Annotated in this window: 55 protein-coding genes and 1 pseudogene (1 of these 56 only partly in view); 47 read left to right on the top strand and 9 right to left on the bottom strand. The window is 59.9% G+C overall.

The features are described from left to right. The 5 genes in view from AMM33_RS05265 to AMM33_RS05245 are tightly spaced (at most 5 nt apart) and all read left to right on the top strand, a layout consistent with a single transcriptional unit that may run on beyond the window. Positions 1 to 744, top strand: the 3' portion of a protein-coding gene (locus tag AMM33_RS05265) for a homoserine dehydrogenase (RefSeq protein WP_090139335.1). It extends 579 nt beyond the left edge of the window; 744 of the gene's 1,323 nt are visible here — the last part of the coding sequence; its start codon lies beyond the left edge, outside the window; its stop codon occupies positions 742 to 744. Continuing rightward, a complete protein-coding gene (thrC, locus tag AMM33_RS05260) occupies positions 744 to 2,189 on the top strand; it encodes a threonine synthase (protein ID WP_090139334.1) in 1,446 nt (481 codons plus the stop codon). Before AMM33_RS05265 ends, thrC begins: the two co-directional genes overlap by 1 nt. Positions 2,190 to 2,194: 5 nt before the next feature. Continuing rightward, positions 2,195 to 3,451 (top strand): molybdopterin molybdotransferase MoeA, encoded by a 1,257-nt coding sequence (glp, locus tag AMM33_RS05255; RefSeq protein ID WP_090139333.1) that lies wholly within the window; start codon positions 2,195 to 2,197, stop codon positions 3,449 to 3,451. Continuing rightward, positions 3,448 to 3,699 (top strand): molybdopterin converting factor subunit 1, encoded by a 252-nt coding sequence (gene moaD, locus AMM33_RS05250; RefSeq protein WP_090139332.1) that lies wholly within the window; start codon positions 3,448 to 3,450, stop codon positions 3,697 to 3,699. The genes glp and moaD overlap by 4 nt, the downstream gene beginning before the upstream one ends. A gap of 4 nt (positions 3,700 to 3,703) precedes the next feature. Continuing rightward, positions 3,704 to 4,192, top strand: coding sequence for a molybdenum cofactor biosynthesis protein MoaE (locus AMM33_RS05245; protein ID WP_090139331.1), 489 nt, complete (start codon positions 3,704 to 3,706; stop codon positions 4,190 to 4,192). Between the two features lie 10 nt (positions 4,193 to 4,202). Here AMM33_RS05245 and AMM33_RS05240 read toward each other — a convergent pair whose 3' ends face one another. After that, positions 4,203 to 4,757 (bottom strand): hypothetical protein, encoded by a 555-nt coding sequence (locus AMM33_RS05240; RefSeq protein WP_194945254.1) that lies wholly within the window; start codon positions 4,755 to 4,757, stop codon positions 4,203 to 4,205. A gap of 87 nt (positions 4,758 to 4,844) precedes the next feature. Here AMM33_RS05240 and clpB point away from each other — a divergent pair, with 87 nt between their 5' ends. Both clpB and AMM33_RS05230 read left to right on the top strand, forming a co-directional pair. Further along, complete coding sequence (clpB, locus tag AMM33_RS05235) at positions 4,845 to 7,451, top strand: ATP-dependent chaperone ClpB (RefSeq protein ID WP_090139329.1); 2,607 nt, start codon at positions 4,845 to 4,847, stop codon at positions 7,449 to 7,451. Between the two features lie 130 nt (positions 7,452 to 7,581). Next, positions 7,582 to 9,282, top strand: a complete 1,701-nt coding sequence (locus AMM33_RS05230) for a thiamine pyrophosphate-binding protein (RefSeq protein WP_090139564.1) — start codon at positions 7,582 to 7,584, stop codon at positions 9,280 to 9,282. Positions 9,283 to 9,366: 84 nt separating this feature from the next. Here the strand turns inward: AMM33_RS05230 and AMM33_RS05225 are convergent, their stop codons facing one another. Further along, positions 9,367 to 9,747, bottom strand: coding sequence for an SWIB/MDM2 domain-containing protein (locus AMM33_RS05225; protein WP_090139328.1), 381 nt, complete (start codon positions 9,745 to 9,747; stop codon positions 9,367 to 9,369). Between the two features lie 242 nt (positions 9,748 to 9,989). On the opposite strand from AMM33_RS05225, the gene rraA reads away from it, so the two are divergent. Both rraA and AMM33_RS05215 read left to right on the top strand, forming a co-directional pair. Beyond that, positions 9,990 to 10,529: a ribonuclease E activity regulator RraA gene (rraA, locus tag AMM33_RS05220; RefSeq protein ID WP_090139327.1), complete on the top strand. Its 540-nt coding sequence runs from the start codon at positions 9,990 to 9,992 to the stop codon at positions 10,527 to 10,529. Positions 10,530 to 10,536: 7 nt separating this feature from the next. Beyond that, on the top strand, positions 10,537 to 11,175 hold the full coding sequence (locus AMM33_RS05215) for a DedA family protein (RefSeq protein ID WP_090139326.1): 639 nt from the start codon (positions 10,537 to 10,539) through the stop codon (positions 11,173 to 11,175). Positions 11,176 to 11,258: 83 nt separating this feature from the next. Here the strand turns inward: AMM33_RS05215 and AMM33_RS05210 are convergent, their stop codons facing one another. Together AMM33_RS05210 and AMM33_RS05205 are read right to left on the bottom strand one after the other, a co-directional pair. Next, the gene (locus AMM33_RS05210; protein WP_194945253.1) at positions 11,259 to 12,191 is read right to left on the bottom strand and encodes a PfkB family carbohydrate kinase; all 933 of its coding nucleotides are present in this window, start codon (positions 12,189 to 12,191) and stop codon (positions 11,259 to 11,261) included. Positions 12,192 to 12,480: 289 nt separating this feature from the next. Beyond that, complete coding sequence (locus AMM33_RS05205; protein ID WP_090139324.1) at positions 12,481 to 12,924, bottom strand: substrate-binding domain-containing protein; 444 nt, start codon at positions 12,922 to 12,924, stop codon at positions 12,481 to 12,483. Positions 12,925 to 13,087: 163 nt separating this feature from the next. Here AMM33_RS05205 and AMM33_RS21780 point away from each other — a divergent pair, with 163 nt between their 5' ends. The 5 genes from AMM33_RS21780 (at position 13,088) to AMM33_RS05185 (ending at position 16,807) form a co-directional block, all read left to right on the top strand. Further along, positions 13,088 to 13,231 (top strand): hypothetical protein, encoded by a 144-nt coding sequence (locus AMM33_RS21780; protein WP_194945252.1) that lies wholly within the window; start codon positions 13,088 to 13,090, stop codon positions 13,229 to 13,231. Positions 13,232 to 13,288: 57 nt separating this feature from the next. After that, positions 13,289 to 13,486, top strand: coding sequence for an RbsD/FucU family protein (locus tag AMM33_RS05200; protein WP_090139323.1), 198 nt, complete (start codon positions 13,289 to 13,291; stop codon positions 13,484 to 13,486). Positions 13,487 to 13,574: 88 nt separating this feature from the next. Next, positions 13,575 to 14,789, top strand: coding sequence for an ROK family transcriptional regulator (locus AMM33_RS05195; protein WP_090139322.1), 1,215 nt, complete (start codon positions 13,575 to 13,577; stop codon positions 14,787 to 14,789). Beyond that, positions 14,786 to 15,460, top strand: coding sequence for a transaldolase family protein (locus tag AMM33_RS05190; RefSeq protein ID WP_090139321.1), 675 nt, complete (start codon positions 14,786 to 14,788; stop codon positions 15,458 to 15,460). The genes AMM33_RS05195 and AMM33_RS05190 overlap by 4 nt, the downstream gene beginning before the upstream one ends. 162 nt (positions 15,461 to 15,622) lie before the next feature. After that, positions 15,623 to 16,807: a YbfB/YjiJ family MFS transporter gene (locus AMM33_RS05185; protein WP_090139320.1), complete on the top strand. Its 1,185-nt coding sequence runs from the start codon at positions 15,623 to 15,625 to the stop codon at positions 16,805 to 16,807. 75 nt (positions 16,808 to 16,882) lie between these two features. Here the strand turns inward: AMM33_RS05185 and AMM33_RS05180 are convergent, their stop codons facing one another. Continuing rightward, positions 16,883 to 17,590: a VOC family protein gene (locus tag AMM33_RS05180; RefSeq protein ID WP_090139319.1), complete on the bottom strand. Its 708-nt coding sequence runs from the start codon at positions 17,588 to 17,590 to the stop codon at positions 16,883 to 16,885. Then, entirely contained in the window at positions 17,587 to 18,138 is a 552-nt protein-coding gene (locus AMM33_RS05175; protein ID WP_090139318.1) for a C40 family peptidase, read from the bottom strand. Before AMM33_RS05175 ends, AMM33_RS05180 begins: the two co-directional genes overlap by 4 nt. A 121-nt stretch (positions 18,139 to 18,259) precedes the next feature. Between AMM33_RS05175 and AMM33_RS05170 the strand changes: the two genes are divergently transcribed. The 9 genes from AMM33_RS05170 to AMM33_RS05130 all read left to right on the top strand — a co-directional run bounded on the left by AMM33_RS05170 (position 18,260) and on the right by AMM33_RS05130 (position 30,723). Next, positions 18,260 to 18,865 (top strand): isochorismatase family protein, encoded by a 606-nt coding sequence (locus AMM33_RS05170; protein WP_090139562.1) that lies wholly within the window; start codon positions 18,260 to 18,262, stop codon positions 18,863 to 18,865. A 164-nt stretch (positions 18,866 to 19,029) separates the two neighbouring features. Further along, positions 19,030 to 20,928: a propionate--CoA ligase gene (locus AMM33_RS05165; RefSeq protein WP_090139560.1), complete on the top strand. Its 1,899-nt coding sequence runs from the start codon at positions 19,030 to 19,032 to the stop codon at positions 20,926 to 20,928. A gap of 227 nt (positions 20,929 to 21,155) precedes the next feature. Then, entirely contained in the window at positions 21,156 to 24,023 is a 2,868-nt protein-coding gene (locus AMM33_RS05160) for a 2-oxoglutarate dehydrogenase E1 component (RefSeq protein WP_090139317.1), read from the top strand. 91 nt (positions 24,024 to 24,114) lie between these two features. Beyond that, entirely contained in the window at positions 24,115 to 25,368 is a 1,254-nt protein-coding gene (gene odhB, locus AMM33_RS05155) for a 2-oxoglutarate dehydrogenase complex dihydrolipoyllysine-residue succinyltransferase (RefSeq protein ID WP_090139316.1), read from the top strand. A gap of 58 nt (positions 25,369 to 25,426) precedes the next feature. Further along, positions 25,427 to 26,854, top strand: a complete 1,428-nt coding sequence (lpdA, locus tag AMM33_RS05150) for a dihydrolipoyl dehydrogenase (RefSeq protein WP_090139558.1) — start codon at positions 25,427 to 25,429, stop codon at positions 26,852 to 26,854. 113 nt (positions 26,855 to 26,967) lie between these two features. Then, positions 26,968 to 28,065, top strand: a complete 1,098-nt coding sequence (gene zapE, locus AMM33_RS05145; RefSeq protein ID WP_090139315.1) for a cell division protein ZapE — start codon at positions 26,968 to 26,970, stop codon at positions 28,063 to 28,065. After that, on the top strand, positions 28,062 to 28,400 hold the full coding sequence (locus tag AMM33_RS05140; protein WP_090139314.1) for a hypothetical protein: 339 nt from the start codon (positions 28,062 to 28,064) through the stop codon (positions 28,398 to 28,400). The genes zapE and AMM33_RS05140 overlap by 4 nt, the downstream gene beginning before the upstream one ends. After that, positions 28,397 to 28,615, top strand: coding sequence for a DUF465 domain-containing protein (locus AMM33_RS05135; RefSeq protein WP_228767969.1), 219 nt, complete (start codon positions 28,397 to 28,399; stop codon positions 28,613 to 28,615). Before AMM33_RS05140 ends, AMM33_RS05135 begins: the two co-directional genes overlap by 4 nt. 95 nt (positions 28,616 to 28,710) lie before the next feature. Next, complete coding sequence (locus AMM33_RS05130) at positions 28,711 to 30,723, top strand: ATP-dependent DNA helicase (RefSeq protein WP_090139555.1); 2,013 nt, start codon at positions 28,711 to 28,713, stop codon at positions 30,721 to 30,723. Here AMM33_RS05130 and AMM33_RS05125 read toward each other — a convergent pair. Then, positions 30,689 to 31,495, bottom strand: coding sequence for an outer membrane protein assembly factor BamD (locus AMM33_RS05125; RefSeq protein WP_090139312.1), 807 nt, complete (start codon positions 31,493 to 31,495; stop codon positions 30,689 to 30,691). The two genes, AMM33_RS05130 and AMM33_RS05125, sit on opposite strands and share 35 nt — an antisense overlap. Before the next feature lie 23 nt (positions 31,496 to 31,518). Between AMM33_RS05125 and AMM33_RS05120 the strand changes: the two genes are divergently transcribed. From AMM33_RS05120 to AMM33_RS05015, 22 genes are all read left to right on the top strand, one after another. Next, a complete protein-coding gene (locus AMM33_RS05120) occupies positions 31,519 to 32,553 on the top strand; it encodes an RluA family pseudouridine synthase (protein ID WP_090139311.1) in 1,035 nt (344 codons plus the stop codon). Between the two features lie 140 nt (positions 32,554 to 32,693). Next, positions 32,694 to 33,557 carry an SMC-Scp complex subunit ScpB gene (gene scpB / locus AMM33_RS05115; RefSeq protein ID WP_090139310.1) on the top strand — a complete coding sequence of 288 codons (864 nt, stop codon included), beginning with the start codon at positions 32,694 to 32,696 and terminating at the stop codon, positions 33,555 to 33,557. Further along, positions 33,554 to 34,786 (top strand): pseudouridine synthase, encoded by a 1,233-nt coding sequence (locus AMM33_RS05110; RefSeq protein ID WP_090139309.1) that lies wholly within the window; start codon positions 33,554 to 33,556, stop codon positions 34,784 to 34,786. The genes scpB and AMM33_RS05110 overlap by 4 nt, the downstream gene beginning before the upstream one ends. 124 nt (positions 34,787 to 34,910) lie before the next feature. Beyond that, positions 34,911 to 35,336, top strand: coding sequence for a nucleoside-diphosphate kinase (ndk, locus tag AMM33_RS05105; RefSeq protein ID WP_090139308.1), 426 nt, complete (start codon positions 34,911 to 34,913; stop codon positions 35,334 to 35,336). 32 nt (positions 35,337 to 35,368) lie between these two features. Continuing rightward, positions 35,369 to 36,514, top strand: a complete 1,146-nt coding sequence (rlmN, locus tag AMM33_RS05100; RefSeq protein WP_090139307.1) for a dual-specificity RNA methyltransferase RlmN — start codon at positions 35,369 to 35,371, stop codon at positions 36,512 to 36,514. Next, on the top strand, positions 36,514 to 37,434 hold the full coding sequence (locus tag AMM33_RS05095) for a helix-turn-helix domain-containing protein (protein WP_090139306.1): 921 nt from the start codon (positions 36,514 to 36,516) through the stop codon (positions 37,432 to 37,434). Before rlmN ends, AMM33_RS05095 begins: the two co-directional genes overlap by 1 nt. Continuing rightward, a complete protein-coding gene (gene ispG, locus AMM33_RS05090) occupies positions 37,431 to 38,717 on the top strand; it encodes a flavodoxin-dependent (E)-4-hydroxy-3-methylbut-2-enyl-diphosphate synthase (protein ID WP_090139305.1) in 1,287 nt (428 codons plus the stop codon). The genes AMM33_RS05095 and ispG overlap by 4 nt, the downstream gene beginning before the upstream one ends. Continuing rightward, positions 38,714 to 40,063, top strand: a complete 1,350-nt coding sequence (gene hisS, locus AMM33_RS05085) for a histidine--tRNA ligase (RefSeq protein WP_090139304.1) — start codon at positions 38,714 to 38,716, stop codon at positions 40,061 to 40,063. Before ispG ends, hisS begins: the two co-directional genes overlap by 4 nt. A 24-nt stretch (positions 40,064 to 40,087) precedes the next feature. Continuing rightward, positions 40,088 to 40,759, top strand: coding sequence for a YfgM family protein (locus AMM33_RS05080; RefSeq protein WP_090139303.1), 672 nt, complete (start codon positions 40,088 to 40,090; stop codon positions 40,757 to 40,759). Further along, entirely contained in the window at positions 40,756 to 41,883 is a 1,128-nt protein-coding gene (gene bamB / locus AMM33_RS05075) for an outer membrane protein assembly factor BamB (protein WP_090139302.1), read from the top strand. The genes AMM33_RS05080 and bamB overlap by 4 nt, the downstream gene beginning before the upstream one ends. A 19-nt stretch (positions 41,884 to 41,902) precedes the next feature. After that, complete coding sequence (gene der, locus AMM33_RS05070) at positions 41,903 to 43,243, top strand: ribosome biogenesis GTPase Der (RefSeq protein ID WP_090139301.1); 1,341 nt, start codon at positions 41,903 to 41,905, stop codon at positions 43,241 to 43,243. Positions 43,244 to 43,312: 69 nt separating this feature from the next. After that, on the top strand, positions 43,313 to 43,576 hold the full coding sequence (gene hfq / locus AMM33_RS05065) for an RNA chaperone Hfq (protein WP_090139300.1): 264 nt from the start codon (positions 43,313 to 43,315) through the stop codon (positions 43,574 to 43,576). Positions 43,577 to 43,630: 54 nt separating this feature from the next. Beyond that, complete coding sequence (gene hflX, locus AMM33_RS05060; protein WP_090139299.1) at positions 43,631 to 44,818, top strand: GTPase HflX; 1,188 nt, start codon at positions 43,631 to 43,633, stop codon at positions 44,816 to 44,818. A 56-nt stretch (positions 44,819 to 44,874) separates the two neighbouring features. Continuing rightward, positions 44,875 to 46,269 (top strand): FtsH protease activity modulator HflK, encoded by a 1,395-nt coding sequence (gene hflK, locus AMM33_RS05055; RefSeq protein ID WP_090139298.1) that lies wholly within the window; start codon positions 44,875 to 44,877, stop codon positions 46,267 to 46,269. 11 nt (positions 46,270 to 46,280) lie between these two features. Further along, complete coding sequence (gene hflC, locus AMM33_RS05050) at positions 46,281 to 47,180, top strand: protease modulator HflC (RefSeq protein WP_090139297.1); 900 nt, start codon at positions 46,281 to 46,283, stop codon at positions 47,178 to 47,180. A gap of 3 nt (positions 47,181 to 47,183) precedes the next feature. After that, on the top strand, positions 47,184 to 47,369 hold the full coding sequence (locus AMM33_RS05045; RefSeq protein ID WP_090139296.1) for a DUF2065 domain-containing protein: 186 nt from the start codon (positions 47,184 to 47,186) through the stop codon (positions 47,367 to 47,369). A gap of 66 nt (positions 47,370 to 47,435) precedes the next feature. After that, positions 47,436 to 48,596 carry an ATP phosphoribosyltransferase regulatory subunit gene (locus AMM33_RS05040; protein WP_090139295.1) on the top strand — a complete coding sequence of 387 codons (1,161 nt, stop codon included), beginning with the start codon at positions 47,436 to 47,438 and terminating at the stop codon, positions 48,594 to 48,596. Positions 48,597 to 48,613: 17 nt separating this feature from the next. Next, a complete protein-coding gene (locus tag AMM33_RS05035) occupies positions 48,614 to 49,942 on the top strand; it encodes an adenylosuccinate synthase (RefSeq protein ID WP_090139294.1) in 1,329 nt (442 codons plus the stop codon). Positions 49,943 to 49,999: 57 nt separating this feature from the next. Continuing rightward, positions 50,000 to 50,524, top strand: coding sequence for a phosphoribosyltransferase (locus AMM33_RS05030; protein ID WP_090139293.1), 525 nt, complete (start codon positions 50,000 to 50,002; stop codon positions 50,522 to 50,524). 72 nt (positions 50,525 to 50,596) lie between these two features. Then, the gene (locus AMM33_RS05025) at positions 50,597 to 51,853 is read left to right on the top strand and encodes a PLP-dependent transferase (RefSeq protein WP_090139292.1); all 1,257 of its coding nucleotides are present in this window, start codon (positions 50,597 to 50,599) and stop codon (positions 51,851 to 51,853) included. A 126-nt stretch (positions 51,854 to 51,979) separates the two neighbouring features. After that, a complete protein-coding gene (locus AMM33_RS05020; protein ID WP_194945251.1) occupies positions 51,980 to 52,849 on the top strand; it encodes a DUF2189 domain-containing protein in 870 nt (289 codons plus the stop codon). 10 nt (positions 52,850 to 52,859) lie between these two features. Beyond that, complete coding sequence (locus AMM33_RS05015) at positions 52,860 to 53,057, top strand: hypothetical protein (protein ID WP_090139291.1); 198 nt, start codon at positions 52,860 to 52,862, stop codon at positions 53,055 to 53,057. Between the two features lie 17 nt (positions 53,058 to 53,074). Here the strand turns inward: AMM33_RS05015 and mnmH are convergent, their stop codons facing one another. After that, positions 53,075 to 54,133 carry a tRNA 2-selenouridine(34) synthase MnmH gene (gene mnmH, locus AMM33_RS05010; protein ID WP_090139290.1) on the bottom strand — a complete coding sequence of 353 codons (1,059 nt, stop codon included), beginning with the start codon at positions 54,131 to 54,133 and terminating at the stop codon, positions 53,075 to 53,077. Next, complete coding sequence (locus AMM33_RS05005) at positions 54,130 to 54,780, bottom strand: arylesterase (RefSeq protein WP_090139289.1); 651 nt, start codon at positions 54,778 to 54,780, stop codon at positions 54,130 to 54,132. Before AMM33_RS05005 ends, mnmH begins: the two co-directional genes overlap by 4 nt. Here AMM33_RS05005 and AMM33_RS05000 point away from each other — a divergent pair. Both AMM33_RS05000 and AMM33_RS04995 read left to right on the top strand, forming a co-directional pair. Further along, on the top strand, positions 54,779 to 55,465 hold the full coding sequence (locus AMM33_RS05000; protein WP_090139288.1) for an ABC transporter ATP-binding protein: 687 nt from the start codon (positions 54,779 to 54,781) through the stop codon (positions 55,463 to 55,465). The genes AMM33_RS05005 and AMM33_RS05000 overlap by 2 nt on opposite strands. Before the next feature lie 84 nt (positions 55,466 to 55,549). Continuing rightward, a pseudogene (locus AMM33_RS04995) lies at positions 55,550 to 55,977 on the top strand (transposase); the annotation flags it as partial.

Below are 55,977 nucleotides of genomic sequence, written 5' to 3'. Positions count from 1 at the left end.
TCCTTTGACATCGAGGGCGTGGACGCTGCGCACAAAGTGACCCTGATGAGCGCGATCGCGTTTGGCATTCCGGTGCAGTTTGACAAGGCCTATGTCGAAGGCATCACCCAGCTGGGCGCGGCCGACATCAAGTACGCCGAGCAATTGGGCTACCGCATCAAGCTGCTCGGCATCACCAAGCGCACGGCGCAAGGCATCGAGTTGCGCGTGCACCCCAGCCTGGTGCCGACCCAGCGTTTGATCGCCAACGTCGAAGGCGCGATGAACGCCGTGATGGTGCAGGGTGACGCTGTCGGCACCACTTTGTATTACGGCAAAGGCGCAGGCTCCGAGCCCACCGCCAGCGCGGTGATCGCTGATCTGGTGGACATCACCCGTTTGCACACCGCCGACCCCCTCAACCGCGTGCCGCACCTGGCTTTCCAGCCTGGGGCCATGAGCGATTTGAATGTCTTGCCCATGTCCGAAGTCGTGACCAGTTATTACCTGCGCTTGCGCGTGGCCGACCAAGCGGGCGTGCTGGCCAAGCTGACCGGTTTGCTGGCCCAAGCCGATATCAGCATCGACGCGGTCTTGCAGCGTGAGGCCGATCAAGTCAGCCAGGCGGGCGAAAACCAGACCGACGTGATCATCTTGACCCACGACACGCGCGAAGGCACCCTGAACGAGGTGCTGGCCCAGATGCAGGCCTTGCCGACCGTGATGGCGCCCATTGTGCGCATTCGCAAGGAAGAGTTGAACTGATGCGCTACCTGTCGACCCGCGGCCATGCCGACCGCAAACAATTTTGTGAAATCCTGCTCGAAGGCCTGGCGCCCGACGGCGGCTTGTACCTGCCCGAAAGCTACCCGCAGATCGACGCAGCGGCGTTGACCCGTTTGCGCCAAGTCTGGCAAAGCCAGGGCTATGCGGCTTTGGCTTTTGAGGTGCTGTCGCTGTACATCGACGACATTCCAAGCGATGACTTGCTGGCCTTGTGCCGCAAGACCTACACACCTGAAGTGTTCGGCTCGAAAGAAATCGTGCCACTCAAGCCCTTGCAGGCTACGGGCCAAGCACAGCCCGAGATGTTCCTCGAAGCCTTGTCCAACGGCCCTACTTTGGCCTTCAAAGACATGGCCATGCAATTGCTGGGCAATTTGTTTGAGTACGAGTTGGCACGGCGCGGCGAAGCGCTGAACATTTTTGGCGCCACCTCGGGCGACACGGGCAGTGCGGCCGAATACGCCATGCGCGGCAAAAAAGGTGTGCGCGTCTTCATGACCAGCCCGAACGGCCGCATGAGCCCGTTCCAGCAAGCGCAGATGTTCAGCCTGCTCGACGAGAACATCCACAACATCGCCATCGAAGGCGTGTTCGACGACTGCCAGGACATCGTCAAGGCGGTGTCCAACGATCTGGATTTCAAGCGCCAATACAAAATTGGCACCGTGAACTCCATCAACTGGGCGCGTTTGCTGGCCCAGGTGGTCTATTACTTTGCAGGCTACTTCCAGGCCACCCAAAGCAACGACCAAAAGGTCAGCTTCACCGTGCCGAGCGGCAACTTTGGCAATGTGTGCGCAGGCCATGTGGCCCGCATGATGGGCTTGCCCATCGACCGTCTGATCGTGGCCACCAACGAAAACGATGTGCTCGACGAGTTCTTCCGCACCGGCATTTATCGCGTGCGCGGCACGGCCGACACGCACGAAACCTCCAGCCCTTCGATGGACATCTCCAAGGCCAGCAATTTCGAGCGTTTTGTGTTCGACCTGCTGGGGCGCGATGCGGTCCAAACCAAAGCCATTTTTGGCGAAGGTTTGAGCCGCCAAGGCTTCTTCGATTTGTCGGGCGACCCACGCTTTGCCCAAGCTGCCACCACCTACGGTTTTGACAGCGGGCGCAGCACCCACGCCGACCGCCTGAAGACCATTCAGGAGGTCTTTGCCACTTTCGGCGTCATGATCGACACCCACACTGCCGACGGGGTGAAAGTGGCCAAAGCGCATCTGAACCCGCAAGTGCCCATGATCGTGCTGGAAACTGCTTTGCCCATCAAGTTTGCCGCGACCATCGTGGAAGCTTTGGGCCGCCAGCCTGAGCGCCCACCGCAGTTTGAAGGCATTGAAGCCTTGCCCAAGCGCGTGCAGGTGATGCCTGTTGATGTGGTGCAGATCAAGTCCTACATTGCCCAACATTGCGATTGACCCACATGAGCTCCGCACGTTCTCCCTTGATGCCCCTGGACCAGGCCCTGCAGACGCTGCTGGCCCAGATCGAGCCGCTGTCCGGCTCGCAAGAGGTGGCCACGTTCGACGCGGATGGGCGTGTGTTGGCCCGTGATGTGGTGTCAAGCTTGCAGGTGCCCGCTTTTGACAATTCGTCGATGGATGGCTATGCCGTGCGCTGTGCGGACATCGCCCAAGTGGGGGATCAACTGCAGGTTACGCAGCGCATTCCTGCAGGCCACCACGGCCAGGCTTTGCAGCCCGGGCAGGCCGCACGCATTTTCACGGGGGCGCCAGTTCCTGCGGGGGCTGATGCCATCGTGATGCAGGAGCAAGCCGAAGTGGTTTCAGATGGGGAGCACCCCTGGGTTCGTTTCATGGTCAAGCCAGAAGCCGGGCAATGGATTCGCCGCAGCGGTGAAGACATCCGACAGGGAGAAACAGCCCTGCGGCGGGGTCAGAAACTGGGGCCTGCCGAGCTGGGTTTGGCGGCCAGTTTGGGGCTGGCCCATCTGCAGGTGATGCCGCGTCCGCGGGTGGCCCTGTTTTCCACCGGTGATGAACTGGTGATGCCTGGGGATGTACCGCCAGACCAGATGCCAGCCGGGTCCATTTACAACTCCAACCGATTTTTCTTGCGGGCCTTGTTGCACCGTTTCGGTTGCGAAGTGAGCGATCTGGGCATTGTGGCGGACCGCCGTGATGCGACGGTGGCGGCCCTGAAAACAGCAGCAGACCACCATGACCTGATCTTGACCAGCGGCGGCGTGTCGGTGGGTGAAGAAGATCACGTCAAACCGGCTGTGCAATCCCTGGGTGCCCTGGCCCTTTGGCAAATCGGCATGAAGCCCGGCAAACCTTTTGCCTATGGCCACATCCACCGTGCCACGACCGCTGGTGCGGCACATTTTGTGGGTTTGCCCGGCAATCCGGTGTCCAGTTACATGACCTTTTTGTTGCTGGTCAGGCCCTTGATTTTGAAGTTGCAGGGTGTTGATCAACTCACCCCCCCTTGCCTGAAATTGCCTGCCCACTTTGAGCTGCCCAAGGCCGACAAACGCCGTGAATTTTTGCGTGTTCGCCGCAACGCGCAAGGTGGCCTGGATCTGTTTCCCAACCAAAGCTCTGGGGTGCTGACGTCCGTGGTCTGGGGCGACGGTGTGGTGGACAACCCTGCAGGTCAGACCATTGCACGGGGTGATCTGGTCGATTTTTGGCCTTTTTCGGAGTGGCTGGCATGAAAGTTCAAGTGCGTTACTTTGCCTCGCTGCGTGAAAGCATTGGGCATGCCTCGGAGAGCGTGCACACCGACAGCCATGATGTAGCGTCGCTGCGCGCCGAATTGATCGCCCGAGGTGGTGCTTATGCGCAGTGTCTGGCACTCGGGCGGCCCGTGCGCGTGGCGGTCAATCAGGTCATGGCCCAGGAGCACACCGTTTTGTCTGCAGACTGCGAAGTGGGTTTTTTCCCACCCGTCACCGGAGGCTGAAGCCATGACATCACGCGTGTCTATCCAAACCGAAGACTTTGATGTGTCTGCCGAGCTGAGCACTTTGCGTGCACAAGACCTGCGCGTGGGCGCGGTGTGCAGCTTTGTGGGCACGGTGCGGGATACACGGGCCTTGACGGGCGCAGCGCACGATGAAGTGCAGGCCATGGAGCTGGAGCATTACCCGGGCATGACAGAAAAGTCGATCGAGGCCATGATTGAAGAAGCGCACCGCCGTTTTGATTTTTATGCCGCTCGGGTGGTGCACCGCGTGGGGCGTTTGTTGCCTGCGGATCAGATTGTGCTGGTGGCGGTGACTTCTGCGCACCGGGGTGAGAGCTTCAAGGCCTGTGAGTTTCTGATGGACTACCTCAAGACCCAGGCACCATTCTGGAAAAAAGAACAAACCCCGCATGGCGCCCAGTGGGTCGATGCGCGTGTCTCGGATGATGCTGCACTGGCACGCTGGGGCATTGAGGCGACCAACGCCTGATATCCGCGCCTCAATGGGTGTAGCGCGGCGGGGCTGTTGCCTCGCTGGGGGCGGCTTCTACAGGGGCTGCGGCCGGTGCAGCCGTGTAGCCCCAATCTGCCTTCACCAATGCTTGCTGGATCAGGTGAATCAGGCCATGCACCAAAGACGCTTGCAGATTCAGCTGGCAAGACTTGACCGGTGCGTCAGGCACTTTTTCCTGAAAAGTGATCGACAGCCCGCCACCCGTTTGCAAATTCAATTGCGCGTCGGTGATCAACAAAGGCTCATCGCCCAGGGGCAATTGTTGGGCCTTGGCTTCAAAGGGCGTTGAAAAATCTGCCTTTTGCAAAAAAGCGTCGCGTTTGAGTTCGGTCAGCATTTGCTTGGCTGCAGGGTCGGGCGCTGCCACGCCGGGCTGCGCGGCTTCCAGTCTGACCACCGACTGGTCGATGGCAGGCATCAAGCGTGAGCACATCCGCCGAGTCAGCCAGAACCTGAACTCTTGGCTGTCTTGGGTGTTCAGTCGCAATAGCAGCCGATCCTGGCGCTCTTCATAAGTGACGGAAAGTTGGTGAATGTTCATGCCCTTGATTTTAGGCAAACTCCAAAGCCTGCTGCGGCCTTGAAAATGTCTTGCATCCCCCAAGTTAGGAAGCATTGGAGAACCTTTATGCGCATTGACAAATTGACCACCAAATTTCAAGAAGCCCTCGCTGATGCCCAATCTTTGGCCTTGGGACGGGATCATGCCTACATTGAACCTGTGCACCTGCTGGTGACCATGCTCAAACAAGACGATGGCCCCAAAGCCTTGCTTTTGCGTGCGGGCGTGCAGGTGCAGGGCCTGCAGGCCGCATCCGAAGCTGCTGTGGCGCGTTTGCCTCTGGTGACAGGGCAAGACCAGGTGCAAGTCGGCCCGGAGTTGGTCAAGCTGCTGCAGGCGGCCGAGAAAGAGTCCATCAAGCGGGGGGATGCCTTCATTGCCAGCGAACTGTTTTTGCTGGCCGTGGCTGACCACAAAGCCGAATTGGGGCGCATGGCCAAAGAATATGGCCTGAACCGCAAAAGTCTGGAGACCGCCATCACGGCCATTCGAGGCGGCGAATCCGTGGGCAGTGCCGAGTCGGAAGGCCAGCGCGAAGCCCTCAAGAAATACTGCATCGACCTGACAGAGCGTGCCCGCTTGGGCAAGCTGGACCCGGTCATTGGCCGGGACGACGAGATTCGTCGCGCCATCCAGGTTTTGCAGCGCCGCACCAAAAACAACCCGGTGCTGATCGGCGAGCCAGGCGTGGGCAAGACCGCGATTGTCGAGGGCCTGGCCCAGCGCATTGTGGCTGGTGAGGTGCCCGACTCGCTCAAAGGCAAACGCGTGCTGTCGCTCGACATGGCCGCTTTGCTCGCTGGGGCTAAGTTCCGTGGCGAGTTTGAAGAGCGCCTGAAAACCGTGCTCAGCGAGTTGGCCAAGGACGAGGGGCAGACCATCGTCTTCATTGATGAGCTGCACACCATGGTGGGCGCAGGCAAAGCCGAAGGCGCCATGGACGCGGGCAATATGCTCAAGCCCGCACTGGCCCGGGGCGAGCTCCATTGCGTGGGCGCGACCACGCTGGACGAGTACCGCAAATACATCGAAAAAGACGCGGCCCTGGAGCGCCGTTTCCAGAAAATTCTGGTCAACGAGCCCAGCGTGGAAGCCACCATTGCCATCTTGCGTGGGCTGCAAGAGAAGTACGAAATCCACCACGGCGTAGACATCACCGACCCGGCCATTGTGGCCGCAGCCGAGCTGAGCCACCGCTACATCACCGACCGTTTCCTGCCCGACAAAGCCATTGACCTGATCGATGAAGCGGCGGCCAAGATCAAGATTGAAATCGACTCCAAGCCCGAAGTCATGGACAAGCTGGATCGGCGTCTGATCCAGTTGCAGATCGAGCGTGAAGCGGTGCGCAGGGAGCACGATGAGGCCTCGCAAAAACGCTTTGCCTTGATTGAAGAAGAAATCGTCAAGCTGCAAAAAGAAGCCTCCGATCTGGAAGAAATCTGGCACGCTGAAAAAGCGCAGGCACAAGGCGGTCAGCAAGTGCGTGAGCAGATTGACCAATTGCGCCAGCAAATCGAAGAGTTGACCCGCCAGGGCGATTTCAACAAAGTGGCCGAGTTGCAATACGGCCAGCTGCCCGCTTTGGAAAAAACGCTCAAAGAAGTGCAAGCCAAAGAGGCGGCACCCGGTGAAAAGCCGATGCACCGCTTGTTGCGTACCCAGGTGGGGGCTGAAGAAATTGCGGAAGTCGTTTCCCGTGCCACCGGCATTCCGGTGTCCAAGATGATGCAGGGCGAGCGTGAAAAGTTGTTGCAGATGGAAGTCAAACTGCACCAGCGCGTGGTGGGGCAAGACGAGGCCATCGCCGCTGTGGCCAATGCGATTCGCCGTTCGCGCTCGGGCTTGTCCGACCCCAACCGTCCAACAGGCTCTTTCCTGTTCCTGGGCCCCACCGGTGTAGGCAAAACCGAGCTGTGCAAGGCCTTGGCGGGTTTCCTGTTTGACAGCGAAGACCACCTGATCCGGGTGGACATGAGTGAGTTCATGGAAAAGCATTCGGTGGCCCGCCTGATCGGCGCGCCTCCAGGCTATGTGGGGTACGAGGAGGGCGGTTACCTGACCGAGGCCGTGCGCCGCAAGCCTTACAGCGTGTTGCTGCTCGATGAGGTCGAAAAAGCCCATCCGGATGTTTTCAACATCCTGCTGCAAGTGCTCGACGATGGTCGCCTGACCGATGGGCAGGGCCGCACCGTGGACTTCAAGAACACGGTGATCGTGATGACCTCGAATTTGGGCTCGCACCTGATTCAGGCCATGGTGGGGCAGCCCGCCGAAGACATCAAGGACGCGGTGTGGGATGAACTCAAAGCCCATTTCCGCCCTGAGTTTTTGAACCGCATTGATGAGACGGTGGTGTTCCACGGACTGGATGCCCAGCACATTGCCTCGATTGCCAGCATCCAGCTGCAAGCGCTCAAAGACCGCCTGGCCCGCATGGATCTGGGCCTGCAGGTCACCCCGGCAGCCTTGGCGGAACTGGCCAAAGTGGGTTTTGATCCGGTGTTTGGTGCCCGTCCCTTGAAACGGGCGATCCAGCAGCGCCTTGAAAACCCCTTGTCCCGTTTGCTGCTGGAAGGGCGTTTCTTGCCCAAGAGCACCATCGAAGTGTCGGTGGACCCTGTTCAGCACCCCGGGCAGTTTGACTTTAAAGTGCTCGAAACCGCAGCCTGAACCTTGATAGGTGGATGAGAGGGGCTGGATGGCGACATCCAGCCCTTTTTTGTCAATGTCCAAAGGTCTGCGTGGCACCCCTCAACCGGTGTGACAGCGCCGACGAGTGGGTGTGGGCACAATGCGCCCCATGAACTCAAAAATCGCTGGCCACCTGCTTGTTGAATGCCTTTTGGCCCAAGGCGTTACCCATGCTTTCGGGGTGCCAGGCGAAAGCTATCTGGCGGTGCTGGACGGTTTTCATCTGCACCGTGACCAGATTCGCTTTGTGACCTGTCGACAGGAGGGCGGCGCCGCATTCATGGCCGAAGCCCAGGGGCGACTCACGGGTCGTCCGGGGGTGTGTTTCGTGACACGAGGCCCAGGCGCGACCAATGCGTCCATTGGAGTGCACACGGCCTTTCAGGACTCCACGCCCATGGTGCTGTTTGTGGGCGACGTGGCCAGCGATACGCGCGATCGTGAAGCCTTTCAGGAAATGGACTACACGCATTTCTTTGGCCCCTCGACCAAAGGCATGGCCAAACGGGTGGAGCGCGTGGACGACCCCAAGCGCCTGCCCGAGTATGTGGCGCGTGCATTTGCCACGGCCATGAACGGGCGCCCTGGTCCCGTGGTGCTGGTGCTGCCCGAAGACATGCTGATCCAGCCCGTTCAGGCAGCACAGGCGCTGCCACGCGTGGAGCCCGTGCAGGCCTGGAGCGACCCCGGCGCACTGCGCAGTTTGCGTGACATGCTGCTGGCTGCGCGCCAACCCTTGGTCATTTGTGGTGGCGGCGGCTGGACGGTTCAAGCTGCTCAGGCCTTGCAGCGCTTTGCCGAAAATTGGCAATTGCCCGTGGCCAATGCGTTTCGTTTTCAGGACACCTTCGACAACCACCATCCCCAATACGCTGGTGATGTGGGCATTGGCATCAACCCCGCCTTGGCCGCACGCATCAAAGAGTCCGACCTGATCTTGGCCATTGGCCCGCGTTTGGGCGAGATGACCACCGGTGGCTACACGCTGCTGCAGGTGCCCAAGCCGGTCCAAAAGCTGGCGCACATCCATGGCAGTGCAGAAGAATTGAACCGCGTCTACCAGGCTGACTTGGCCATTTTGTCAACCATGAATGCCGCAGCCCGAAGCCTGGAGGTGCTGACCGCGCCGCCTGACTTGCCCTGGACGGCCTGGACGCAGCAAGTTCATGAGGCTTACCTGAGCAACCTGCAGCCCCAACATTTGCCCGGCGACATTGACATGCCTGCCATCGTGGGACTGTTGCAAAAGCATTTACCAAGCGATGCGGTCTTGACCAATGGCGCGGGCAACTTTGCCAGCTGGATACACCGCTTTTTCAAGCACCATGGTTTGGTCAAGGGGCACAAGACCCAATTGGCTCCCACGGTGGGGGCCATGGGTTATGGCGTGCCGGCGGGCATTGCGGCCAGCTTGTTGACAGGGCGCTTGGTGTTCACCATCGCTGGGGACGGCGATTTTTTGATGAATGGGCAAGAGTTGGCCACCGCCGTTCAGCATGGCGCCAAAACCATCATCGTGCTTTTGAACAACGGCATGTACGGCACGATCCGCATGCACCAAGAGCGTGAATACCCGCAACACGTCACCGGTTCGCAGCTGCAAAACCCTGACTTTGTGGCCTTGGCCCAAGCTTATGGCTATGCGGCCACCCGCATACGCCAAACCGATGAGTTCGAATCTGCTTTGACGGCTGCACTGGCCCGCCCGCAAGGCACATTGATCGAGGTGATGCTGGACCCCGAGGTGATCACCACCCGAGGCACTTTGCAGGCCATCACCGATGCCGCATTGGCCAGACCCGCAACTTGAATCGTGGGCTCGGGGCGCGTCACTTGCACCGCGCGCCCATGAAAAAACCCGCCGAGGCGGGTTTTTTCATGGGGTGTGTCTGAATTACTTCAGGTGCTTGCCGATCAAGCCAGCCATTTCAAACATGGTGACCTGGGCCTTGCCGAACACCGCCTTGAGCTTGTCGTCGGCATTGATGGCGCGACGGTTCACGCTGTCTTGCAGGTTGTGCTTCTTGATGTAAGTCCACATCTTGCTGACCACTTCAGTGCGAGGCAGTGGCGTTGCGCCAACCACAGCAGCCAAGGCTGCGCTGGGTGTCAGTGCTTTCATGAAAGCGGGGTTGGGCGTGCGCTTTTTGGCAGGAGCTGCCTTTTTAGCGGGCGCTTTGGCAGCTGCTGTTTTAGCAGGAGCCGCTGTTTTGGCTGGTGCTGCTTTTTTAGCGGGAGCAGCTTTTTTTGCCGGGGTTTTTTTCGCAGTTGCCATGATGGAAGTTCCTTTGATCGGAAGTTGGTTTCTCCGCTGAGAAACAGTTTGTTTTCAGCTGGATGCATGCTACTGGAGAAACAGCCTCTTTCCAAGCAGATGTGTCAACTTTTACTCAGGGTTGTTGCGTATTTGTTTCGCTCAAGCTGCTTTCGAGGCGCTTTGCACCTTTTTCGGCGTACGCCCTGTGTAAGAAGCCTGCGTTTCACTCTGGGCTTTGTCCATTTTCAAGGGCTATACGAATGACACTACAAACTGCCAATCCCTTTTCGACATGCGATTTTTGCGATGAAAACAAGTCCGGTGAATCGGCGCATTTCAGGGTTTTGCCCCCAGTCTTCAAAGACTTTGGCGGGCGATTGAAATTTTCAGGCCAGGTCGTCACCGTCAAATGTTATGAAGACAACAGTCTGGTCAAAAAGGCTGTCGAATCCGAAGGCGCAGGACGCGTGTTGGTGGTGGACGGTGCCGGTTCACTGCGCAGGGCTCTGATGGGGGGGAATTTGGCTGCAGCTGCCGCACGCAATGGATGGGCGGGTGTGGTGATTGATGGGTGCGTGCGTGATGCAGCAGAACTTTTGGCCACGCCCATCGGAATCCGCGCACTGGCACTCCACCCCATGCCCACGGTCCGATGCGATCAGGGGCTGCGCGATGTGTCGGTCCTCATTCAAGGCGTTTGGGTGAAGCCTGGCGACTGGCTCTACGCCGACGCAGACGGCATGGTGCTGCGATCAGAAGATTCGACGGCCTTGTCCGACACTGCTTTTGTGCAGAGATAATCGGCGCATGGACATCTTGCTGCAACTCATTGATTTCATCCTCCACGTAGACCGTTACCTGGAGGCCTTTGTGGGCCAGTATGGCGCCTGGGTGTATGCCTTGCTGTTTGCGATCATTTTTATCGAGACAGGTCTGGTGGTCATGCCGTTTTTGCCCGGCGACTCCTTGCTGTTCATTGTGGGCGCCCTGTGTGGTGCCGAATTGCTCAATTTACCCTTGACCATGGGCCTGCTGCTGGCGGCGGCCATTTTGGGTGACCAGACCAACTACACAATTGGCAGGTACTTCGGTCCCAAGGTTTTCCGCTGGGAGAATTCCCGGTTTTTCAACCGGCAGGCTTTCCTACAGGCCCATGCCTTCTATGAAAAATACGGTGGCGTCACCATCATCCTGGCCCGTTTCATGCCGTTTGTTCGCACCTTTGTGCCCTTTGTGGCCGGCGTGGCCGAGATGACGCGCAGCAAATTCACATTCTTCAACGTGGTGGGCGGTGTGATTTGGGTGGTCGGCTTGATTTTGGTGGGCTACTTGTTCGGTAATTTGCCCTTTGTGCAGACACACCTTTCCAAGATCATTTGGGCTTTGATTTTGGTGCCCGGCGTCATCGCGCTGGTCGGCGCTTGGCGTGTACGCCAAGCCAGCTGAAACCGTGTCGGCGCGAAAGTCGCTGACAAACACCCAAGTGGCTGTGTCTGGCAGACCGCAGTTTCAGCTCTGACCTTAGAGTCTCAAAACGCCAACACCTCTTCCCGCGTCGGCGGCTGGCAGCCGTGGCGGGTACAGTTGATGGCGGCGGCTTTCATGGACTGGTCCAGTGTGCTGCTCACGCGTTCGCCAGCACCCAGCGGCTGCATGGCCCAGTCGGCCAGGGTGTGGCCCCAGAAGGTGTCACCAGCGCCGACGGTGTCGGCCACGGTGATTCGGGGCACGGGCAGATTGTGATTGTGGCCGTCAATGTCGAGGTAAGCGCCGTCACCTCCAAAGGTGAGGGCAATGCGGCGCAATGCACCCGCTTGCGCACTGGCACGCAGTGCTTGAACCAGACAGGCCGATTCGATCCGTTTGACGTTTGCAAAACCCAGGGATTCCAGGTCTTCGTCGCTGGCCTTGAGCCAGTCAGCATGCTCCATGACCGTGCGCACCGCAACCAAGTACGCGGCCAGATCGCCCGTCAATTTGGGGCGCAGGTTGATGTCCACGCTCACGGTCCAACCCAGGGCCTTGGCTTCTTTCACAATGGCCAGCACTTTGCCTTGTTCGGGCGGTACCAGGGCCAATGAGCCGGTGTGCAAGATGCCCGGCGTGGCTTGTTGCTGCAGCAGGGCGAGGATGGAGTCCACCGTGTAGTCGCGGTCGGCAATCCCTTCGCGGTAAAAACCGTAGCTCGGTTGGCCCTCCTGCAGTTGCACAACGGCCAGCGAAGTCGGCAGGGGGCTGGAGCCGCCGGGCAGCGCCACACCGTCTTGATGCAGTTGCCGAGCCATGGCCTGCCCGAACAGGTCGCTTGACAAGGGGTTGAGGTAAGCCACGCGGGCTCCGCGCAGGGCAGCGGCTCGGGCCAGGTTGAAGGGGCTGCCGCCCATCAGGGGGCGCAATTGGCCATCGGGCTGCGCGATGCAGTCCATCAGGGCTTCACCGAGTACAAAAATGGAAGTGGTCATGGCTGTGAAAAGTGGCAGTGGATGATGGGGGGCGTGTGAATTCCCGCCTTGCGTGAATTTGCAGGAGCCCCGCACTTGGGGTGATAGGGTAGTGGTCCGCGAATGTCTATCTCGGCGGGGGTACCGCTCCTGCAGGGGAACAATCAAGGCAGACATCTTGGGGCTGGATCAATCAAGGGGGAAAGTCAATGCAAGCATCTGGATCAGATCAAGGGAACTTATTTTTTGAGCACATGCTTGCGCCGAACCTCGTTGATCCAAACCGCACGTCAGGATCACAAAGGTTTGTTTACCCGCGAAAAAGGCGATCACCGAGGCCTGCACCAGGATGTTGGACAGGTTGCCCGTGTTCACAAGATATGAACTTGGTGCAGGTGGTGCCGGTGTCCACCGCGACCACGGCAATGTCAGCGGTCAGAGCCTCATTGATGGCGTGGGCGATGACGGCCGAGTCCATCGGCGCGTTGCCAATCGCATTGACTTTGCGGGTGATCATGTCTTCCACGATGGCCGGCTGACGTGACAACTCGCCTTTGTCAGCGGCCAACTCGATGAACTTGACCCCTTTGGCTTGTCCGGCTTTTTGGGCATCGCCGTTGATCAGCGTCCAGCCTTCGTTTGTGTTGCCGTTGGTGATGTAGGCCACCGTGATGTCAGCCGCCAGGGCCGATGTGAACACGGTGGCCGCAGCTTTAGTGCGGGCGTGGCGGGGGAATGTGCGTCTGGTGATCATGGGTCTTATCTCTGTTGTGGGCTTCGTACCGGGCAGAAAACCTGTTCTGTGACCGCAAACGGATTGGAATCGAAATTATCGACTAAGTAAACCCAGTAGTTTTACTAATTAACAGACAAAACAAATGCGCGATGCTTGTCCCATTCCATGCTAAGGGGTTGCCATGTCGTTCATCCAATCTGTTCTCGAAATCCAACAACTGACCAGGCACTGCGTAGGCGACAAAGCCCTGACCGATGCCCGTTTCCGATTCTTGCCTGGTGAGCACGCTGCCTTCGTGGACGCCAAATTCAAGGCTGATTTTTGAACCAAGGCAAGCCGGGGGCGTATTCCCGGCCACAGCCTGGAGCGGGTAAGCCTAGCCGTGCTGTTGGTGTTTCCGCTGGTCACCGATGTGGCGCAGCCTGCGGCCTTCATGCGTGTGTGCCACAGCGCAGACGAGCACCGCACGGCGGTCCAGCAGGCCGTGGTCGATCTGGTGGTGGCCGAAGGCTTCGAGTCCGAACAGGTCGAAACCGTGGAGCGAAATGCGTTTTACGAGAAAATGAAAGGGCCAGCCTGATCGCGCAAAGCGGAGAAGGCACGGCCTACGGCAACGCCTTCTATTGCAAAGGCGTGATACTTGTTTAATTTTTTCCAGCATTCCTGACATGAACAGCGCCACCCCGAATTCAGCCATGCGTGGTTCCAACCACGTCGGGATGCGCCAGTTCAACGAGCGCATCGTGCTGCAGGCCATCCGCCACCACGGGGCCATCCCCAAAGCCGATTTGGCCCGCCTGACCCAGCTGTCCACCCAGACGGTGGCCATCATCGTGGGCCGATTGCTGGACGACGGTTTGCTCGTCAAGCAAGACCGTGTGCGCGGCAAAATCGGCCAGCCCTCGGTGCCGCTGTCGCTCAACCCGCAAGGGGCGTTCAGCGTGGGTATTCAGGTGGGGCGGCGCAATCTGGAGCTGTTGGTGGCTGATTTCACTGGCCAGCCGGTGGAACGCGTGGAGGTGGTGTACGACTACCCCGACCCGGATGTCTTGTTGGAGTCAATGGCGCAAGGCTTGCACACGCTGAAAGAGCGCATGGGCGATCTCTGGCCCCGCACCGTGGGTGTGGGCCTGACCGCACCACTGTCGCTACACAAGTGGGCCGACCTGATGGGTGGGCCGGCTGCACAAGCCCTGGCCCGCTGGGAGCACATCGACTTGCCCGCACAAGTGCAGCGCCTGACCGATTTGCCGGTGGTATTTGCCAAAGACACCACCGCCGCCTGCGTGGCCGAATTGCTGAAGGGCCATGGTCGCAGCGTGCGCAGTTTTTTGTATGTGTTTGTGGGCACCTTCATCGGCGGTGGCCTGGTGCTGTCGGGCCACATCATGAACGGCGAGCGAGGCAACGCCGGGGCGATTGGCTCACTCCCTGTGGGTTTGGCATCGACGTGCTCAGGCATGCCGCCGCAGCTGCTGCAAAAAGCCTCGGGCTGGCAGCTCGAACAAGCCTTTCTGGCCGCAGGCCACAACCCTTTGCTCATTCACCAAAGCGCCATCATGGATGCGGCTTATGCCGAATTCACCGAACCGTGGATCGCCCAAGCCAGTCAAGCCCTGGCCATGACGGTGGCCAGTGCCGCCGCCTTGCTCGACCTGGACGCGGTGGTGATGGACGGCTCTCTCGGTGCGCCGCTGATGTCCGCCTTGATGGCTGCCACGCAAGAGGCGCTGGGCCAGTACCGGTTTGACGGCATGCACCAACCGCCCCTCTTGGCGGGGCAGGTGGGGGCGCACGCCCGTGCGTTAGGCGGAGCCTTGCTGCCGCTGCACAGCCAGTTTTTTCCGGACAAGGACATCTTCCTGAAACAGGACGCCGCATGAAGTTCTACCTTGACTCGGCCGATGCCCGCCAATGGGCGCTGCCCGCAGGCTGCCCGCCAGTGCATGGCGTGACGACCAACCCCACGCTGGTCATTCAAGCCGGTTTGCCGGTCAGTCTGAGCGGCTATCTGCAGCTGGTGGCGCAGGCGGGCGAGGCCCGCATTCCTGAGCTGATGCTGCAACTGCCCCGCGCCGACGTGGGCGAAGCCGCCCAGTGGCTTGAAGTGCTGCTGCCCGTTGCCGTGCAGGCCCACGTACGCCTGACCATCAAGCTGCCGTGCCATCCCGACTGGCAGCCGGTGCTGCGCGAGGTGCAGGCTTGGGGCGTGCCCACCTTGCTGACGGGCTTGTCCAACCCGATGCAACTGCTGTGGGCAAGGGCGCAAGGTGCCAATTTTGTCGCGCCCTATGTAGGCCGCCTGCAAGCCGATGGCCGCGATGTGTGGTCACTGATCGAAGCCTGTGTCGCGGTGCAGTCTGATGGCTTGCAACTGCTGGCCGCCAGCATCAAATCGGCCGACGTACTGTCGCGTTTGATCGCTGTGGGTGCCCACGCGGTCACGGTGCGCCCCGAGTTTGCAGCAGGCTTGGCCACCGACCCCGTGACCCTTGATGCGATGGCGCAGTTTGACCGGGATGTGCAAGCTGGCTTGGTGCGCTCCTGTTCATGAGAGGCAGCCTTCGGCAACAACGCTGACAAGCAAGGGGTCACAGACTCACAGGTCATGGCTGCACAGGCTTGTCAGGGCGGCAACAGCTTGGATCAGTGGGCTGCGTCACAATGTGCGCCCGAGGCTGCCGCAATGGCCCTTGGTATTGAACACGAGTAACACATGAGCACTGACGCATCGCATCTTCGACCCTGGCAAGTCATCATTGGCGGCATTTTTGGCCTGGTGCTCACCATCGGCCTGGCCCGCTTTGCCTACACCCCTTTGCTGCCTGCTTTGCAATTGCAAACCGGGCTGAACGACGCGAGTGCCGGGGCCTTGGCGGCCATCAATTACGCAGGCTACATGTCGGGCGCGTTGGCCGCTGCCTGGATCGACGATGTGCGCTGGCGCCACCGGCTCTACAGCATGGGTTTGTGGTTGTCGCTGCTCACGGTAGCGGCCATGGCCTTATCGACCTGGATGCCGGCCTGGGCACTGTGGCGTTATCTGGGTGGTTTGTGTGGGGCCACGGGCATGTTGCTGGGCGCCGGTCTGGTGCTGGGCTGGCTGATGCGTCAAGGGCGACGGCCCGAGCTGGGGGTGCATTTCATTGGCCTGGGCCTGGGCATTGTGGTGTCGGCGGTGGGTGTTTGGGGCGTGTCCAAAATCTGGGCTTTGTGGTCTGACCAGTGGTTGGCCATGGCGGCTATCGGGCTGGTGTTTTTTGTGCCCGCCTGGGCATGGCGGCCACCCGTGCCGCCTGCGCCCGCAGTGGTCAGCGAGGCCCACTCCACCAACAAGGTCTCGCGCCGCTGGATGCTGACCATGGCGGGCAGCTACTTTGCCGCCGGTTGGGGCTTTGTGATCAGCGCCACTTTCACGGTGGCGATTGTGGAGCGTGAACCGGCTTTGGCCGGGCAGGGCGCACTGGCCTGGGCTCTGGTGGGTTTGGCGGCCATGCCTGCGGTGTTTTTGTGGGACAAGGTGGCCCGGCGCTGGGGTGACACACGGGCTTTGTTGTTGGCTTTTGGCTTGCAGACGGTGTCGGTGATCTTGCCTGCTTTGTCGGGGACGCTTGCGGCTGCATTGGGCGGTGCCATTGGTTACGGCGCCACGTTCATCGGCATTGTGAGCATGACGCTGGCCCTGGTGGGGCGGCGTGCACCGCAAAACCCGGGCAAAGCCATGGCCCGCCTGACCCTGAGCTATGGCGCCGCACAAGTGATTGCGCCGGTGGTGGCCGGGGCCATGGCTCAGGCCACAGGCAGTTTCAAGGGGGCGCTGTGGCTCACTGCGGCTGTCATGGCTACGGGCATGGCGCTGTTGGCCACGCTGCCCAACGATGCACACACACCAACGGCCTGAGCCATTGATGGCGCGGTAAGCAGCCCCTGTCTTGACTGGATTGCCGTGCTTCGCTCGCAATAACCGCCTGCGGCCTCAGATGCCGAAGCTGTGCAGCTTCACCAGTCCTTTGGGAGTCTTGAGGGTGGCGACGATGTCTGCAGGGCCGCTGTCAATGGGGATGCCTTCCAGGCCGATGGCAGCATAGGCCGATTGCAGTTTGGGTCCGCTGGGGTGGCTGATGGCGATGCTTTGCAGCGTTACGCCCGAGCGGGGCAGGCTGTTGCGCGGGTGCAGGCGAAGCGGTTCGGTCGCGTCGGGTTTGCCCCATTGGATCAAGGTGGGCAGGGTGCCATTGAAGAGGCGCTCACCGTCTTCACGTACGGTGATTTGCCAGTTCAAAATACCTTTGCTGGATTTGCGACTGGCGTGCACAATTTGGCCGCGCTCGATACCTTGGGTGCGCAACGCATGCCGCGCGGCCTTGATGTCATCGGTGCTGGCCACAAAGGTGACGAGTCGGGGTTCATGTGCCACCGCCTTTTGCAAGACGGGATCGTCCATGTCAAACCAGCGGGCCACTTGTGCGCGCTTGGGCATCACGGCTTCGGGGTTGATGGCGATGATTTCAAAATAGGCCAGTGGATGGGCGGGCGAGGCGATTTTGAACAGGCGGTTGTGGGTGCCGTATTTTTCATGCTCTCCGCCTGCGGCCGGTGTGATGCCCAGCGTGTCTTCACACCATGCTTGGCCTTGTTCCAATGTGGCGGCCATGACCACCAGGTGGTCGATCTGTGTCTTCATGGTTTGGAGGTTTCGGCTTCCACAGGTACCCGGCGGGCACCATTGAAGCGGTTGTGCCAATAAGCGCTGCGCATGTCTTCAATCTTGACGGATTTGCCAGCGCGTGGCGAATGGATGAATTTGCCGTCACCGACATAAATGCCGACATGACTGAAGGCGCGCTTCATGGTGTTGAAAAACACCAGGTCACCGGGTTGAAGATCGCTGCGTTCGATCACATCGGTGCTGCGTGCCTGCTCTTCTGCCCGGCGGGGCAAAATTTGGCCCACCGATTTTTCATAGAGGTGACGCACAAAACCACTGCAATCGAACCCGGAAGATTCGCTGCTGCCGCCACGCCTGTAAGGCACGCCCAGCAAATCCATGGCCTGGGTGATGAGGCCCGTGGCCTTGTCACCGGCTTTGTCTTTAGTGCTGTAGAGGTGCTCCGTCAATTGAGACACCAAACCTTTGTCCACCAAGGGTTTGAGAGCATCTTCGTCAGCAGGTGTCGCCAAGGCAGCTGTGGACAACAAAAGCCAGAAAAATGAAAGAAAAAACCCGCGCATAACTGTCGAGCATAACGGATTTCATGTTTTGGTCAGCAAAAGCTCCCTGTGTTTGAATCTTCTTTGGCACGGGGGCATTTCAGGGCCTGCGACAATCGCACCCATCAAAGATGGGGTGTTTATGTTGATAGATGTTCAAGCGTGTCAGTTGGTGTTGGTCGATTTTCAGGCCAAGCTAAAACCCGTGATGGTCGACGCCGATGGTGTGTGGGCCAATGCTGCCCGGCTGGCCCAGTTGGCTCAAGTGCTGGAGGTGCCGACGTGGGGCACTGAGCAAAATCCTTCCCGTTTGGGCGTCATGCCGCCAGAAATACGCACTCATTGCCGCCAGGTTTTGGCCAAAATGCAGTTCAGTGCGGTGGAGGAGGGCTTGGGTGAATGGTTGCAACCCGAGCCTCCTCAGGCACCGCGAGGCAACGCACGCAGCTTGCCGCGCCATTTGCAAAAGCCCCAGGCTGCAACGCAGGAGCGCAAAAGCATTGTGCTCGCGGGGTGCGAGGCGCACATTTGCCTGATGCAAACCGCACTCGACTTGCTGGAAGACGAGTTCGAGGTGTGGGTGGTGACCGATGCCTGCACATCGCGCACCGAGCGTAACCGCGATGCCGCCTATGACCGCCTGGCCGGGGCGGGGGCTGAATTGGTGACCACCGAAATGGTGGCATTTGAGTGGGTAAGAACGGCCGAACACCCGGACTTCAAGCTGCTGCAAAGCCTGTTCAAGTGAGACAAATTGGGCGACTTTGAACGCGAAGGTGGTCATTCTTTCGTGTGACAAAGTCAGCTTCTTGCAAGTACCTTGACCATAATTATGAATTCAGAAGTGCAGGGCGGTGCGTGACCATCGCCCCCTTCCTCGGTTTCAACTTGGTGGGTTTTCAGGAGACATCCATGGGCAATTTCGCAGAATTTCATGCCCGGTCGATCAACGACCGCGACGCTTTTTGGGCCGAGCAGGCCAAACTGGTGGACTGGAAAGTCCAGCCCCAGCAAATCTGTGATTACAGCAACCCGCCTTTTGCCAAGTGGTTCGTGGGCGGTGAGACCAACCTGTGCCACAACGCGGTGGACCGCCACCTGGCGGATCGCGCCGACCAGCCCGCTTTGATCTTCGTCTCGACCGAAACCGATCAGGAAAAAACCTACACCTACCGTGAGCTGCACGCCGAAGTGCAGCGCATGGCTGCCATCTTGCAAGACCTGGGCGTGGTCAAAGGCGACCGCGTGCTGATTTACATGCCCATGATCGCCGAGGCGGCTTTTGCCATGCTGGCTTGCGTGCGCTTGGGCGCGATCCACTCGGTGGTGTTTGGTGGTTTTGCCTCGCACTCGCTGGCCACCCGCATCGAGGACGCCTCGCCCAAAGTCATCATCAGCGCCGATGCCGGTTCGCGTGGCGGCAAAGCCGTCTCTTACAAGCCGCTGCTCGACGAAGCCATCCAGCTCTCGGCCCACAAACCGGCCAACGTGGTCATGGTGGACCGCCAACTGGTCGCTTTCACGCCCGTGGCCGGACGCGATGTGGATTACGCCACCGAGCGCGCCAAGCACATGGATGCGGTCGTGCCGTGCGTCTGGGTCGAATCCACGCACCCCAGCTATACGCTCTACACCTCGGGCACCACCGGCAAGCCCAAGGGCGTGCAGCGCGACACCGGGGGCTACACCGTGGCCCTGGCTGCCAGCATTCCCAACATCTTTGAAGGCAAGCCGGGCGGCACCTTTTTCTGCACCAGCGACATCGGCTGGGTGGTGGGCCACAGCTACATCATCTACGGACCACTGATCGGCGGCATGGCCACCATCCTCTACGAAGGCCTGCCCATCCGCCCCGACGGCGGCATCTGGTGGAGCTTGGTCGAGAAGTACAAAGTCCAGGTCATGTTCAGCGCCCCCACCGCCATCCGTGTGCTCAAAAAGCAAGACCCTGCGTTGCTGACCAAATACGACCTGTCGAGCCTGCAGGCGCTGTTCCTGGCCGGTGAGCCACTGGACGAGCCGACCGCCAAGTGGATTTCAGAAGGCCTGAACGGCAAGGCCATCATCGACAACTACTGGCAGACCGAAACCGGCTGGCCGATTTTGAGCATCTGCAACGGTGTGGAAAAAGCGCCCAGCAAGTTCGGCTCGCCCGGCAAGGCGATTTATGGCTACAACGTCAAGCTGGTCGACGACCAGACGGGCGAAGAGTTGACCGGCGCTAATCAAAAAGGCGTGTTGACCATCGAAGGCCCGCTGCCGCCCGGCAACCTGCAAACCATTTGGGGCGACGACGAGCGTTTCGTCAAGACCTACTGGAAGACGGTGCCGAACAAGCTGGTTTACAGCACCTTCGACTGGGCGGTGCGTGACGAAGACGGCTACTTCTTCATCTTGGGCCGCACCGACGACGTGATCAACGTGGCCGGTCACCGCCTGGGCACCCGCGAGATCGAGGAAAGCATCTCCAGCCACCCCAACATCGCCGAAGTGGCGGTGGTCGGTGTGGCCGATCAGCTCAAAGGGCAGGTGGCCATGGCCTTTGCCATTGCCAAGGACACCTCGGGCCTGACGGACGCGGCAGCGCGCCTCAAGCTCGAAGGCGAGGTCATGAAAGTGGTGGACTCTCAGCTGGGCGCGGTCGCCAGGCCATCTCGCGTGCTGTTTGTCACGGCCTTGCCCAAGACGCGCAGCGGCAAGTTGCTGCGCCGGGCCATTCAGGCCGTGGCCGAGGGGCGGGATCCGGGCGACCTGACCACCATGGACGATCCGGCCGCTTTGCAGCAGATCGTGGATCTGATCAAAGGCTGACGATTCTGGACCCCGCTTTGGCGGGGTCTTTTTTTACCCCAAAAGCCTTCCACCCGTTTTGTTTCGTATGACTGTAAGTTTGATATCGGACAAGGCGTGGCACAATGCGCGCTGTACTCAGGCCCTTCCTTTGCCACAGTCGCATCCGCCAACCGGTTCAGCCGTGTCGCGGAAGGTAAATCTCAACCAACTAATGTTTCCCAGAGGGAAACGGAGGTCAGCGAAATATGAGCGAGACTAATTCCGTCTACGCTGCCTACCAAGGCAACACCTATTTGTTCGGCGGCAACGCCCCGTACGTCGAAGAGATGTACGAAAACTACCTGGCCAACCCCGGCAGCGTCCCAGATTCCTGGCGTGAGTATTTCGACGCCCTCCAGCACGTTCCCGCAGTCGACGGCACCAACGCCAAAGACGTCCCCCATATGCCCGTCATCAACGCCTTTGCCGAGCGCGCCAAGTCCGGCGGCACCAAAGTCGTCATGGCCAGCGCCGATGTCGAGATGGGCCGCAAGCGCACCGCCGTTCAACAGTTGATCGCCGCTTACCGCAACGTGGGCCAACGCTGGGCCGACCTCGACCCCTTGAAGCGCACCGAGCGCCCCAATATTCCTGATCTCGACCCCGCTTTCTTCGGCTTCACCGATGCCGACCAGGAAACCGTGTTCGACACCAGCAACACCTTCTTCGGCAAAAACCGCATGTCTTTGCGCGAGCTGCTCAATGCACTGCGCGAGACCTATTGCGGCACGATCGGGGCCGAGTACATGTACACCACCGAGCAGGCTGAAAAGCGCTGGTGGCAGCAAAAGCTCGAAAGCATCCGCAGCAAGCCCAATTTCACGGCCGAGAAGAAAAAACAGATCCTCGACCGCCTGACGGCTGCCGAAGGCCTGGAGCGCTACCTGCACACCAAATACGTGGGCCAAAAGCGCTTCTCCCTCGAAGGCGGTGAGAGCTTCATCGCCGCCATGGACGAGCTGATCCAGTCGGCCGGTGCACAAGGCGTGCAGGAAGTCGTGATCGGCATGGCCCACCGTGGCCGCCTGAACGTGCTGGTCAACACCATGGGCAAGTTGCCCGCGGACCTGTTTGCCGAGTTTGACCACACCGCCCCCGAAGAGCTGCCTGCGGGTGACGTGAAGTACCACCAGGGTTTCAGCTCTGACGTGAGCACTTCGGGTGGCCCTGTGCACTTGTCGCTGGCGTTCAACCCCTCGCACCTCGAAATCGTGAACCCCGTGGTCGAAGGCTCGGTGCGTGCCCGCATGGACCGCCGCGATGACCCTCTGGGCAAGCAAGTGCTGCCCGTGCTGGTGCACGGCGACGCCGCGTTTGGTGGCCAAGGTGTGAACCAGGAAACCTTTGCCCTGGCGCAAACCCGTGGTTATTCCACAGGCGGCACGGTGCACATCATCATCAACAACCAGATCGGTTTCACGACGTCCGACCCGCGCGACATGCGCTCGAGCGTGTTCTGTACCGATATCGTCAAGATGGTCGAAGCCCCGGTGCTGCACGTCAACGGCGACGATCCTGAAGCCGTGGTCATGGCTGCGCAGCTCGCCCTCGAATACCGCATGACCTTCCGCAAGGACGTGGTGCTGGACGTGGTGTGCTTCCGCAAACTGGGCCACAACGAGCAGGACACCCCTGCTTTGACCCAGCCGCTGATGTACAAAAAGATTGCCGCTCACCCTGGCACGCGCAAACTGTTTGCCGACAAACTGGCCGCACAAGGCCTGGGCGACACATTGGGCGAGGACATGGCCAAGGCCTACCGCGCCGCCCTGGACGCAGGCAAGAACACGACCGACCCCGTGTTGACCAACTTCAAGACCAAGTTCACCGTGGACTGGTCGCCCTTCCTGGGCAAGAAGTGGACCGATGCGGGCGACACCGCCATCCCTCTGGCCGAGTGGAAGCGTGTGGCCGAAAAAATCACGACCATCCCTGAATCGGTCACACCACACCAGCTGGTCAAAAAGGTGTACGACGACCGCGCGGCCATGGGCCGTGGCGAGATTCCGGTGGACTGGGGCATGGGCGAGCACATGGCTTTCGCCTCTTTGGTGGCCAGCGGCTACCCTGTGCGTCTGTCGGGCGAGGACTGCGGCCGTGGAACCTTCACACACCGCCATGCGGTCATCCATGACCAAAAGCGCGAAAAGTGGGACACCGGCACCTATGTGGCGCTGCAAAACGTCACCGACAACCAGGCACCCTTCACCGTGATCGACTCGATCCTGTCCGAGGAAGCGGTGCTGGCTTTTGAGTACGGCTACGCCTCGAACGACCCCAACACCTTGGTGATCTGGGAAGCGCAGTTTGGCGACTTTGCCAACGGTGCACAGGTGGTGATCGACCAGTTCATCGCCTCGGGCGAAGTCAAGTGGGGCCGTGTCAACGGCATCACCCTGATGCTGCCCCACGGCTACGAAGGCCAAGGCCCTGAGCACAGCTCCGCCCGCGTCGAGCGCTTCATGCAGCTGGCGGCCGACACCAACATGCAACTGGTGCAGCCCACCACCGCCAGCCAGATCTTCCATGTGCTGCGTCGCCAGATGGTGCGCAACCTGCGCAAGCCCTTGGTCATCTTCACGCCCAAGTCGCTGCTGCGCAACAAGGACGCGACATCGCCCGTGTCCGAGTTCACGCATGGCAGCTTCCAGACCGTGATCCCCGAGAACAAAACGCTCAAGGCCGACAAGGTCAAGCGCGTGGTGGCTTGCTCGGGCAAGGTGTACTACGACCTGGTCAAGCACCGCGAAGCCAAGGGTGCCGACGACGTGGCCATCATCCGTGTCGAGCAGCTGTATCCGTTCCCGCACAAGGCGTTTGCGGCCGAGCTGAAAAAGTACCCCAACGCCACCGACATCGTGTGGTGCCAGGACGAGCCACAAAACCAGGGCGCCTGGTTCTTCATCCAGCACAACATCCACGAGAACATGCTGGACGGCCAAAAGCTCGGTTATGCCGGTCGCGCAGCCTCTGCCTCGCCTGCGGTGGGTTACTCGCACCTGCACCAGGACCAGCAAAAGGCGCTGATCGAGGCGGCCTTCGCCAAGCTCAAGGGCTTCGTGCTGACCAAGTGAGGCGGCTTCTGGCGGTGAGTGTTCGTCGCCAGACCCTTCACCCACATCCTCCCGTACACCTACCTAACGTACAACGCATAACGGAAAAATCATGGCAATCGTAGAAGTCAAAGTTCCCCAACTGTCCGAGTCCGTGGCTGAGGCCACCATGCTGCAGTGGAAAAAGAAAGTCGGCGACACCGTGGCCGCCGACGAGATCCTGATCGAGATCGAAACCGACAAGGTCGTCCTTGAAGTGCCCGCGCCCGCCGCTGGCGTGCTGTCTGAAATCATCCAGGGCGATGGTGCCACAGTGGCCGCCGAGCAACTGATCGCCCGCATCGACACCGACGGCAAAGTCGCCGCTGCGGCGCCTGCCGCTGCTGCACCAGCTGCCGCTGCACCAGCTCCTGCGGCTGCTGCGCCAGCCGCTGCAACAGGTGGCAGCATGGCCGGTGTGGCCATGCCCGCCGCTGCCAAACTCATGGCCGACAACAGCTTGGCTGCAGGTTCTGTGGCCGGTTCTGGCAAAGACGGCCGCGTGACCAAGGGCGATGTGCTGGCCGCTGTGGCCGGTGGCGTCAAGTCCACAGCTGCCGTGATCCCGACCGGCGTTCCCACCAAGGCTTTGCCTCAGGTGTCCGGCCCAGCTGTGGATTTGGGCGAGCGCCCTGAGCAGCGCGTGCCCATGACCCGCCTGCGTGCCCGCGTGGCCGAGCGTTTGCTGCAATCGCAGTCCACCAACGCCATCTTGACGACCTTCAACGAAATCAACATGGCCCCGGTCATGGAGATGCGCAAGCGCATGCAAGAGCGTTTCGAGAAGGAACACGGCTGCAAGCTGGGCTTCATGAGCTTCTTCGTCAAAGCCGCTGTGCACGCCCTGAAGAAATTCCCCGTGCTCAATGCCTCTGTTGACGGCAACGACATCGTCTACCACGGCTATTTCGACATCGGTATTGCTGTGGGTTCGCCCCGTGGTTTGGTGGTGCCGATCCTGCGCAACGCCGACCAGATGAGCTTTGCCGACATCGAGAAAAAGATCGCCGAATTCGGCGTCAAGGCCCGTGACGGCAAGCTTGGCATGGAAGAAATGACCGGCGGCACCTTCTCGATCTCGAACGGCGGCACCTTCGGCTCGATGATGTCCACCCCCATCATCAACCCACCCCAGTCGGCGATTTTGGGCGTGCACGCGACCAAAGACCGCGCCATGGTGGAAAACGGCCAGGTCGTGGTTCGCCCCATGAACTACTTCGCCATGTCCTACGACCACCGCATCATTGACGGCCGCGAAGCTGTCTTGGGCTTGGTCGCCATGAAGGAGGCGCTGGAAGACCCAGCCCGCCTGCTGTTCGACATCTAATTCCTTGTTTTGAATGCCCCCTGCCCAGGGGGCGTTTTTCATCCAGAAGACATTCACCATGAGCAAACAATTCGACGTCGTTGTCATCGGCGGTGGCCCCGGTGGCTACATCGCAGCCATCCGCGCTGCACAACTCGGTTTCCAGGTCGCCTGTATCGACGAGTGGAAAAACGCAGCCGGTGGCCCAGCCCCTGGCGGCACCTGCACCAACGTGGGTTGCATCCCCTCCAAGGCTTTGTTGCAGTCCAGCGAGCACTTTGACCATGCCAACCACCACTTCGCCGAGCACGGCATCAGCGCCAAAGACGTGAAGATGGACGTGGCCAAGATGATTGCCCGCAAGGACATCGTCGTGAAGCAAAACAACGACGGCATCTTGTACTTGCTGAAAAAGAACAAGGTCACGTTCTTTCACGGTCGCGGCAGCTTTGCGAGCAAGGCTGAAGGCGGCTACGAGATCAAGGTGGCAGGCAAAACAGAAGAGTCGATCACCGGCAAAAACATCATCATCGCTACCGGCTCCAACGCCCGTGCTTTGCCCGGCACACCGTTTGACGAAGTCAATGTGTTGTCGAACGACGGCGCATTGCGCGTGGGTGCTGTGCCCAAGAAGCTGGCCCTGATTGGCTCCGGCGTGATCGGTCTGGAAATGGGTTCGGTCTGGCGTCGCCTGGGCGCAGAAGTCACCATTCTTGAGGGCCTGCCGACTTTCTTGGGTGCCGTGGATGAACAGATCGCCAAAGAAGCCAAGAAGGCATTCGACAAGCAAGGCTTGAAGATTGAGCTGGGCGTGAAAGTCGGCGAGATCGTCAACGGCAAGAAGGGCGTCACGGTCAATTACACCAACGCCAAGGGCGAAGCCGTGGTGCTGGACGCCGACAAGCTGATCATCTCGATCGGCCGCGTGCCCAACACCATCGGTTTGAACACCGAAGCGGTGGGCTTGCAGCTCGACGAGCGCGGCGCGATCGTGGTCGATGCGGATTGCAAAACCAACCTGTCCGGTGTCTGGGCGGTGGGTGACGTGGTGCGTGGCCCCATGCTGGCGCACAAAGCCGAGGAAGAGGGCGTTGCCGTGGCCGAGCGCATCGCTGGCCAACACGGTCACGTCAACTTCAACACCATCCCTTGGGTCATCTACACCAGCCCCGAAATTGCGTGGGTGGGCCGCACCGAGCAGCAGCTCAAAGCCGATGGCGTGGCGTACAAGGCGGGTTCCTTCCCGTTCCTGGCCAATGGCCGTGCCCGCGCCTTGGGCGACACGACCGGCATGGTGAAAATGCTGGCCGATGCGACCACCGACGAAATCTTGGGCGTGCACATCGTGGGCCCACAAGCCTCCGAGCTGATCGCCGAGGCCGTGGTGGCCATGGAATTCCGCGCCAGCGCGGAAGACATTGCCCGCATCTGCCACGCGCACCCCAGCTTGAGCGAGTCCACCAAAGAGGCCGCTTTGGCGGTGGACAAGCGCAGCCTGAACTTCTAAGACCTTGACGCACCCGGCACTGCAGCGCCGGGTGAGTTGGGTTAAAGTTCCGCATCCCTGAAAACCCGGGCCTGGTCCCGGGTTTTGTTATTGAATTGAAGAGCAAGCCACCCATGTCCGTTCGTGAAGTTTACGAAGAAGAACTCCAAAAACGGGGCTACCAAAGCGACCCCGCACAATTGCGGGCCATTGAGGCGCTGGAGCGCTGCGCCAGCGAGTGGGCGGCGTACAAGTCCAAGCGATCGGGCCTGCTGGCCAAGTTCCTGAGCAGCCCGGAGATCCCCAAGGGGGTCTACATGTTTGGCGGGGTGGGGCGTGGCAAGAGTTTTTTGATGGACTGCTTTTTTGCGGCCGTGCCCATCGAGCGCAAAACCCGCCTGCACTTTCACGAGTTCATGCGCGAGGTGCATCGCGAACTGACCGTGATCCAGGGCACCGTCAACCCGCTCGACGAATTGGGCAAACGCATGGCCAAGCGTTACCAACTCATTTGCTTCGATGAATTCCATGTGGCCGACATCACCGACGCCATGATTTTGCACCGCCTGTTGGTGGCGCTGTTCGACAACGGTGTGGGCTTTGTCACCACCTCCAACTTCGAGCCCGACGGCCTGTACCCCGACGGCCTGCACCGCGACCGCATCTTGCCCGCGATTGCTTTGCTCAACCAGCGCATGCAGGTGCTCAATGTGGACAACGGCACCGACTACCGCCGCCGCACGCTGGAGATGGTCAAGCTTTACCACTCGCCTTTGGGCGAGCAGGCCGATGCCGAGATGAACGACGCCTTCAACCGCCTGGCCACAGGGCCGGACGAAGACCCGGTGCTGCACATCGAAGCGCGCGAAATCACCGCCAAACGCCGTGCCGGGGATGTGGTCTGGTTTGACTTCCGCGCCATTTGTGGCGGCCCGCGCTCGCAAAACGACTACCTCGAAATCGCCACGCAGTACCACACGGTGCTGCTGAGCAACGTGCCGCACATGCCCGTGAGCATGGCGTCCGAGGCGCGGCGCTTCACTTGGTTGATCGACGTGCTGTACGACCGCCGGGTCAAGCTCATCATGTCGGCCGCCGTGCCGCCCGAAGGGTTGTACACCTCGGGCCCCATGTCGCACGAGTTTCCGCGCACCGTCTCGCGACTGCACGAGATGCAGTCGAGCGAGTTTCTGGCGCTGGAGCACCGCACCGTGGACACGCACCTGACATGATCAAACGCTTGTGTGGGCTTTTGTGGGTGTTCAGCGTCTCAGGCGTGAGTGCACAGTCACAGACGGCTTTGCCGGAGCACATTGTGTCGGGCCGTGAGGAATTGACCCGCCAGCGCCAAGCCGTCATGGCGGTCCATGAACAACAAGCCAGAGATTGCTGGCAAAAATTTGCGGTCAATGCCTGTTTGAGCGATGCCCGCAAAGTGCGCAGGCAGGCCCTGGAGCCCATTCGCCAAGAGGAATTGCGCCTGAATGTGGATGAGCGCCAGTGGCGCACGGAGCAGCGCGAGATTCGGCTCGAAGGTAAACAGACAGATGTTCGGAGTCCGCCATGATGGATGGTTCAAGTGCCGATTTGCGTTCGCCGCAGCGTCAACTCATTGAGTGGCAAATGGCGCATGCTGATCTGGATGCGCTGATTGACCAAGCCTGTCTGGCGCCTTTGCCGCTGGATGAGTTGCTTTTGCGCCGCCTGAAAAAACGGCGTCTGGCCTTGCGTGACCACATAGCCAAATTGCGTCAACTGATCGATCCCAAGGAGCCCGCTTGAGTCTTTTGGGGCAAAAGGTGGCCGAGACCCTTTCTGACCACGGCGTTTTGGCTCAGGCCGTGCCGGGATTTCAGCCCCGGCAGGGACAAACCGACATGGCCATGGCTGTGAGCCAGACCGTTCAAGAGGGGGGCCAACTGGTGGTGGAGGCGGGCACAGGTGTTGGCAAAACCTATGCCTATCTGGTGCCCGTTTTGCTGAGTGGGCAAAGGGCCTTGGTGTCTACGGCGACCAAGGCGCTGCAAGACCAATTGTTTTCACGCGATATCCCCCGACTGGTCGATGTGCTGGGTCTGCCGATTCGGGTGGCGCTGCTCAAGGGCCGCTCCAACTACCTGTGCCTGTACCGCATGGAGCAGGCTCGGCACAGCCCTGAGGCGGACGAGCCCGGCACACAAAGGGCTTTAGCCAAGATTGAAACCTGGTCGCAGGCGACGCGCACGGGCGACATGGCCGAATTGACGGGTCTGGACGAGCGCTCATCGCTGTGGCCCTTGGTCACATCCACACGGGACAACTGTCTGGGCTCGAGTTGTCCGCGCTACAAGGCCTGCCATGTGATGCTGGCTCGCAAAGAAGCCATGGCGGCGGATGTGGTGGTCATCAACCACCATTTGTTTTTCGCCGACATGGCCGTGCGTGAATCGGGTGTTGCCGAGCTTTTACCCACGGTGCGTGTGACGGTGTTTGACGAGGCCCACCAGCTCAACGAAATCGGTGTGAACTTTTTGGGCAAGCAGTTGTCGACCGTGCAATTGCTGGAACTGTCTCGCGATGTGTTGGCAACGGGTTTGCAACTGGCACGGGGCTTGGTGGATTGGCAACTCTTGAGTGGGCAATTGGAAAAAGCATCGCGAGACCTGCGCCTGGCCGCTGGTCTGCACCGAGGGTCTGTGCGCTTGCGCTGGACACAGTCCTTGCCTGAGGGGGTAGACGAGTCTGAGTGGACGGGGGCCATGGAGACCTTGAGGCACTCGCTGCAATTGCTGGAAGCCGGACTGGAGATGGTGAGCGAGTTGGCACCCGATTTTCAGCGCCTGTCTGACCGCACGCGCGAACTTTTACAGGCGGTAGCGCTGTTTTCCAGCGTGCCTGATCCGGAGGGTGTGCGTTGGGCAGAGGTCACTGCGCAGCTTCGACTGGTGGAGTCGCCGCTGGACATTGCTGATGCTTTTTCGGCCTTGACAAAACCCATCGCCTTGCCGACTGCATCTGCGCCCACGAATGAAGAAACGGATGCAGCGTCTGAACAAGGTCAAGCGCATGCCTGGCCTGTTGAACCATCGGCCGAAGCTGCTCAGGAGGCTGTGGTCCAGCGGGCCTGGGTTTTCACTTCGGCCACCTTGGGCGATGACCACACGCTGCGGTGGTTCACCGAGCCGTGTGGTTTGTCTTCAGCCACGGTGCTGCAGGTCAGCAGTCCTTTTGACTATGCTCGCCAGGCTGCTTTGTATGTGCCTGATCATTTACCGAAGCCCGGTGATCCGGGTCATGCTGTGCAGGTGGCGCATCTGGCCGCCGAGTCGGCGCGTTTGCTCGGCGGCAGAACCCTGGTGTTGACCACCACCTTGAATGCCATGCGCACAATTGGCGAGCAATTGCAGTCGCAACTGGATGCCAGTACGAATGTGGAGGTTCTGGTGCAAGGCCAAAGTCCCAAACGCCGTTTGATGGAACGCTTTCGTGAGGGTTCGCAGGGCGGTCAGGCGGGGTGTGTGCTGGTGGCTTCCGCCTCTTTTTGGGAAGGCTTTGATGTGCCAGGTGACGCGCTGCAACTGGTCATCATCGACAAATTACCCTTTCCCCCACCTGGTGACCCCTTGTTTGAGGCGCGCAGTCAGCGTGTCACGCGTGAGGGCCGCAGTGCGTTTGCCGACCACGCATTGCCAGAGGCCGCGGTGGCACTCAAGCAGGGTGCGGGCCGGCTCATTCGCAGTGAAGCAGACAGGGGGGTGCTGGTGGTGTGTGACAAGCGATTGACCAGCATGTCGTACGGGAGGCGTTTGATTCGTGGCTTGCCCGAGATGCGGCGATTGAACTCGCATCAGGAGTTTCAGGCCGCTTTGCTGCAACTCACCAAAGACGCCACCAACTCGACGACTTTTTGATGCCGTTGGCCTGGATGAATTTGGACTGGGGGAAGTTTTTTTCCAGAATACGCTGGGTATCGTCGCGCAAGACCGTCATGCTCATGGCGTCGTAGGACTTGATCAAAATTGCCAGAGCTTCCTCTAGGGCGGGCACACCCGGGTAATCCGTGAGGGCTTGTTGTGCACGGTTGATGGCGGCAATGTGTGCGCCACGGCTGGCGTAGTAGCGTGCCACATGCACCTCATAGGCGGCCAGCGAATTGACAATGTAAGTCATGCGCTGGCGGGCTTCTGGCGCGTATTTGGAGTCCGGAAAACGCGCCACCAATTCCCGGAAGGACTCGTAAGAGTCTTTTGCAGCTTTTTGGTCCCGCTCTGACAAGTCCTGGTTGGTGATGGCCGAAAAGAGCCCCAGGTTGTCATTGAAGTTGACCAAGCCTTTGAGGTAGATGGCGTAATCCAGCGCGGGGCTGGTCGGGTGCAGGCGAATGAAACGATCCAGTGTCGCCAGGGCCTGAACTTTGTCACCGGTTTTATATTGGGCGAAAGCCTTGTCAATTTGTGCTTGCTGGGCCAGCACAGTGCCCGCAGCACGACCTTCAAGTTTTTCATACAAGCGAATGGCTTTGTCCCAAGCGCCAGCATTGACCTCATCGCGCGCTTCCTTGTAAATCTTTTCAGGAGTCCAGCCTGCCGTGATGTCCTTGGGTGTGCTGGAGCAACCACCCAGAAGGAGCCCCAAAGCCACCACCAAGCTGGCTGGAACCACCGATAATCTGTAGCTTTGCATCTCTGACGTCCTTGAACTGTTCAATGGAATCCATTATATCGACCACCACCTTCAGTCAAACTGCCAATACCGCTTCGTCAGACGACGCTGAACGTCTTGGCGAAAGCCCCGAGCTGGAAGTTCGAAGCACCCAGGTGCCCATGGATTTACATGGTCAGCGCCTGGACCGCGCCCTGGCCCAAATGGTGCCTGAGTTTTCGCGCAGTTTTTTACAGCAACTGATCGAGCAAGGCGAAGTCTTGGTCGATGGACGCGTGACGACCAAGGTTTCAACCAAGGTGAGGCTGGGGCATCGCGTGCAAGTGACTTTGCGCGCCACGCCGCAGTCACAAGCTTTCGTGCCCGAGGTCATGACTATTGAGGTGGTCTATGAAGATGCCCATCTGCGCGTCATCCACAAACCTGCTGGTCTGGTGGTGCACCCTGCGCCGGGCAATTGGCGCGGCACTTTGCTCAATGGTCTGTTGGCGCTCGACCCTGCGGCAGCCGACGTGCCGCGTGCTGGCATTGTTCACCGTCTTGACAAAGACACCAGTGGCTTGATGGTTGTGGCCCGCACGCGTCAGGCCATGGACGCGCTGGTGCAGCAAATTGCCGCCCGCGAGGTCCATCGCCAATACCTGGCACTCGCGCACAAAGCCTGGACCAGAGCATCGCCGCTGACCATCGAGGCCGCCATCGGGCGTGATCCAGCCAATCGTTTGCGCATGGGCGTGGTTGATTTGACGCACCAGTCAGGCAAAACAGCGTCCACTACGGTGGATGTGCTGGGTCAAACTGATCGTTTTTGTTTGGTGCAATGCACCTTGCACACCGGGCGTACACATCAAATTAGGGTGCACATGGCGCATGTGGGTCATGCCTTGCTGGCCGATGAGGTGTATGGCGGCGCGCCCGCGCTGGGCATGCAGCGCCAAGCTTTGCATGCTTGGCATTTGGCATTCACCCATCCGATCACGGGGACAGCCATTGATCTGCGTACCGATTTGCCAGAGGACATGGCGCAAGCATTGGCCTTGGGAGGCCTCAGCTACAATGGGTCTTCACAGGGAGCCTGAGCGGATCATCCGGTTGGGCACATCCAGGGCTTGGCCATAGGGGTTTGAGCCCATCAGAACGGGCTGTTTTTGCACTGAATCAGCCACCATCTCTGCACCTTTGACGCCGTGAGGCGTCTTTATCCCGAAAGATTGACACCATGAATATGGCGCAAGCCAAGCGTGTCCTGGAAACGGCGCTGCTGACAGCAGGCCAGCCTCTGTCATTGCGCGATCTGCGCACGCTGTTTGACGATGCTCTCGGGGCCGACACCCTGCGGCAAATGCTGCAAGACCTTCAACTGGAATGGACCCAACGCGGATTGGAGCTGGCCTGTGTGGCCAGCGGTTGGCGCTTTCAGAGCCGACCCGAGATGCGGCAGTTTTTGGACCGACTGCATCCGGAAAAGCCGCCCAAATACACCCGGGCCGTGCTCGAAACGCTGGCCATCATCGCTTACCGACAGCCGGTCACCCGTGGGGATATGGAAGACATCCGCGGGGTCACCATCAGCACGCCCATACTGAAACAGCTGGAAGACCGAGGCTGGGTGGAAGTCATCGGCCACCGAGAAACGGTAGGCCGCCCGGGTCTGTATGCCACGACGCGCCAGTTTCTGGACGATCTGGGGTTGTCTTCGCTGGACCAGCTGCCCATGCTCACGCAGGCAGACGGCCAAGACTCGGGGTTGAGCGGTCTGATTGAGCAGCTGCCAGTTCAACCGGCCTTGTCGCTCGAAGAGGCCATTGGGCAAGTTTCCGGCTCTTTGCCATTTGATGAGCCTGAGACAGCTGATATACATAACATGCCCGAATCTGCGCAAGGGGCAGAACCAGAGCGTGAGGCATTGCCCGAGACGATGACCACTGACAACACGCAGGCAGAAGAGCCCGAGGCGCACGATGCGGCGCATGTGATTGCGCCTGCCTCTTTCTGTACTTCTTTGGGTTCTGCCGATGCTGGTCTTGCCCCATCCTCTACACCCATAAGCCGTTTGCACGGCGAAGAACCTGACCACCCATGACGCCTAAAACTCACGACACCCCTTCGACACCCGCCGGTGAATATGAATCCCGCATCCGCAAGCCAAAGGCTAGCCCACCCGAAACCGCGTACAAACCCATTGAACTGTCCGATGTGGTTTCCGGACAATTTGATGAAGAAGAGGAGGCCTTGCAGCTTGTCGAGGCCGATTTGGGTAAGCGCGTTCTGGCCCCCGAGGTCGATTCACCCAAGCTGCACAAAGTGCTGGCACAAGCGGGCATGGGCTCGCGCCTGGAGATGGAAAAGCTCATTGCCGAAGGCCGTGTGGCCGTTAACAATGAACCGGCGCACGTCGGACAACGCGTGCAGTTCGGCGATCAGATCAAGGTCAATGGCAAGCCGATCCGCATCCGTATCGATCCGCCACCCGCACGCGTGATTGCTTACCACAAGCCTGCAGGCGAGATCGTCAGTCACGATGATCCGCAAAACCGTCCTTCGGTTTTTCGCAAATTGCCCCGATTGATGAATGGCAAATGGCAGTCCGTCGGTCGTCTGGATCTGAACACCGAAGGCTTGCTGCTGTTCACCAGCTCGGGCGAGCTGGCCAATCAGCTGATGCACCCCCGCTTCGGGCTGGAGCGCGAATACGCGGTGCGGGTGCTGGGCGCCTTGAGCAAGGACGAAAAACAGAAATTGCTCGATGGCGTCATGCTTGAAGACGGTCTGGCGCAGTTCGGCTCCATCGAAGACGGCGGGGGCGAAGGCTCCAATTGCTGGTACCGCGTGACGATTTCCGAGGGTCGCAACCGCGAGGTGCGTCGCATGATGGAGTCGGTCGGTCATGCGGTGAGTCGCCTGATCCGTATCCGTTACGGTGCCATGGTCTTGCCGCACGGTTTGCGCCGTGGGGCTTGGTTAGAACTGGACGAGGCGGATATCCGTTCGCTCATGCTTGCGGCGGGTACCCTCGACCGACCTCGGACGGCGCTTGCGCGCCCTGTCTCACGAACCGACCGCAACGACCGTCGTCCTCGCACAGGCGGACAGGGCAGGGCAGGGACAGCTGTGCCGCGCGCCAAACCAGCGGCCAAACCCAACCAGGCGCCGGGCGGCTCCGGCTTGCATGCGAAGTCGGATGTCCCGAAAACTGAGGCCAAGTACATTGGAGCCGAGAGCTTCAATCGCTTGAAAAAGGTCCCGGGCGGTCCAGGCCGGGGTGGTCGTGGCAGTGGTGGCAGTGGTGGCAGTGGTGGCCGCAGCCGTTGATTTCAGTTTCTCCTGTGGGGCCATGCGGCCTCGCTCGCCTTTTGGCGGGGTCTGCTCAGGTTAGAATCACTGGCTTTGCCGTAGGGCAAAATTGCTTAAAAACCCTTTCGTTACAGGAAATACCATGGCCATCGAACGCACCCTCTCCATCATCAAGCCCGACGCAGTCGCCAAGAACGTCATCGGTCAAATCTATGCCCGTTTTGAAGCTGCCGGCCTGAAAGTGGTCGCCGCAAAGATGGCTCACCTGTCGCGCGGCGAAGCCGAGCAGTTCTACGCTGTGCACAAAGAGCGTCCTTTCTTCAAGGACCTGGTGGACTTCATGGTCTCCGGCCCCGTGATGATTCAAGCCCTGCAAGGCGAGAACGCCATCGCCAAGAACCGTGACCTGATGGGCGCGACCGACCCGAAGAAGGCTGCTGCTGGCACCATCCGCGCTGACTTTGCTGACAGCATCGACGCCAACGCCGTGCACGGCTCTGACGCCCCCGAAACCGCCGCCGCTGAAGTTGCCTTCTTCTTCCCCGGCATGAACGTTTACGCACGCTGATCGCGTCGCGGTTTCAGCGCGACCTCATCTGTATGACGGCCAACCTTCTCGAATTTGACCTGGAAGGTCTGGCCGTTTTTTGTGACGGATTGGGCGAAAAGCGCTTTCGGGCTACCCAGCTTTTCCGCTGGATCCACCAGCGGGGAGCTTCTGATTTCAATCAAATGAGCGATCTGGCCAAGTCCTTGCGCCAAAAGCTCCAGGCGCACGCGCACGTTTCGGCGCTGCCCGTGATCAGTCAACACATTTCCGCCGATGGCACCATCAAGTGGCTTTTCGATGTCGGCGATGGCAACGCCATCGAATCAGTGTTCATCCCGGAAGACGACCGGGGCACCTTGTGCATTTCATCCCAGGCAGGATGCGCTGTGGGGTGTCGTTTTTGCTCAACTGGCCACCAAGGCTTCAGCCGCAATCTAACCACGGGTGAGATCCTGGCCCAGCTGTGGTTCGCCGAACACTTTTTGCGCAAGCACCTGAACACACCAGACCGCGTCATCTCCAATGTGGTGATGATGGGCATGGGCGAGCCGCTGCAAAACTATTCGGCGCTCGTGCCCGCTTTGCGCGCCATGCTCGACGACCACGGTTATGGCCTCTCGCGCCGCCGTGTCACCGTGTCCACTTCGGGTGTGGTGCCCATGATCGAGCGTTTGTCGGGCGATTGCCCGGTGGCCTTGGCGGTGTCGCTGCATGCACCCAATGACGCATTGCGCGACAACCTGGTACCGCTGAACCGCAAATACCCGCTGGATGAGTTGATGCAAACATGCATTGCTTATCTGACCCATGCGCCGCGAGACTTCATCACCTTTGAATACTGCATGCTGGACGGCGTGAATGACCAGTCTGAACACGCCGAACAGCTGATTGATCTGGTGCAGAAACACGCGCGCCAAGGGCTTCGCTGCAAGTTCAACCTGATCCCGTTCAATCCTTTTCCTGCTTCGGGATTGCTGCGCTCGTCCCCTGCGCGTGTGCAGGCCTTTGCCAAAAAATTGCAGGACGCTGGATTGGTGACCACCATCCGCAAAACCCGAGGCGATGACATTGATGCCGCTTGCGGACAATTGGCTGGTGATGTCAAAGACCGTACCCAGGTTCAAACCCGGATTGCGCAGCAGCGCACCATTGCCTTGGTCCCTGTTTCTCCCCTTGATTACCCAAGAGATCAGTGATGTCAGAAACCCCCATGCTTGGCGAGGAAGGCGTGCTGCAGCCTTCTCGACCTGATGCCCCTGAGGCCGCCACTGCGGGCCAGTTGTTGCGTGCTGCCAGAATCCGGGCGGGAGTCGATCTGTCCGTACTGTCACTGACATTGAAAGTGTCTGTGCGGCAGCTACAGGCCTTGGAAGCCGACGAGCACGATCCAGCCAAGGGCCCTGTTTTTGTTCGCGCCTTGGCCGCCAGCGTCTGCCGCCATTTGCACACGGACCCCGCGCCCATTCTGGCTTTACTGCCCAAGGCTGCAACCCACGCGAGTGCCAGTCAGTTGGTCGTCAAGTGGAGCATTGCCAATGCGGGGCTGACTGTCTCGCGTCCAGCCGGGGCGCGTGTCTTGCCCCCTCAGGCCTTGTGGGTTGCCGCTGTCTTGTTGGCTCTGACCATTGCACTCATTTGGTTGCCAGCCCCTTCGCAGTGGACCTGGTTTCAGCGGGCGAGCAACTGGTTCCAGTCTCCCTCATCGTCGCCGTCCACCATGGTGACCGAAAGAGAGGCGGCGCTCCCTGCGCTAGTTTTTCCGCCGTCCGATGCTCTGCCTCAGGCCTCTGAAGCGGTAGTTGTCCCATCTCAGGTGACGCCAGTTGCTGCGCCTGAGCCTGTGGCTGCGGTGCCTGCTCCGACGGCTACGGCAGGCAAGCCTGAGCTGTTGTTCACCGCTTCCGATACGAGCTGGGTTGAAGTGCGGGGTGCACAAAACCAGATCGTCTGGAGCGGCGTTTTGCAAGCAGGCGAATCCAAGAGCGTGCAAAACATCTTGCCCATGAATGTCACGGTCGGGCGAGCGCACGTGGTCACGGTCAAGTACCGTGGGCAGGCGTTCGATCTCACGCCGCACACCAAAGTCACCGTCGCACGTTTTGAGGTGAAAGAATGACTCTTCCCGTCACGCCCTTGCCTAAGCCCATCACCATCGCTGTGCCTGCCCAGCGCAAAAGCCGCCAGTCCCAAGTGGTCTGGGGTTCGCGCATCGTCACCGTGGGCGGCGGCGCCCCGGTGCGCGTGCAGTCCATGACCAACACCGACACGGTGGATGTGATCGGCACCGCCATCCAGGTCAAGGAGCTGGCGATTGCCGGCTCCGAGATGGTGCGCATCACCGTCAACACCCCCGAAGCCGCCGAGGCCGTGCCGCATATCCGCGACCAGCTCGACAAGATGGGCATCGATGTGCCCCTGATCGGCGACTTCCATTACAACGGCCACCGCTTGCTGACCGACTACCCGGCGTGTGCCGAGGCGCTGTCCAAGTACCGCATCAACCCCGGCAACGTGGGCAAGGGCGACAAGCGCGATGTGCAGTTCGGCCAGATGATCGAAGCGGCCATGCGCTGGAACAAAGCCATCCGCATCGGCGTGAACTGGGGCAGCCTGGACCAAGAGCTGTTGGCCGATCTGATGGACACCAACAGCCAGCGCGCCAACCCGTGGGAAGCGCGTCAGGTCATGTACGAGGCGCTGATTTCGTCGGCCATCTCGTCGGCCCAGCGTGCCGAGGCCATGGGCCTCAATGGGGACCAAATCGCTCTGTCGTGCAAGGTCTCGGGCGTGCAGGATTTGATCTCGGTCTACCGCGAATTGGGCCGCCGCACCGACTACGCCTTGCACCTGGGCCTGACCGAAGCGGGCATGGGCACCAAGGGCACCGTGGCTTCAGCCGCGGCTTTGTCCGTGCTGCTGCAAGAAGGCATTGGCGACACCATCCGCGTGTCGCTCACGCCCCAGCCGGGAGAGGCCCGCACGCAAGAGGTGGTGATCGCGTCCGAAATTTTGCAGTCGCTGGGCTTGCGCATTTTTGTGCCCAGCGTCACGGCTTGCCCCGGCTGCGGGCGCACAACCAGCAGCACCTTCCAGGAGCTGGCCAAACAGATTGACGACTTTTTGCGCGCCCAAATGCCGGTGTGGCGCGTGCGCTACCCTGGGGTGGAAAACCTCAAGGTGGCGGTCATGGGCTGCATCGTGAACGGCCCCGGCGAAAGCAAGCACGCCGACATCGGCATCAGCTTGCCCGGCACGGGCGAAGCGCCTGCTGCCCCCGTCTTCATCGACGGCGAAAAGCGCCTGACGCTGCGCGGTGAAGGCATTGCGCAAGAGTTCCAGGTGCTGGTTGAAAACTACATTGAGAACCGTTTTGGTTCCGGATCTGCTGAGAAAAAATGAGCGAGTCGCTGAAAGAAAACACCCCCAAAGTCGAAAAAACGGCCAAAGCCCAGAAGCTGGTGGGCGTCAAGGGCATGAACGACATCCTGCCGCCCGACTCGGCGCGTTGGGAGTGGCTGGAGGGCCAGGTGCGCGCTTTGATGGCGCGCTACGCCTACCGCAATGTGCGTTTGCCCATCGTCGAGCCGACAGCCTTGTTTGTGCGCGGCTTGGGCGAGGTGACCGACATTGTCGAAAAGGAGATGTACTCCTTTGAAGACCGATTGAACGGCGAGCAACTGACCCTGCGCCCCGAAGGCACAGCCGGTTTGGTGCGCTCGGTGGTCGAGCACAACCTGCTGTACGAAGGCGGCAAGCGCCTGTACTACATGGGCCCCATGTTCCGCCATGAGCGCCCGCAGCGCGGCCGCTACCGCCAGTTCCACCAGATTGGCGCCGAGGTGCTGGGTTTTGGCGGGGCTGAGGTCGATGCCGAATTGATTTTGTTGGCCAATGACCTTTGGAAGGTGTTGGGTCTGAAAGACGTGCGTCTGGAACTCAACAGCCTGGGCCAACCCGCCGAGCGCCAGGCCCACCGCGCCGCGCTGATCGCCCACCTCGAAAAACACAGCGATGTCCTCGACGAAGAGGCCAAGCGCCGCCTGCACAGCAACCCGCTGCGCATTCTGGACACCAAGAACCCGGCCATGCAAAGCGTGGTCGAGGCCGCGCCGCGTTTGCTCGACTTTCTGGGTGAGGCCTCTTTGGCTCACTTCAACGCGGTCAAAGCCATACTGGACGCGAACGGCGTGGCCTACAGCATCAACCCGCGCTTGGTGCGCGGCATGGATTACTACAACCTCACGGTGTTCGAGTTCATCACCACCAGCCTGGGCTCACAAGGCACCATCTGCGGCGGTGGCCGTTATGACTACCTGATTGAGCAGGTCGGCGGCAAACCCGCACCCGCCGTGGGCTGGGCACTGGGTGTTGAGCGCGTGCTCGAACTCATCAAAGAGCAGGGCGAAGCCTTGCCCGATCTGGCCCCCGATGTCTACGCCATCATCCCCGAAACCGCTGCTTTGCCGGTGGCCATGCAGGTGCTGCAAACCTTGCGTGCCTGTGGCGTGTCGGCCCAAATGCACGCCGGTGCAAGCGGCGCGGGTGGTGAGGGCATGGGCAGCATGAAATCTCAATTCAAAAAGGCCGATGCCTCGGGCGCACGTTTTGCCCTGGTTTTTGGTGCCGAAGAACTGGCCCAGGGCCAGGTCGCGGTCAAATCGCTGCGCGACGGGGCTGGGGCTCAACGCACCGAGTCTTTGAGCACGGTGTCCGACTGGGCCCACAGCCTACAATCTCCGCTTTGAAGCGCAATCAGCAATAAACACACCATGGCCAAAGCACTCGACCTTGACGAACAAGAACAACTTGACCAGATCAAGCACTTCTGGAAGACCTGGGGCAACCTGATTTCCTGGGTGCTGATTGTGGTGCTGGGCGGCTACGCTGCCTGGAACGGCTACCAATATTGGCAACGCAGCCAGGCGGTCAAGGCCTCAGCCATGTACGACGAAGTCGAACGCGCCGTGGCGTCTGGCGATGCCTCCCGTGTGGAGCGTAGTTTTGCCGACATGAAAGATAAATTTGCCGCCACGCAATACGCCCAACAAGCCGGACTGCTGGCGGCCAAAAGTTTGCAGGCGCAAGGCAAAACCGATGCGGCACGCGATGCGCTCAACTGGGTTGCCGCAGGTGCGGCCGATCCGGCTTACCGCGATATTGCCCGTTTGCGTCTGGCTGCTTTGCAACTCGATGCCAAAGCCCATGACGATGCCTTGAAGACCCTGAATCAGGCGTTCACCCCCGCCATGGCCGGGCTGGAGGCTGATTTGCGTGGTGATGTGCTGCAGGCCAAAGGCCAGGCCGCTGACGCCATTGCCGCCTACAAAAAGGCCTGGGCCGCATTGGCGGACACGCCCGATTACCGTCGCCTGGTGCAAGCCAAGCTCAATGCCCTGGGTGTGGACCCTGAATCTGCGACGGCCCCGGAGAGCAAAAAGTGAACAAACGGAAGTCCTTGCATTGGCCCTTGCTGGGCTTGGTGGTGTTTTTGGTTTCTGCCTGTTCCAGTGCGCCCGAAAAACCCAACCCCGCCGCGTTGCCGACCGTTACAGGTCAGTTGGTGGTTGAAAAACTCTGGAGCAACAGCATCGGTCCGGTAACCACGCCCCTGATCGCTTCGGTCAAGGGCGGGCAAGTGGCGTTGGCCTCTTCCACCGGGCAAGTGGCGCTGCTGGATGCCAGCACGGGCAAGGACGTCTGGCGTCTGAATCTGAATGTCCCTATTCAAGCGGGTGTGGGCGGCGATGGTCAGCGCTTTGCGGTGATCACCGGCAACAACGAAGTTGTGGCCATGGAGTCGGGCAAGGTGATGTGGCGCTATGCCTTGTCCGCCTTGTCGTACACCCCGCCAGTGGTTGCCGGACAGCGCGTGTTTGTCTTGACCGCTGATCGCGCTGTGACCGCTCTCGATGGCGCTACGGGGCAAAAACTGTGGACTCAGCAACGTGCAGGCGATCCGCTGGTGCTCAAGCAGGCGGGTTTGTTGATCCCTTTTGGGGACACCTTGCTGGCCGGGTGGGGTGGCCGTCTGGCTTCATTGAATCCGACAACAGGCGCTGTGCGCTGGGAAACTTTGCTCGGCGCCTCTCGCGGCACCAACGAGGTCGAGCGTCTGGTGGACCTGGTGGCCGGTGTGAGCCGTCTGGGCAGCACCGTATGCGCCCGAGCATTTCAGTCGTCTGTGGCTTGTGTGGATGGCAATCGGGGCACGGTCCAATGGAGCCGATCGGCGCAAGGTCACCAAGGCGTTGACGGTGATGATAAATTCATTTTTGGTGCGGAGTCTGACAGCAAAGTCGTGGCTTGGCAGCGCTCGAGTGGTCAAACCGCCTGGACTCAGGATGCCTTGCGTTTTCGCGGTTTGACGGCGCCTTTGGCGCTGGAGCGTTCGGTGGTGCTGGGTGACGACAATGGCCTTGTGCACTTTTTGTCCAAACAGGACGGTCAGGCTTTACAGCGTTTGAGTACCGATGGCAATGCCATCATGGGCCGACCGGTGTTGGCAGGACAAACTTTGGTGGTGGTGACACGCACCGGGGGCATATTTGGATTTCGCCCCGAATGATGGATCGGAAAATTTTTAAGTGAAACCCGTTTTGGCCCTGGTGGGCCGTCCCAATGTGGGCAAATCCACGCTGTTCAACCGACTCACCAAGAGTCGAGACGCCATCGTGGCTGATTTTGCAGGCTTGACCCGTGACCGGCACTATGGCAATGGTAAACAAGGCCGTCAGGAATTCATCGTCATCGACACGGGTGGTTTCGAGCCCGATGCCAGCACCGGCATTTACAAAGAAATGGCCAAGCAAACGCAGCAAGCGGTGGCCGAAGCCGATGTGGTGATTTTTGTGGTCGATGCGCGCGGCGGTTTGTCTGCGCAGGACCATGACATTGCCAAATACCTGCGCAAAATTGGCAAACCCACTTTGTTGGTCGCCAACAAAGCCGAGGGCATGCTCGAAGGTATCCAGCTGACCGAGTTCTATGAACTGGGCTTGGGCGAGGTGATTGCCATTTCGGCCGCGCATGGACAAGGCACGCGCGGCCTGATGGAGCTGGCATTTGATTTGCTCAACCTTCCGGATGAGCCAGAAGAAACCGAAGAGGACCCTTCGGTTATCAAACTCGCCGTGGCAGGGCGCCCCAACGTGGGCAAGTCAACCCTCATCAACACCTGGTTAGGTGAAGAGCGCTTGGTGGCGTTTGACATGCCCGGCACAACGCGTGACGCGATTTCAGTCCCGTTTGAAAAGCAAGGCCAAAAGTTCGAGTTGATCGACACCGCGGGTTTGCGCCGCAAGGGCAAAGTGTTTGAGGCCATCGAGAAATTCTCAGTGGTCAAAACCTTGCAGGCCATCGAGTCGGCCAATGTGGTGCTGTTGCTGCTTGACGCGGAGCAGGGCGTGACCGATCAGGATGCGCACATTGCCGGTTACGCGCTGGAAAGCGGTCGTGCCATGGTCTTGGCCGTGAACAAATGGGATGCTGTTGACGAGTATCAGCGCCAGTTGGTGCAGCGCTCGATCGAGACGCGGCTGCCGTTTTTGAGCTTTGCCAACATGCACTTTATCTCGGCCAAAAAACGCCAGGGCCTGGGACCGGTTTGGGGCTCCATTGTTCAAGCCCACAAGGCTGCCATGTGCAAAATGAGCACACCCATCTTGACGCGTTTGTTGCTGGAGGCCGTGCAGTTCCAAAGTCCTCAGCGCGGCGGCATGTTCCGCCCCAAGTTGCGCTATGCGCACCAAGGCGGCATGAACCCGCCTGTGATCGTGGTGCACGGCAACTCGCTGGAACATGTGACGGATTCCTACAAGCGTTTTCTGGAAGCCCGTTTTCGCAAGGCCTTTGATCTGTCAGGAACGCCTTTGCGCATTGAGATGAAAACCTCCACCAATCCCTATGCAAGCAAGGATCCCTCCTGATTTTTGCGGATTTGTTTTTTTCAACCAATCCCCTTGCAGCCCTGTGTTAAGGTCTGTACTTCACAACTTTTGAACACGGAGAATATCGTGAGCAATAAAGGTCAACTTTTGCAAGACCCCTTCCTGAATGCGCTGCGCCGCGAACACGTGCCAGTCTCGATTTATCTGGTCAACGGCATCAAGCTGCAAGGTCAGATTGAATCCTTCGATCAGTATGTGGTTTTGTTGCGCAACACCGTCACTCAAATGGTCTATAAGCACGCCATTTCCACCATCGTGCCAGGGCGTTCTGTGACCTTCAGCACTCCCGAGTTGGGCGAAATAACCGCTTGATGCAGTCTCCAAACAAGCGGTGGTGCCCCAGTGCACTGCCGGAGGTTGCTGACCATGTCTGAAACCTCTTTCAATGCCCCAGCGCCGACCTTATTGGTCGGCGTTGACTTTGGGCGAGCGCATTTCGATGCCGACCTTCAAGAGTTGGGCCTGCTGGCCGAATCCGGGGGCATGAAACCCGTGGCCCGTTTGACCTGCAAACGCAAAGCGCCCGATCCAGCGCTGTTTGTAGGCAGTGGCAAAGCCGATGAAATCAAGGAGTTGGCCTTGATGCACGGCGCTGTCGAGGTTTTGTTTGACCAAGCCCTGAGCCCGGCGCAGCAACGCAATCTGGAGCGCCATATCGGCTTGCCCGTGAACGACCGCACATTGCTGATCCTTGAGATTTTTGGCCAGCGTGCGCGCAGCCACGAAGGCAAGTTGCAGGTGGAGTTGGCGCGTCAACAATACCTCAGCACACGTTTGGTGCGGCGTTGGTCTCACTTGGAGCGGCAAAGCGGCGGTATCGGCATGCGCGGTGGCCCTGGCGAGACACAAATCGAATTGGACCGTCGCATGATCAACGATTCGATCAAGCGCATCAAAGAACGTTTGGTCAAGGTCAAGCGCCAGCGCAACACGCAGCGCCGTCAGCGTGATCGCCGCGACACCTTCAACATTTCATTGGTGGGTTACACCAACGCAGGCAAATCCACCTTGTTCAACGCCTTGGTCAAGGCGCGTGCCTACGCGGCAGACCAACTGTTTGCCACGCTGGACACCACCACCCGCCAACTGTATTTGGGCGAAGCAGGCCGATCGGTGTCTTTGTCTGACACTGTGGGCTTCATCCGCGACTTGCCGCATGGTTTGGTGGAGGCTTTTCAGGCCACCTTGCAAGAGGCCACTGATGCGGATTTGCTGCTGCATGTGGTGGATGCCGCCAACCCGGATTGGCCCGAGCAAATGGCCGAGGTGCAAAAGGTGTTGACCGAAATCGGGGCCGAGGACGTGCCGCAGCTTTTGGTCTTCAACAAGCTCGATGCACTGGACGCAGAACGTTACCCCGTGCAACTGCAAGACCAATACGAGATGGACGGTCAGCCCGTGCCTCGTGTGTTTTTGAGTGCCCAATCGGGCAAGGGCTTGGATTTGCTGCGTTCTGCCTTGTCCGACATTGTCAAAACCGCCTTGCCCCCCACTGTTTCTGAAGCCACAGATCCCCGTGACTTGACCCGGGAATATCCGGGTGATCTGCATTGAAGTCCCACTGAATTCGGCACAATGCGAGTTCGTCATTTCGACAAAGACACTTCACCATGAATTTTCATCTGCCAGCGCTGCGTTGGTCTTTGCTCCCCGCCAAGATCCGAGGCATGTTCAATCTGAACGACCCACGTTGGGGTCGGGATGACGACAAATCTCCCTCTGATTCGGGCAACAAGCCCTCAGTCGATGTGCCTCCCACTGGACCCAAGCCAGATGCCTGGCAGCAACCACCCGGTCGTGGTTCGCAGCAACAGCAAAACGGCCCACCTGATCTGGATGAACTCTGGCGTGATTTCAACCGTAAGCTGGGCCAGTTGTTTGGCGGCAAGGGTGGTCCCCAAAAGCCCCAAGGCCCTGGGGGCTCAGGCGGTTCTGGCGGTTCTGGCGGCCCGGGCATGACTGTTTTCTTCAAAAACCTCGGCTTGGGTGTGATCCTGGCGGCTGCTGTGTTGGTCTGGCTGGGCACGGGATTCTTCATCGTGCAAGAGGGCCAGCAAGCTGTGATCACCCAGTTCGGCAAGTACCACTCCACCGTCGGTGCGGGTTTCAACTGGCGCATGCCTTACCCCGTGCAGCGCCATGAGCTGGTGTTTGTGACCCAGATCCGTTCAGTGGACATTGGCCGCGACAACATCATCAAAGCCACAGGCCTGCGTGAATCGGCCATGTTGACCGAGGACGAAAACATTGTGGAGATCAAGTTTGCGGTGCAATACCGTTTGAACGATGCCCGCGCCTATTTGTTTGAAAGCCGCAACCCGACCGAAGCGGTGGTGCAGTCCGCCGAGACGGCCGTGCGCGAGGTGGTGGGCAAGATGAAAATGGACTCGGCCCTGGCCGAAGAGCGCGACCAGATTGCGCCCCGTGTCCGTGAAAAGATGCAAACCATTTTGGACCGCTACAAAGTAGGCATTGAGGTGGTCGGCATCAACTTGCAGCAAGGCGGCGTGCGGCCTCCCGAGCAGGTTCAGGCGGCTTTTGACGATGTGTTGAAAGCGGGCCAGGAACGTGAGCGTGCCAAAAACGAAGCCCAAGCCTATGCCAACGATGTGGTGCCGCGTGCCGTAGGTGCCGCGTCTCGCCTGAAGGAAGAGGCCGATGCTTACCGTGAGCGCATCGTGGCGCAAGCCGAAGGTGATGCTGAGCGCTTCAGAACCATTTTGCCCGAGTACCAAAAGTCGCCACAAGTCATGCGCGACCGCCTGTACACCGACACCATGCAGCAGATTTACAGCAATGTGACTAAAGTACTGGTGGACAGCAAGCAGGGCTCGAACCTGTTGTATTTGCCGCTCGACAAAATCATCCAGCAAGTGAGCAGTGTGGCACCGCCAGCAATGGACAGCGCAGCTGCTTTACCTGCCACGACCAGCGCTGCTAACACTGGGGCTGTGGACACGCGTTCGCGTGACCTGCAGCGTTCGCGTGACCGCGATCCACGATAAGGAAAAACAAAATGAATCGCATTGGATTGTGGATTTCGACCTTGCTGTTGGCCTTCGTGTTGTTCAGCTCTACCGTGTTTGTGGTGGATCAGCGCCAGTTTGGCGTGGTCTATGCCTTAGGTCAGATCAAGGAAGTGATCACCGAGCCCGGTTTGCACTTCAAACTGCCGCCCCCGCTGCAAAACGTCAACTACATCGACAAACGCCTGCTCACGCTGGACAGCCCCGACAACGAGCCCATGCTCACGGCTGAAAAGCAGCGTGTCGTGATCGACTGGTATGTGCGTTGGCGCATCACCGATCCACAGGCTTACATCCGCAACGTGGGCTTGGACGAAAAGTCCGGCACCAACCAGCTCAACCGGGTGGTGCGCAACGCCTTCCAGGAAGAAATCAACAAGCGCACCGTCAAGGAATTGTTGTCCCTCAAGCGTGAAGAATTGATGGACGATGTGAAGGCCGCTGTGCTGCTGGTCGTCAAAGGTGCCAAGCCCTGGGGCGTGGACGTGGTCGATGTGCGCATCACACGGGCTGATTATGTGGACACCATCACCGAATCTGTTTATCGCCGTATGGAAGCCGAGCGCAAGCGTGTGGCCAACGAGCTGCGTTCAACCGGTGGAGCCGAAGGCGAAAAAATCCGGGCCGACGCTGATCGCCAGCGTGAAGTGACGATTGCCAACGCCTACCGCGAAGCCCAAAAAATCAAAGGGCAGGGCGATGCCCAAGCGGCTCGCTTGTATGCGGAATCTTTTGGCCGTGACCCTCAATTTGCGCAGTTTTACCGCAGCCTTGAAGCCTATAAATCCAGCTTCAACAGCAAGAGTGACGTGATGGTGCTCGATCCGAGCAGTTCCGAGTTCTTCAAAGGCATGCGTGGCGCAGCAGGCAACGCAGCTGCTCGAAAGTAAGTTTTGCTCGATACCCTCCTGATGGCATTGGGCCTGATGCTCATCTTGGAGGGGTTGATGCCCATGGTCTCGCCGCTTCGTTGGCGCAGTCTGTTTGAGCAGTTGCTCAAGCTTGAAGATGGGCAGATCCGGTTTTTTGGCATGGTCATGGTCATCATGGGCTTGCTGTTGTTCTGGCTTGTTTCCTGAACTGATTCCAGGAAACGGGTCTGCAACCCGGTAAAATCTCTTTTTTAACAGTCCCCCCTTATTCCCATGTCTGCTTGGGTCCTCCCGGATCACATTGCCGATGTCTTGCCCTCTGAGGCTCGCCACATCGAAGAACTCCGCCGCGAACTGCTGGACACTGCCCGTGGCTATGGCTACGAGTTGGTCATGCCGCCGTTGCTGGAGTATTTGGAATCCCTGCTCACCGGCACGGGCGAAGCGCTTGATTTGCAAACTTTCAAGTTGGTGGATCAGTTGTCTGGTCGCACCCTGGGTTTGCGGGCAGACACCACCCCCCAGGTGGCCCGCATTGACGCCCACTTGCTCGGCCGTGCTGGCCTGACCCGCCTGTGCTATTGCGGCCCTGTTCTGCATACCCGCCCGGCACGCCCGCACGCCACCCGCGAACCCCTGCAATTGGGCGCCGAAATTTACGGCCACGCCGGGCCTGAAGCCGATCTGGAAATTTTGCAATTGGCCCTCGACAGCCTTCGCGCCGCCCGCGTGGGCAATTTGCAGGTGGACCTGGCCGATGCCCGCATCGTCAACAGCTTGCTGCTGGCTGAACCCATCTCTGACGATCTGCGCCACGACATCCATGCCGCGCTGGCCATCAAGGACGCCAGTGCCATTGCCCGCCTGACCGCTGACTTTGCACCGGCCAACCGCGACGGTTTGCTGGCCTTGGTCAATTTGTACGGCGATGCCAGCGTGCTCGAGCAAGCGGCGCAATGTTTGCCTGCAACGCCCGCCATCACAGAAGCCTTGAGCCAACTGCGTGCCTTGGCGGATCAAATTCCGGGCGCGGCCATCAGTTTTGATTTGGGCGATTCGCGTGGCTACGCTTATTACAGCGGCATGCGCTTTGCCATTTATGCCCAAGGCGCATCTGACGCTTTGGCACGGGGTGGCCGTTACGACGGTGTGGGCGCTGTGTTTGGTCACCGGATCGACCGCGACCGGCCCGCTGTGGGCTTCAGCCTTGACCTGAAAGAATTGGTGTCGGCGGTCAAGCCCTTGGCTTTACGCGCTGCCATCCGTGCGCCGTGGGGCCAAGCCGCCAGCTTGCGTGAGGCGATTGCTTCATTGCGCAGCCGGGGCGAAACCGTGGTGTGTGTCTTGCCCGGACACGAAAGTGAAATCGACGAATTCCATTGCGACCGCGAGTTGATCGAAGCGGCAGGGCAGTGGGTGGTACAGGCTCTTTGAGAAAGAACATTTCAAGCATGAACAAGTTGCAAGGCCGTAATGTGGTCGTTGTCGGCACCCAATGGGGCGACGAGGGCAAAGGCAAACTGGTGGACTGGCTGACCGAAAGCGCCCAAGGCGTGGTGCGTTTTCAGGGGGGTCACAACGCGGGCCACACCTTGGTGATCAACGGTGTGAAAACCGCTTTGCACCTGATCCCCAGCGGCATCATGCGCGCAGGCGTCAAGTGCTACATCGGCAACGGTGTGGTCTTGTCGGTGCCCAAGCTGCTCGAAGAAATTGCAGGCCTTGAAAAAGCCGGTGTCGAGGTGCGTTCGCGCTTGCGCGTGAGCGAAGCTTGCCCGCTGATTTTGCCCTACCACGTTGCTTTGGATGTGGGCCGTGAAGCCGCCAAGGAAAAAGCCGGTACCGCCAAAATCGGCACCACTGGCCGCGGCATCGGCCCTGCTTACGAAGACAAAGTGGCGCGTCGTGCCCTGCGTGTGCAAGACCTTAAATACCCCGAGCGTTTCGCCACTAAGCTGCGCGAGAACCTGGCCTTGCACAACGAAATTTTGGTCAACATTCTGGGTGCTGCGCCTGTGGACTTTGACACCACCTACAACGAAGCCATGGCCTACGCCAAAGAGCTGTTGCCCATGGTGGCCGATGTATCGCGTGAGCTGAACGACGCCCACAAGGCCGGTGCCAACTTGCTGTTTGAAGGCGCGCAAGGCACTTTGCTTGACGTGGACCACGGCACATACCCCTTTGTGACCTCCAGCAACTGCGTGGCGGGCAATGCCGCTGCAGGCTCTGGCGTGGGCCCGGGCATGCTGCACTACATCTTGGGCATCACCAAGGCGTATTGCACCCGCGTGGGCGGTGGCCCATTCCCCACCGAACTCGACTGGGAAACCCCCGGTACACCCGGTTACCACATGTCGACTGTGGGGGCTGAAAAAGGCGTGACCACCGGCCGTTCACGCCGCTGCGGCTGGTTCGATGCCGCCTTGCTCAAGCGCAGCGCGCAGGTCAATGGTTTGAGTGGTTTGTGCATCACCAAGCTGGATGTGCTCGATGGCCTGAAAGAGTTGCTGCTGTGCACCGGCTATGAGCTGGACGGCGAAACCATCGACATCCTGCCCATGGGCGCGGACGAAATTGCCCGCTGCAAGCCGATTTATGAAGTGATTCCCGGCTGGACAGAAACCACGGTGGGCGTGACAGAGATGGACAAGTTGCCGGCCACGGCCCGTTATTACCTGGACCGCATTGCCCAAGTGACCGGCGTGCCCGTGCATGTGGTGTCCACCAGCCCCGACCGTGACCACACCATCTTGCTGCACAACCCCTTTGCGGCCTGAGCGTTTGGCTCTGCACAACACCACAACCTCAACCCCCTGATTTTTTGGAGTGACCCCATGTTGACCGAAGACGGCAAGCACCTGTACGTGAGCTACGACGAGTACCACAACCTGATCGAAAAACTCGCGATCAAAATTCACCAGTCTGGCTGGGAATTCGACAACATCCTGTGTTTGGCCCGTGGCGGCATGCGCCCTGGCGACATCCTCTCGCGCATTTTCGACAAGCCTTTGGCCATCATGTCCACCAGCTCGTACCGCGCAGAAGCCGGCACGGTGCAAGGCCATCTGGACATTGCCCGCTACATCACCACCCCCAAGGGCGAAATCGCTGGCCGCGTGTTGTTGGTCGATGATCTCGCCGATACCGGTCACACCCTGCGTGCGGTGGTGGACCAGTTGAAAAACAACTACAAGCCCGTGACTGAATTGCGCTCTGCTGTCATCTGGACCAAAGGCGTGTCGACCTTCAAGCCGGATTACTCGGTGGAAGAGTTGCCCACCAACCCCTGGATTCACCAGCCCTTCGAGCCGTATGACAACATGCGCCCCGAAAAACTGCTCGAAAAGTGGAGCGTTTGAGTCGCCTCTGACTTACCCTAATCTCCGTGCAAACAGCCTCCTTCGGGAGGCTGTTTGCATTAGGATCAGCGGATGACAAACCATGCCAACACCTCTTCATTCGCGCTCATCAGCACCGGGCTGATCCATCACACTTACACCCCTCCTGCAGGTTTTGACGCACCCCAGCCGGGTGTGTTCAAGGCCTCGACGGTTTACTTTCCTACTGTGGCCGACATGCGCCAGCGCGAGTGGAAAGACAAATCGGCCTACACCTACGGCCTGCACGGCACGCCCACCACCTATTTGCTCGAAGAGCGCTTGTGCAGCCTCGAAGGCGGCCTGCAATGTGTGCTGGTGCCCAGTGGCTTGGCGGCTTTGGCCTTGGTGGCCTTGTCGGTTTTAAAAACCGGCGACGAAGTCCTGATTCCGGACAACGCCTACGGCCCCAACAAGGCGCTGGCCGATGGCGAGTTGCGCCACTTCGGCATCACCCACCGCTTTTACGACCCGATGGACCCGCAGGATCTGTCCCGCCAGATCACCGAGCGCACGCGCCTGGTGTGGCTCGAAGCGCCCGGCTCGGTGAGCATGGAGTTCCCCGATTTGCCCGAGATGGTGCGCCGCTGCCGCGAGCGCGGCGTCTTGTGCGCCCTGGACAACACCTGGGGCGCGGGCCTGGCGTTCAAAGCCTTTGATTTGCTGGGCGATGGCGCGGGCGGCGAGGGCAGCCTGGCGGTAGACATCAGCGCCCATGCGCTCACCAAATACCCCAGTGGCGGTGGTGACGTGCTGATGGGCAGCGTCATCACGCGCGACGCGGCCTTGCACCTCCAAATCAAGCTTTGCCACATGCGCTTGGGGCTGGGCGTGGCGGCCAACGATGCCGAAACCGTGCTGCGCTCCTTGCCCAGCATCGCGCTGCGTTATGCCGCGCACGACCAGACCGCTCGTGCTTTGGCTTCTTGGTGGCAAGCCCAGCCGCAATGCGCGCAACTGATGCACCCGGCCTTTGCAGGCGCACCCGGTCACGCGCATTGGCAAGCCCTGTGCGATCGCGAGCCGGGCACGGGCCTGGCAGCGGGCCTGTTCAGCGTCATGATCGATGCGCGTTTCAGCCAAGCCCAGGTGGACGCGTTTTGCGACGGCCTGAAACTCTTCAAGATCGGCTACAGCTGGGGTGGCCCCGTCAGCCTGGTGGTCCCTTACGACATCGCCTCCATGCGCCAGGCCTGGCCCGGTCATTTGAAGCCGGGTACGCTGGTGCGTTTTTCAACCGGTCTGGAGTCAACGCAGGACTTGATTCTTGACTTGCATCAAGCCGCGCAGGCGCATTTGCCCATGGCCTGATCACGCAGGTGACAGTGTGGGCACTTTTGTGGCCCAGAACACGCGCCCTTGGGGGTTTCCTGACTGGTCAAAGCCTACCGGTGGGGGTAATCTGAAAGCCTGTGTATTTTCAGATTGACCTTCCCCATGAACGCCGACGTCAAGACTCTTGAAGCCGCCCAAGATTCAGACCTGCCTACCATGGCCACGCCCTATGTGCCGCCCCCGCCCGTGGGGCCGCGCTCGCACATGCGGCCCTTGGGCTTTGCAGCCCCTTTTCGCTGGCTGTCACGCGGCCTGAATGACATGCGCCACCACCCGGGCATTGCGCTGTTTTATGGCCTGTGCTTTTGGGGCATGGCGCAGGTGCTGGCCTTGGTGTTCAAGCACAAGCCCGAGTACACCTTGTCCTTGATCTCCGGCTGCTTGCTGGTGGGGCCGTTCTTGGCCATGGGCTTGTACGAGGTCAGCCGCAAACGCGAGCGCGGTGAGTTGCCGGACATGGCCTCATCGCTCATGTGCTGGGACCAACACATCCGCAGCATGGCCATGCTGGTGTTGGTGCTGATGGTGCTGGAGCTGCTGTGGGGCAGGGCGTCGCTCGTGGTGTTTGCGGTGTTCTTCAACACCGGCATGCCCTCCACCACGGGGGTGATCGAGGCGGTGTTCAACCCGCAAAACATCGAGTTCCTGATGGTCTACCTGGCTGTCGGCGGCGTGTTCGCCGCGCTGGTCTATGGCCTGTCGGTCGTGTCGATTCCCATGATTTTGGACCGTGACACCGATGCCATCTCGGCGGTGATCACCAGCATGCGGGTGGTTTTCTCGCACCCGGGCGTGATGCTGCTGTGGGGCCTGCTGCTGAGCGTGTTGGTGCTCGCGGCCTTGTGGCCTTGGGCGCTGGGCATCATTGTGGTGGGGCCGTGGCTGGGTCATGCCAGCTGGCACGCTTACCGGGGCAGTGTCGAGTGGGAAGAAAACCCTGAAGAAGCTGTTACATTGGGCAGCTCAAATTAAAGGAGCCATCTTGGCCACACCCAACTACGGATTCGAAAAACGCCAGAAAGAACTGGCCAAGAAACGCAAAAAAGAAGACAAGCTCAAAGCCAAGTCCGACCGCAAGTCGGGCCTGTTGGCGGAAGACGGCTCTGAAATCGAGGGCCAAGAGGGCGATGCCGACACGGCAACGCCCGGTGAGGCAGTGCCTCCTGCGCCAGCGGCCTGACGCACCTGTTTGATCGATCAAGGGGCTTGAACCAGCTCACGCGCCAACACCAGCATGTCCGCCATGCTGTGGCTCGCTGGGGTGACCAGCGGGGCTTGGGCGTAATGCACAAAGTTGTGGCCGGTGGAGGTCTCGTAGCCCGGGTCGTAATGGCCTGAGAGCAATTCGGTCACCACCTCACGCATTTCCCCCCGCTCGATGCGCCCTTGCCAGCCTTGCACCACGGCCTTGCCGCGCAGGGCCGTCAGTCGCTCCAGGCGGTCGGCAAACAGGGCGCGGTCTTGCGTGAAAAACGCATAGTCTTCCAGCAGCAAATTCACCCGGTTTTCCAGCGACAGGTCCACCCGCAGGCAGGGGCTGGCCCGCATGGCGACCATCAGCGCATCGGGTACCGCCAGATTGCCCACTTTTTTGCTTTCAGCTTCCACAAACACCGGGCGGTCTGCGCTGAAGCCGCGCAAGGCGTCCCACACCTGCGTGTCAAATGCCTTTTGGGTGGGCTGCGGCGTGCCGGGAATCAGGCCCAGCACCGAGCTGCGGTGGCAGGCAATGGCTTCCAGGTCCAGCACCTGGGCACCTTCTTGCGCCAAGGCTTGCAGCAAGCGGGTCTTGCCCGAGCCAGTGGGTCCGCACAGCACCTTGAACTGCAGGCGCTGCGCCTGGCGGGGCGTGTCTTCCATCACCTCTTTGCGAAAGGCTTTGTAGCCGCCCTCGATCAGGTGCACTTTGAAACCAATTTGCCCCAGGATCAGCGCCAGCGAGTTGCTGCGCTTGCCCCCGCGCCAGCAGTACACCAGTGGCTGCCAGTTTTTGGGCTTGTCCATCACCTGGGTTTCGATGTGGCGGGCGATGTTTTTGGCCACCAGCGCCGCGCCCACTTTTTGCGCCTCGAAGGGGTTGACCTGCTTGTACAGCGTGCCCACCTTGATGCGCTCTTCGTTGTTGAGCGACGGCCAGCTCAGGGCACCGGGCAAGTGGTCTTCGGCGTGTTCGCCTTCAGAGCGGGCGTCGAGGATGGCGTCAAACTGGTCCAGTTGGGCCATGGCATCCGAGGCAGAGATCAGGTGAAGGCTCATTTCAGTTGTTTCTTCAAAGTGGGCCAGACGTTGGCCAGCATGCGCGGCTGCGCGGCTTCATTGGGGTGGATGCGGTCGGCCTGGAACCATTTGAGCGGCTCGGGATCGTCGCCCACGCCTTTCAAAAAGAAGGGCACCAGCGCAGCCTTTTGGGTTTTGGCGACTTGGGCATAAGCCGCTTCAAACTGGCGGGCCATGTCGGGGCCGTAGTTGGGCGGCATTTGCATGCCCAGCAGCAGCACCTGGGCCCCGGCCGCTTGGGCTTGTTGCGTCATGGTCAGCAAATTGCCTTGTGTCATATTCATGGGCAGGCCGCGCAGCGCGTCGTTGCCACCCAACTCGATGACCACATGGCTGGGTTGGTGGCGTTTGAGCAAGGCGGGCAAGCGCGAGCGCCCGCCCGAGGTGGTGTCGCCGCTGATGCTGGCGTTGATGACTTCCACGCCTGGCTTGTCTTGCGCCAATTGTTTTTGCAACAAGGCCACCCAGCCCGTGCCCCGGGGCAGGCCGTACTCGGCGCTCAGGGAGTCGCCCAGCACCAAAATGCGCTGGGCTGAAGTGGCATGGACCGACGCGGCAAAGCCCCAGCCGGCAAGGGCAAGCAGGGTCCAGTTAAAGTGGCGTCGTCTCAACAAAGGTTTGTGCATGCCTGAATCCATCATTGCCGTGCGTGGCGTTTCCAAAAGTGTGCAAGATGCCAGTGGGCAACTGGACATTTTGCGCGATATCGATTTCTCATTGAACGCCGGGGAAACAGCCGCCATTGTCGGTGCTTCTGGCTCGGGCAAAAGCACCTTGCTCGCCATCCTCGCGGGCCTGGACACGCCCAGCAGCGGGCAGGTGGTGCTGGCCGGTCAGTCGCTGTTCGATTTGTCCGAAGACCAACGCGCCGCCGTGCGGGCCCAGCATGTGGGTTTTGTGTTCCAGAGCTTTCAGCTCATGCCCAACCTCACCGCCCTCGAAAACGTGATGCTGCCCCTGGAGCTGGCCGATCGGCCGGATGCCCGCAGCACCGCCACGGCCATGCTGCAGCGCGTGGGCCTGGGCGAGCGACTCAAACATTTGCCCAAAGTCTTGTCGGGCGGTGAGCAGCAGCGCGTGGCCCTGGCCCGCGCTTTTGTGGTGCAGCCCGATCTGCTCTTGGCCGACGAGCCCACGGGGAGCCTCGACCACGCCACGGGCGAGGCCATCATGGACCTGATGTTCGCGCTCAACCGCGAGCAGGGCACCACCTTGGTCTTGGTCACACACGACCGGCAGTTGGCCGCACGTTGTGAGCGAAGCCTGGTGATTCAGGCCGGTCGCTTGAGCGAGGCGACCGCTCAGCCATAACAGGCTGCTGAAATACTGACTCACTGAAAGCGTCAATTCAGCTGCGCGTTCGAGAATTCAGGCATCACAAAAAAACAGTTTGACATGCGCGGCGCAGACACCTTTACCGAGAGCTTGTTTCTGATGAAACGGCTGGATGATTTCGTACCTGCTGGACACCCTTTGCGAGCCATCCGTGAGATGGTCAATAAAGCACTGGTGGCCATGGACGGCTTGTTTGCGGACATGTATGAAGCTGACATCAAAGGCGGTCGCCCTAGCGTTGCCCCCGAGAAGCTATTGCGCGCCATGCTGCTGCAGGTGCTCTACAGCGTTCGCTCTGAGCGCATGCTCATGTAGCAAMTTCATTACAACATGCTCTTTCGTCTGTWTTGTAGGACTGGCCATGGACGATGTAGTSTGGKTGCCCACGSTYTTCACCAAGAATCGCCAGCGACTCATTGCGCATGATGCGGTGGTCCATCTGTTCAAGCAGATCGTTCAGCAGGCTGATCATCGCCAGCTGTTGTCGG

This window comes from Limnohabitans sp. DM1 (assembly GCF_001269385.1).
GTDB lineage: Bacteria > Pseudomonadota > Gammaproteobacteria > Burkholderiales > Burkholderiaceae_C > Limnohabitans_A.
Note: the sequence above shows the minus strand (reverse complement) of the source record. Positions and strands in the feature narration are given on the sequence as shown.

Excerpts from the sequence above, each read along its gene's own strand:
- thrC (WP_090139334.1), top strand. The coding sequence starts at position 744 with ATGCGCTACCTGTCGACCCGCGGCCATGCCGACCGCAAACAATTTTGT.
- glp (WP_090139333.1), top strand. The coding sequence starts at position 2,195 with ATGAGCTCCGCACGTTCTCCCTTGATGCCCCTGGACCAGGCCCTGCAG.
- moaD (WP_090139332.1), top strand. The coding sequence starts at position 3,448 with ATGAAAGTTCAAGTGCGTTACTTTGCCTCGCTGCGTGAAAGCATTGGG.
- AMM33_RS05245 (WP_090139331.1), top strand. The coding sequence starts at position 3,704 with ATGACATCACGCGTGTCTATCCAAACCGAAGACTTTGATGTGTCTGCC.
- AMM33_RS05240 (WP_194945254.1), bottom strand. The coding sequence starts at position 4,757 with ATGAACATTCACCAACTTTCCGTCACTTATGAAGAGCGCCAGGATCGG.
- clpB (WP_090139329.1), top strand. The coding sequence starts at position 4,845 with ATGCGCATTGACAAATTGACCACCAAATTTCAAGAAGCCCTCGCTGAT.
- AMM33_RS05230 (WP_090139564.1), top strand. The coding sequence starts at position 7,582 with ATGAACTCAAAAATCGCTGGCCACCTGCTTGTTGAATGCCTTTTGGCC.
- AMM33_RS05225 (WP_090139328.1), bottom strand. The coding sequence starts at position 9,747 with ATGGCAACTGCGAAAAAAACCCCGGCAAAAAAAGCTGCTCCCGCTAAA.
- rraA (WP_090139327.1), top strand. The coding sequence starts at position 9,990 with ATGACACTACAAACTGCCAATCCCTTTTCGACATGCGATTTTTGCGAT.
- AMM33_RS05215 (WP_090139326.1), top strand. The coding sequence starts at position 10,537 with ATGGACATCTTGCTGCAACTCATTGATTTCATCCTCCACGTAGACCGT.
- AMM33_RS05210 (WP_194945253.1), bottom strand. The coding sequence starts at position 12,191 with ATGACCACTTCCATTTTTGTACTCGGTGAAGCCCTGATGGACTGCATC.
- AMM33_RS05205 (WP_090139324.1), bottom strand. The coding sequence starts at position 12,924 with ATGATCACCAGACGCACATTCCCCCGCCACGCCCGCACTAAAGCTGCG.
- AMM33_RS21780 (WP_194945252.1), top strand. The coding sequence starts at position 13,088 with ATGTCGTTCATCCAATCTGTTCTCGAAATCCAACAACTGACCAGGCAC.
- AMM33_RS05195 (WP_090139322.1), top strand. The coding sequence starts at position 13,575 with ATGAACAGCGCCACCCCGAATTCAGCCATGCGTGGTTCCAACCACGTC.
- AMM33_RS05190 (WP_090139321.1), top strand. The coding sequence starts at position 14,786 with ATGAAGTTCTACCTTGACTCGGCCGATGCCCGCCAATGGGCGCTGCCC.
- AMM33_RS05185 (WP_090139320.1), top strand. The coding sequence starts at position 15,623 with ATGAGCACTGACGCATCGCATCTTCGACCCTGGCAAGTCATCATTGGC.
- AMM33_RS05180 (WP_090139319.1), bottom strand. The coding sequence starts at position 17,590 with ATGAAGACACAGATCGACCACCTGGTGGTCATGGCCGCCACATTGGAA.
- AMM33_RS05175 (WP_090139318.1), bottom strand. The coding sequence starts at position 18,138 with ATGCGCGGGTTTTTTCTTTCATTTTTCTGGCTTTTGTTGTCCACAGCT.
- AMM33_RS05170 (WP_090139562.1), top strand. The coding sequence starts at position 18,260 with ATGTTGATAGATGTTCAAGCGTGTCAGTTGGTGTTGGTCGATTTTCAG.
- AMM33_RS05165 (WP_090139560.1), top strand. The coding sequence starts at position 19,030 with ATGGGCAATTTCGCAGAATTTCATGCCCGGTCGATCAACGACCGCGAC.
- AMM33_RS05160 (WP_090139317.1), top strand. The coding sequence starts at position 21,156 with ATGAGCGAGACTAATTCCGTCTACGCTGCCTACCAAGGCAACACCTAT.
- odhB (WP_090139316.1), top strand. The coding sequence starts at position 24,115 with ATGGCAATCGTAGAAGTCAAAGTTCCCCAACTGTCCGAGTCCGTGGCT.
- lpdA (WP_090139558.1), top strand. The coding sequence starts at position 25,427 with ATGAGCAAACAATTCGACGTCGTTGTCATCGGCGGTGGCCCCGGTGGC.
- zapE (WP_090139315.1), top strand. The coding sequence starts at position 26,968 with ATGTCCGTTCGTGAAGTTTACGAAGAAGAACTCCAAAAACGGGGCTAC.
- AMM33_RS05140 (WP_090139314.1), top strand. The coding sequence starts at position 28,062 with ATGATCAAACGCTTGTGTGGGCTTTTGTGGGTGTTCAGCGTCTCAGGC.
- AMM33_RS05135 (WP_228767969.1), top strand. The coding sequence starts at position 28,397 with ATGATGGATGGTTCAAGTGCCGATTTGCGTTCGCCGCAGCGTCAACTC.
- AMM33_RS05130 (WP_090139555.1), top strand. The coding sequence starts at position 28,711 with ATGGCCATGGCTGTGAGCCAGACCGTTCAAGAGGGGGGCCAACTGGTG.
- AMM33_RS05125 (WP_090139312.1), bottom strand. The coding sequence starts at position 31,495 with ATGCAAAGCTACAGATTATCGGTGGTTCCAGCCAGCTTGGTGGTGGCT.
- AMM33_RS05120 (WP_090139311.1), top strand. The coding sequence starts at position 31,519 with ATGGAATCCATTATATCGACCACCACCTTCAGTCAAACTGCCAATACC.
- scpB (WP_090139310.1), top strand. The coding sequence starts at position 32,694 with ATGAATATGGCGCAAGCCAAGCGTGTCCTGGAAACGGCGCTGCTGACA.
- AMM33_RS05110 (WP_090139309.1), top strand. The coding sequence starts at position 33,554 with ATGACGCCTAAAACTCACGACACCCCTTCGACACCCGCCGGTGAATAT.
- ndk (WP_090139308.1), top strand. The coding sequence starts at position 34,911 with ATGGCCATCGAACGCACCCTCTCCATCATCAAGCCCGACGCAGTCGCC.
- rlmN (WP_090139307.1), top strand. The coding sequence starts at position 35,369 with ATGACGGCCAACCTTCTCGAATTTGACCTGGAAGGTCTGGCCGTTTTT.
- AMM33_RS05095 (WP_090139306.1), top strand. The coding sequence starts at position 36,514 with ATGTCAGAAACCCCCATGCTTGGCGAGGAAGGCGTGCTGCAGCCTTCT.
- ispG (WP_090139305.1), top strand. The coding sequence starts at position 37,431 with ATGACTCTTCCCGTCACGCCCTTGCCTAAGCCCATCACCATCGCTGTG.
- hisS (WP_090139304.1), top strand. The coding sequence starts at position 38,714 with ATGAGCGAGTCGCTGAAAGAAAACACCCCCAAAGTCGAAAAAACGGCC.
- AMM33_RS05080 (WP_090139303.1), top strand. The coding sequence starts at position 40,088 with ATGGCCAAAGCACTCGACCTTGACGAACAAGAACAACTTGACCAGATC.
- hflX (WP_090139299.1), top strand. The coding sequence starts at position 43,631 with ATGTCTGAAACCTCTTTCAATGCCCCAGCGCCGACCTTATTGGTCGGC.
- hflK (WP_090139298.1), top strand. The coding sequence starts at position 44,875 with ATGAATTTTCATCTGCCAGCGCTGCGTTGGTCTTTGCTCCCCGCCAAG.
- hflC (WP_090139297.1), top strand. The coding sequence starts at position 46,281 with ATGAATCGCATTGGATTGTGGATTTCGACCTTGCTGTTGGCCTTCGTG.
- AMM33_RS05040 (WP_090139295.1), top strand. The coding sequence starts at position 47,436 with ATGTCTGCTTGGGTCCTCCCGGATCACATTGCCGATGTCTTGCCCTCT.
- AMM33_RS05035 (WP_090139294.1), top strand. The coding sequence starts at position 48,614 with ATGAACAAGTTGCAAGGCCGTAATGTGGTCGTTGTCGGCACCCAATGG.
- AMM33_RS05030 (WP_090139293.1), top strand. The coding sequence starts at position 50,000 with ATGTTGACCGAAGACGGCAAGCACCTGTACGTGAGCTACGACGAGTAC.
- AMM33_RS05025 (WP_090139292.1), top strand. The coding sequence starts at position 50,597 with ATGACAAACCATGCCAACACCTCTTCATTCGCGCTCATCAGCACCGGG.
- AMM33_RS05020 (WP_194945251.1), top strand. The coding sequence starts at position 51,980 with ATGAACGCCGACGTCAAGACTCTTGAAGCCGCCCAAGATTCAGACCTG.
- mnmH (WP_090139290.1), bottom strand. The coding sequence starts at position 54,133 with ATGAGCCTTCACCTGATCTCTGCCTCGGATGCCATGGCCCAACTGGAC.
- AMM33_RS05000 (WP_090139288.1), top strand. The coding sequence starts at position 54,779 with ATGCCTGAATCCATCATTGCCGTGCGTGGCGTTTCCAAAAGTGTGCAA.
- AMM33_RS05005 (WP_090139289.1), bottom strand. The coding sequence starts at position 54,780 with ATGCACAAACCTTTGTTGAGACGACGCCACTTTAACTGGACCCTGCTT.